General features: G+C 43.7%; 51 protein-coding genes (1 of these 51 running past the window's edge). 14 read left to right on the top strand and 37 right to left on the bottom strand.

Features of this window, described 5'->3' with window-relative positions:
* Positions 1 to 726: the end of an AsmA family protein gene (locus ACED42_RS04000; protein ID WP_371701497.1), read on the top strand. The gene continues 1,245 nt to the left of window position 1, outside the view; the window shows 726 of its 1,971 coding nt (coding positions 1,246-1,971); its start codon lies off the left edge, out of view; it ends in the stop codon at positions 724 to 726.
* Positions 727 to 765: 39 nt separating this feature from the next.
* Here ACED42_RS04000 and ACED42_RS03995 read toward each other — a convergent pair whose 3' ends face one another.
* Genes ACED42_RS03995 through ACED42_RS03985 form a run of 3 tightly spaced genes read right to left on the bottom strand, consistent with a single transcriptional unit; the run spans position 766 to position 3,065 of the window.
* A complete protein-coding gene (locus ACED42_RS03995) occupies positions 766 to 1,701 on the bottom strand; it encodes a YiiD C-terminal domain-containing protein (RefSeq protein ID WP_371701495.1) in 936 nt (311 codons plus the stop codon).
* Between the two features lie 16 nt (positions 1,702 to 1,717).
* Positions 1,718 to 2,152: a D-aminoacyl-tRNA deacylase gene (dtd, locus tag ACED42_RS03990; protein ID WP_004735590.1), complete on the bottom strand. Its 435-nt coding sequence runs from the start codon at positions 2,150 to 2,152 to the stop codon at positions 1,718 to 1,720.
* Positions 2,124 to 3,065, bottom strand: coding sequence for a virulence factor BrkB family protein (locus tag ACED42_RS03985; RefSeq protein ID WP_012603002.1), 942 nt, complete (start codon positions 3,063 to 3,065; stop codon positions 2,124 to 2,126). Before ACED42_RS03985 ends, dtd begins: the two co-directional genes overlap by 29 nt.
* Before the next feature lie 221 nt (positions 3,066 to 3,286).
* On the opposite strand from ACED42_RS03985, the gene ACED42_RS03980 reads away from it, so the two are divergent.
* Together ACED42_RS03980 and ACED42_RS03975 are read left to right on the top strand one after the other, a co-directional pair.
* A complete protein-coding gene (locus tag ACED42_RS03980; protein WP_017099256.1) occupies positions 3,287 to 3,928 on the top strand; it encodes a DUF2959 domain-containing protein in 642 nt (213 codons plus the stop codon).
* Positions 3,929 to 3,948: 20 nt separating this feature from the next.
* Complete coding sequence (locus ACED42_RS03975) at positions 3,949 to 4,479, top strand: AAA family ATPase (protein ID WP_371701494.1); 531 nt, start codon at positions 3,949 to 3,951, stop codon at positions 4,477 to 4,479.
* 192 nt (positions 4,480 to 4,671) lie between these two features.
* Here the strand turns inward: ACED42_RS03975 and typA are convergent, their stop codons facing one another.
* Positions 4,672 to 6,504 (bottom strand): translational GTPase TypA, encoded by a 1,833-nt coding sequence (gene typA, locus ACED42_RS03970; protein WP_009848036.1) that lies wholly within the window; start codon positions 6,502 to 6,504, stop codon positions 4,672 to 4,674.
* A 563-nt stretch (positions 6,505 to 7,067) separates the two neighbouring features.
* On the opposite strand from typA, the gene glnA reads away from it, so the two are divergent.
* The 5 genes from glnA (at position 7,068) to ACED42_RS03945 (ending at position 14,777) form a co-directional block, all read left to right on the top strand.
* Entirely contained in the window at positions 7,068 to 8,477 is a 1,410-nt protein-coding gene (gene glnA / locus ACED42_RS03965; RefSeq protein ID WP_009848037.1) for a glutamate--ammonia ligase, read from the top strand.
* Positions 8,478 to 8,724: 247 nt separating this feature from the next.
* Positions 8,725 to 9,294, top strand: a complete 570-nt coding sequence (locus ACED42_RS03960) for a DUF4124 domain-containing protein (RefSeq protein ID WP_012602998.1) — start codon at positions 8,725 to 8,727, stop codon at positions 9,292 to 9,294.
* Between the two features lie 168 nt (positions 9,295 to 9,462).
* Positions 9,463 to 10,539, top strand: a complete 1,077-nt coding sequence (gene glnL, locus ACED42_RS03955; protein WP_371701493.1) for a nitrogen regulation protein NR(II) — start codon at positions 9,463 to 9,465, stop codon at positions 10,537 to 10,539.
* A 110-nt stretch (positions 10,540 to 10,649) separates the two neighbouring features.
* On the top strand, positions 10,650 to 12,053 hold the full coding sequence (gene glnG, locus ACED42_RS03950) for a nitrogen regulation protein NR(I) (RefSeq protein WP_009848040.1): 1,404 nt from the start codon (positions 10,650 to 10,652) through the stop codon (positions 12,051 to 12,053).
* A gap of 108 nt (positions 12,054 to 12,161) precedes the next feature.
* A complete protein-coding gene (locus ACED42_RS03945) occupies positions 12,162 to 14,777 on the top strand; it encodes an EAL domain-containing protein (protein WP_371701491.1) in 2,616 nt (871 codons plus the stop codon).
* A gap of 83 nt (positions 14,778 to 14,860) precedes the next feature.
* Here ACED42_RS03945 and hemN read toward each other — a convergent pair whose 3' ends face one another.
* The 5 genes from hemN to ACED42_RS03920 form a co-directional block, all read right to left on the bottom strand.
* Positions 14,861 to 16,252, bottom strand: a complete 1,392-nt coding sequence (gene hemN / locus ACED42_RS03940) for an oxygen-independent coproporphyrinogen III oxidase (RefSeq protein WP_017099251.1) — start codon at positions 16,250 to 16,252, stop codon at positions 14,861 to 14,863.
* 347 nt (positions 16,253 to 16,599) lie between these two features.
* Entirely contained in the window at positions 16,600 to 17,088 is a 489-nt protein-coding gene (locus ACED42_RS03935) for a DUF2489 domain-containing protein (RefSeq protein ID WP_009848043.1), read from the bottom strand.
* Positions 17,089 to 17,094: 6 nt separating this feature from the next.
* Positions 17,095 to 17,652, bottom strand: a complete 558-nt coding sequence (yihI, locus tag ACED42_RS03930) for a Der GTPase-activating protein YihI (RefSeq protein ID WP_004735577.1) — start codon at positions 17,650 to 17,652, stop codon at positions 17,095 to 17,097.
* The gene (locus ACED42_RS03925) at positions 17,652 to 18,290 is read right to left on the bottom strand and encodes a class I SAM-dependent methyltransferase (protein ID WP_012602994.1); all 639 of its coding nucleotides are present in this window, start codon (positions 18,288 to 18,290) and stop codon (positions 17,652 to 17,654) included. The genes yihI and ACED42_RS03925 overlap by 1 nt, the downstream gene beginning before the upstream one ends.
* Positions 18,291 to 18,847: 557 nt before the next feature.
* Entirely contained in the window at positions 18,848 to 19,465 is a 618-nt protein-coding gene (locus ACED42_RS03920; protein ID WP_009848044.1) for a cytochrome c, read from the bottom strand.
* A 148-nt stretch (positions 19,466 to 19,613) separates the two neighbouring features.
* Here ACED42_RS03920 and yihA point away from each other — a divergent pair, with 148 nt between their 5' ends.
* Both yihA and ACED42_RS03910 read left to right on the top strand, forming a co-directional pair.
* On the top strand, positions 19,614 to 20,273 hold the full coding sequence (gene yihA, locus ACED42_RS03915; protein ID WP_009848045.1) for a ribosome biogenesis GTP-binding protein YihA/YsxC: 660 nt from the start codon (positions 19,614 to 19,616) through the stop codon (positions 20,271 to 20,273).
* Between the two features lie 230 nt (positions 20,274 to 20,503).
* Positions 20,504 to 21,109 (top strand): GTP-binding protein, encoded by a 606-nt coding sequence (locus ACED42_RS03910; RefSeq protein ID WP_371701489.1) that lies wholly within the window; start codon positions 20,504 to 20,506, stop codon positions 21,107 to 21,109.
* Between the two features lie 507 nt (positions 21,110 to 21,616).
* Here the strand turns inward: ACED42_RS03910 and polA are convergent.
* The 3 genes from polA to hemB form a co-directional block, all read right to left on the bottom strand.
* Positions 21,617 to 24,415: a DNA polymerase I gene (gene polA / locus ACED42_RS03905; protein WP_371701487.1), complete on the bottom strand. Its 2,799-nt coding sequence runs from the start codon at positions 24,413 to 24,415 to the stop codon at positions 21,617 to 21,619.
* 693 nt (positions 24,416 to 25,108) lie between these two features.
* Positions 25,109 to 25,549 carry a GNAT family N-acetyltransferase gene (locus ACED42_RS03900; protein ID WP_012602989.1) on the bottom strand — a complete coding sequence of 147 codons (441 nt, stop codon included), beginning with the start codon at positions 25,547 to 25,549 and terminating at the stop codon, positions 25,109 to 25,111.
* An 81-nt stretch (positions 25,550 to 25,630) separates the two neighbouring features.
* Complete coding sequence (gene hemB / locus ACED42_RS03895) at positions 25,631 to 26,674, bottom strand: porphobilinogen synthase (protein ID WP_009848049.1); 1,044 nt, start codon at positions 26,672 to 26,674, stop codon at positions 25,631 to 25,633.
* Positions 26,675 to 26,882: 208 nt separating this feature from the next.
* Between hemB and ACED42_RS03890 the strand changes: the two genes are divergently transcribed.
* Entirely contained in the window at positions 26,883 to 27,644 is a 762-nt protein-coding gene (locus ACED42_RS03890; protein ID WP_371701485.1) for a TatD family hydrolase, read from the top strand.
* Between the two features lie 310 nt (positions 27,645 to 27,954).
* Here the strand turns inward: ACED42_RS03890 and tatC are convergent, their stop codons facing one another.
* From tatC to rmuC, 7 genes are all read right to left on the bottom strand, one after another.
* A complete protein-coding gene (tatC, locus tag ACED42_RS03885) occupies positions 27,955 to 28,710 on the bottom strand; it encodes a twin-arginine translocase subunit TatC (protein WP_009848051.1) in 756 nt (251 codons plus the stop codon).
* Positions 28,711 to 28,858: 148 nt separating this feature from the next.
* Positions 28,859 to 29,266: a Sec-independent protein translocase protein TatB gene (gene tatB / locus ACED42_RS03880; protein WP_371701483.1), complete on the bottom strand. Its 408-nt coding sequence runs from the start codon at positions 29,264 to 29,266 to the stop codon at positions 28,859 to 28,861.
* A gap of 3 nt (positions 29,267 to 29,269) precedes the next feature.
* On the bottom strand, positions 29,270 to 29,524 hold the full coding sequence (gene tatA, locus ACED42_RS03875) for a Sec-independent protein translocase subunit TatA (RefSeq protein WP_009848052.1): 255 nt from the start codon (positions 29,522 to 29,524) through the stop codon (positions 29,270 to 29,272).
* Positions 29,525 to 29,578: 54 nt separating this feature from the next.
* Positions 29,579 to 31,213 (bottom strand): ubiquinone biosynthesis regulatory protein kinase UbiB, encoded by a 1,635-nt coding sequence (gene ubiB, locus ACED42_RS03870; RefSeq protein ID WP_009848053.1) that lies wholly within the window; start codon positions 31,211 to 31,213, stop codon positions 29,579 to 29,581.
* Positions 31,210 to 31,815 carry an SCP2 domain-containing protein gene (locus tag ACED42_RS03865; RefSeq protein WP_017631979.1) on the bottom strand — a complete coding sequence of 202 codons (606 nt, stop codon included), beginning with the start codon at positions 31,813 to 31,815 and terminating at the stop codon, positions 31,210 to 31,212. The genes ubiB and ACED42_RS03865 overlap by 4 nt, the downstream gene beginning before the upstream one ends.
* 97 nt (positions 31,816 to 31,912) lie before the next feature.
* Positions 31,913 to 32,692 carry a bifunctional demethylmenaquinone methyltransferase/2-methoxy-6-polyprenyl-1,4-benzoquinol methylase UbiE gene (ubiE, locus tag ACED42_RS03860; RefSeq protein WP_029222994.1) on the bottom strand — a complete coding sequence of 260 codons (780 nt, stop codon included), beginning with the start codon at positions 32,690 to 32,692 and terminating at the stop codon, positions 31,913 to 31,915.
* Between the two features lie 65 nt (positions 32,693 to 32,757).
* Positions 32,758 to 34,290 (bottom strand): DNA recombination protein RmuC, encoded by a 1,533-nt coding sequence (rmuC, locus tag ACED42_RS03855; protein ID WP_017103438.1) that lies wholly within the window; start codon positions 34,288 to 34,290, stop codon positions 32,758 to 32,760.
* A gap of 138 nt (positions 34,291 to 34,428) precedes the next feature.
* Here rmuC and ACED42_RS03850 point away from each other — a divergent pair, with 138 nt between their 5' ends.
* On the top strand, positions 34,429 to 35,322 hold the full coding sequence (locus ACED42_RS03850; RefSeq protein WP_371701481.1) for a DMT family transporter: 894 nt from the start codon (positions 34,429 to 34,431) through the stop codon (positions 35,320 to 35,322).
* Positions 35,323 to 35,470: 148 nt separating this feature from the next.
* Here ACED42_RS03850 and ACED42_RS03845 read toward each other — a convergent pair whose 3' ends face one another.
* The 15 genes from ACED42_RS03845 to ftnA form a co-directional block, all read right to left on the bottom strand.
* A complete protein-coding gene (locus ACED42_RS03845) occupies positions 35,471 to 35,878 on the bottom strand; it encodes a hypothetical protein (RefSeq protein WP_371701480.1) in 408 nt (135 codons plus the stop codon).
* Positions 35,879 to 36,092: 214 nt separating this feature from the next.
* A complete protein-coding gene (locus tag ACED42_RS03840; RefSeq protein ID WP_371701478.1) occupies positions 36,093 to 37,301 on the bottom strand; it encodes a hypothetical protein in 1,209 nt (402 codons plus the stop codon).
* A gap of 69 nt (positions 37,302 to 37,370) precedes the next feature.
* Positions 37,371 to 37,841: a type II toxin-antitoxin system death-on-curing family toxin gene (locus tag ACED42_RS03835; protein WP_371701476.1), complete on the bottom strand. Its 471-nt coding sequence runs from the start codon at positions 37,839 to 37,841 to the stop codon at positions 37,371 to 37,373.
* A gap of 1 nt (position 37,842) precedes the next feature.
* Entirely contained in the window at positions 37,843 to 38,856 is a 1,014-nt protein-coding gene (locus ACED42_RS03830; RefSeq protein WP_371701474.1) for a DNA-binding protein, read from the bottom strand.
* Entirely contained in the window at positions 38,849 to 40,162 is a 1,314-nt protein-coding gene (locus ACED42_RS03825; protein ID WP_371701472.1) for a restriction endonuclease subunit S, read from the bottom strand. The genes ACED42_RS03830 and ACED42_RS03825 overlap by 8 nt, the downstream gene beginning before the upstream one ends.
* On the bottom strand, positions 40,155 to 41,786 hold the full coding sequence (locus ACED42_RS03820; protein WP_371701470.1) for a class I SAM-dependent DNA methyltransferase: 1,632 nt from the start codon (positions 41,784 to 41,786) through the stop codon (positions 40,155 to 40,157). Before ACED42_RS03820 ends, ACED42_RS03825 begins: the two co-directional genes overlap by 8 nt.
* 28 nt (positions 41,787 to 41,814) lie before the next feature.
* A complete protein-coding gene (locus tag ACED42_RS03815; protein WP_371701468.1) occupies positions 41,815 to 44,940 on the bottom strand; it encodes a type I restriction endonuclease subunit R in 3,126 nt (1,041 codons plus the stop codon).
* Between the two features lie 21 nt (positions 44,941 to 44,961).
* Positions 44,962 to 45,174: a helix-turn-helix domain-containing protein gene (locus ACED42_RS03810; protein WP_371701466.1), complete on the bottom strand. Its 213-nt coding sequence runs from the start codon at positions 45,172 to 45,174 to the stop codon at positions 44,962 to 44,964.
* A gap of 123 nt (positions 45,175 to 45,297) precedes the next feature.
* Entirely contained in the window at positions 45,298 to 46,695 is a 1,398-nt protein-coding gene (locus ACED42_RS03805) for a TnsD family Tn7-like transposition protein (protein WP_371701464.1), read from the bottom strand.
* Positions 46,696 to 46,728: 33 nt separating this feature from the next.
* Positions 46,729 to 48,180, bottom strand: coding sequence for an ATP-binding protein (locus ACED42_RS03800; protein WP_371701463.1), 1,452 nt, complete (start codon positions 48,178 to 48,180; stop codon positions 46,729 to 46,731).
* Positions 48,170 to 50,350 (bottom strand): transposase, encoded by a 2,181-nt coding sequence (locus tag ACED42_RS03795; RefSeq protein ID WP_371701461.1) that lies wholly within the window; start codon positions 50,348 to 50,350, stop codon positions 48,170 to 48,172. The genes ACED42_RS03800 and ACED42_RS03795 overlap by 11 nt, the downstream gene beginning before the upstream one ends.
* A complete protein-coding gene (locus ACED42_RS03790; protein WP_371701459.1) occupies positions 50,319 to 51,098 on the bottom strand; it encodes a TnsA endonuclease N-terminal domain-containing protein in 780 nt (259 codons plus the stop codon). The genes ACED42_RS03795 and ACED42_RS03790 overlap by 32 nt, the downstream gene beginning before the upstream one ends.
* A 172-nt stretch (positions 51,099 to 51,270) precedes the next feature.
* Positions 51,271 to 52,464 carry an NAD(P)/FAD-dependent oxidoreductase gene (locus ACED42_RS03785; protein ID WP_135445063.1) on the bottom strand — a complete coding sequence of 398 codons (1,194 nt, stop codon included), beginning with the start codon at positions 52,462 to 52,464 and terminating at the stop codon, positions 51,271 to 51,273.
* A 255-nt stretch (positions 52,465 to 52,719) separates the two neighbouring features.
* Positions 52,720 to 53,043: a universal stress protein UspB gene (gene uspB / locus ACED42_RS03780; protein ID WP_009848060.1), complete on the bottom strand. Its 324-nt coding sequence runs from the start codon at positions 53,041 to 53,043 to the stop codon at positions 52,720 to 52,722.
* A 68-nt stretch (positions 53,044 to 53,111) separates the two neighbouring features.
* Positions 53,112 to 53,639 carry a non-heme ferritin gene (gene ftnA, locus ACED42_RS03775; RefSeq protein ID WP_004735556.1) on the bottom strand — a complete coding sequence of 176 codons (528 nt, stop codon included), beginning with the start codon at positions 53,637 to 53,639 and terminating at the stop codon, positions 53,112 to 53,114.
* A 189-nt stretch (positions 53,640 to 53,828) separates the two neighbouring features.
* Between ftnA and uspA the strand changes: the two genes are divergently transcribed.
* Together uspA and ACED42_RS03765 are read left to right on the top strand one after the other, a co-directional pair.
* Entirely contained in the window at positions 53,829 to 54,263 is a 435-nt protein-coding gene (uspA, locus tag ACED42_RS03770) for a universal stress protein UspA (protein ID WP_009848061.1), read from the top strand.
* A gap of 52 nt (positions 54,264 to 54,315) precedes the next feature.
* Positions 54,316 to 55,194, top strand: a complete 879-nt coding sequence (locus ACED42_RS03765) for a carboxylate/amino acid/amine transporter (RefSeq protein WP_371701457.1) — start codon at positions 54,316 to 54,318, stop codon at positions 55,192 to 55,194.
* Between the two features lie 150 nt (positions 55,195 to 55,344).
* On the opposite strand, the gene ACED42_RS03760 is transcribed toward ACED42_RS03765, so the two are convergent.
* The 3 genes from ACED42_RS03760 to ACED42_RS03750 all read right to left on the bottom strand — a co-directional run.
* On the bottom strand, positions 55,345 to 55,935 hold the full coding sequence (locus tag ACED42_RS03760) for a hypothetical protein (RefSeq protein WP_371701455.1): 591 nt from the start codon (positions 55,933 to 55,935) through the stop codon (positions 55,345 to 55,347).
* Between the two features lie 121 nt (positions 55,936 to 56,056).
* Positions 56,057 to 56,836, bottom strand: a complete 780-nt coding sequence (locus ACED42_RS03755; RefSeq protein ID WP_017099236.1) for a class I SAM-dependent methyltransferase — start codon at positions 56,834 to 56,836, stop codon at positions 56,057 to 56,059.
* Between the two features lie 120 nt (positions 56,837 to 56,956).
* Positions 56,957 to 57,671, bottom strand: a 715-nt coding sequence (locus ACED42_RS03750; protein ID WP_371701453.1) for an EAL domain-containing protein, incomplete at its 5' end; no start/stop codon positions are given.

The raw sequence follows: 57,671 nt of genomic DNA, 5'->3' as shown, positions 1-57,671 counted from the left end.
TATCAAGTTCAACTTCTACAGGATAGAAAGCTAGGTCTGTGGCAAGGAAAGCTGATGGCCAGCGCGAATGATGCCAGCTACCAAAACATTATTAGCGCACAGCCGGTGGTTGAGATGAATAGCGAGCAAGGAAAATGGACGCTGACACGCCTGTTTGTCCCACTAAAGCACGGCTATATTGAAGCCAACGCAACACTCAACTTCAACAAAATCAGTAAGCCATGGAGCTTAGAGATCTCTGCCGATGGATTACCGATAGCACCCATGTTACAGCAACTTGAACTACCGCTCGACGCAACCGGTTATGGCGAATTTGAACTTCAAGCTGCGGGTTTATACGGCGATTCATTAATGCTCGGCTATTCCACAACAGGTCAACTCACTGGTAGCGTTCGCCAAGGTGTGATGACCTTTAATGATAAGCTTTCTGAAACATCGACTGATAACGTGTTTGAAATTCCAGAGCTCAATGCGAATTTTGACCGTGGACGCTTCACACTTGAACCAGTGCACATTATTGGTGCATCGGCAGCAGAGCAAAGCGAACAAAGGATTCAAACGTTAAATGGCGAAATGTCTGGGGAGCTCGACTTGCTAAAGGCAGAGCAACACACTCTCTCTATTTCACTATCCGACCCATGCCACCAAATATCAGGAAAGCTCACCCAAGCTGAGTATTCCGAGATTAACGACTGCCAACAAAAAAGCGCCACTCCACAAGAGTAGCGCCTTCTATCTGTATCTTTATCTGCTAGCCATTGTCAGCTATACGCTTACGTTGGAGTCCGTTGATAATCTCTTTTTGTAGTCAGGGATCAGCATATAGGTTCCCGTAAACTCAACCGCCTCCACGTCGCCACTGTTAATGGTCACGTGAATGATGATACGAGCTTTTCTGCCTGACGCGAGGCGATCTAAATCGCCACTGATCCCATCCAATGACGTGGATGCCACTGGGTTTTGCTCAACTGGATGACGATAACGAATATTACTATCTGCTAGTACGATATCACCAGTCAACCCACGCTCCTTCATTAGTAACCAAGTCATACCCCAACCGGTTAAGGTCGCCAAAGTAAAGGCTGAGCCAGCAAACATGGTGTTATGAGGGTTAAGGTTTGGATTCAACTGAGCGCTACACTCGAACTGATAACCCGTGTATTGGTTAATCTTGATGCCCATCTTGTCACTGATCGGGATCTGATGCTCCCAGCGCTGCTGAAGCTCATTACACCATTCTGGTTTGCGCAGTACATCAGCCATTGGGTCAAGGTGCTTAACCATCTGCTGGTGACGTACAGGGCCGCGTTGATCGTTAATCTCACCACGACGCTCAAACTCATTCTTCTCATAGAATGAGATCGCATCTTCACGAGCATTACACACCAAACGCTTCGCACCTTCTTGACGTGCCAGTGACTCTAGCGCAACCAAGATAAGTGAGCCCATGCCTTTGCTTTGGCGAGAGTTCTTCACCGCCATATAGCGAATCTGCCCCTCTAGATCTGGGGTGATATAGAGACGACCAATCGCCATCGGGCGACCTCGACCATCAACAATCATGCGATGGTGACTCATTGGGTCATATTCATCGCGCTCTGAACCGACCGGCATTCGCCAAGGTTCACGGAGCATTTGCCAACGAAAATGGTAATACTTGTTCAGTTGATTTTCGGTGGTCGGGGTTATGAGTTTAAACATGCTTATTCCTTTAAGCCTAAACCTGCAGCCAGAATGTCACTGGGCCATCATTAACCAAAGACACTTTCATGTCGGCTGCGAATCGGCCACGTTCCGTTGGCAACACTGATTCACATTGGTCAGAGAAGTAGTTGTAAAGACGCTCTGCATCTTCTGGGTGAGCACCGCGAGAAAATCCAGCTCGTGTCCCTTTCTTGGTGTCAGCTGGCAAAGTGAATTGAGACACCACTAATACCTTACCTTCTACCTGCTTCACGTTAAGGTTCATTTTATCGTCTTCATCTCCAAAGACACGATAAGTGGTCACTCGTTCCATCAAACGTTTGGCTTTGGCTTCGTCATCACCTTTTTCTACACCTAACAGAACTAATAAGCCTTGCTCAATCTCACCCACTACTTCGCCATCAACACGGACGGCAGCTTCACTTACTCTCTGGATCAGTGCTATCACTGTTGTTTCCTTGCTCTGTAATTTTGTCTTTATCCGACGAGTGTACCATTTCTTGAGAGTCACTCCACTGTTCCTGCTCGCCCAACGCGGCCGTCACTTCAGCACCCACTAACACAATCAACCAGCACAAATAGACCCAAACAAAAAGAATGGGAATCGCCGCTAATGCGCCATAAATCAACTGGTAAGACGGAAACTGAGTAATGTAAGCTGCAAAGCCTTTCTTGCTGAGTTCGAACAACAGAGCCGCCACTAGAGAGCCAGCTGCCGCATGAGAAAAGTGAATCTTTTTGTTGGGAACCAACAGATACAGACCGAAAAACGCAAAGAATGAGGTAATCAAAGGGAGCTTGCGAATCACGGTATTAAAAGCACTCGACACGACTTCGTTTTGTAACAAGTTTAATGATGTCACATACGACGTTGCAGCAATGCTCGCTCCGATCAAAATAGGCCCAAGTGTTAGCACCATCCAATACATCGAAAAAGACAACACAGCACGTCGCTTTTCCGTTACTCGCCAGATGTAGTTTAGGTTTTTATCAATATTGGAGATCAGCATCAGAGCGGCAATGAATAAGAACACACTGCCCACCGCCGTCATCTTGCCGGTATTAGCAACAAACTCCAGTAAAGCACCATGCACCGCATCCCCGGAAGCGGGAACAAAGTTGGTAATAACGAAGTTTTGAATCACTAAACCAACATCAGCAAAAACTGAAAATGACGACAAAATAGAGAGCAAAACCGTCAACATCGGTACGATCGAGAGCAAAGTAATGTACGCCAAGTACCCTGCATTCACATTAACTCTATCGTGCGTCATCCGCGTAAGAAGATAGCGGGAAAACTGGATGCTTCCTGTAGCTGCCTTTTTTATCTTCAACTTGTAACTCCCTGGTAACTCGTTCATAGTCCTAATTAATATTCCGTTGTATTAATCACAGTAAGTAAATGTTCAAAAATAGCGTAGGAAAAAGGCTTGAGAACAAGGAAGCCCTTCTCGGCAAAGAATAGTTTCGATAAGTAGTCATTCTACAATCAAAAATTCTAACGCCGTTATCGAGCATTTTAACAAGCTAGGTTGAACAGTTATTTACTACGATTGATATTATTTAACTATAGGAAACTAGGATGCCTTATTTAATAGTTATAGTCCTCTCTATTTTTACTCTTACTGGATGCCAATCAGCTTATTACTCCGCAATGGAGCAAGTGGGTTACCACAAGCGTGACATTATGGTCGACAGAGTGGAAGACGCTAAAGAGTCGCAACAGGACGCTCAGGAAGAGTTTACTAGCGCACTTGAAGCTTTGAGTAGCCTGACTAATTTTAGTGGCGGCGACCTTGAAGACATGTACAACAAGATTAATGATAAATACCAAGACAGTGAGAAAGCCGCACAAAATGTCAGTGACCGAATTGCTGCGATTGAAGATGTGTCGGATGCGCTATTTGCAGAGTGGCAGGGAGAGTTGGACCTTTACACCAGCGATTCACTGCGTCGTTCAAGTGAGAAAAAGCTGCGTGAAACCAAATCATCTTACCAGACCATGCTGTCAGCGATGAAACGGGCTGAGAAGAAAATGGATCCGGTACTCAACACTCTTCGCGACAACACGCTTTATCTCAAACACAACCTCAATGCGAGTGCCGTTGGTTCATTGCAGGGAGAGTTTATGAGCTTAGAAAAAGACATCGCCTACGCGATAGAACAGATGAATGCGGCGATAGCAGAATCGGATAAGTTCTTGGCTCAACTGAACCAGAAGTAGCACTACAGAGAAACAACAGCATGCAGCCTATCATTATTACTGGCGGCCCCGGAGCCGGAAAAACAACTCTGATTAATGCCTTGGGTGACGCGGGTTACCCAATATTTTCAGAATCCTCTCGCCAATTGATAGAACAGCAGAGCCAACTTGAAAACGGTATCTTGCCTTGGTTAAACCTACCGGGCTTTGCTCGCTTGTGCTTAGACGTGATGAGCGAGCAAAAAGAGCAAGCCCGTCAGCATCCAATTGCTTTTCTTGATCGCGCCATTCCAGACATTTGTGGCTATTTGGCTCAGGCGAAACTAGAGATAAACACAACCTACCGAGAAGCGAGCCAAGGTTATCACCCCCAAGTGCTGTTCTGTCGTCCTGAGGCATCGATTTACGTACAAGATGATGTGAGACCTTATCCGTTTGAGGAAGCGTTAGACATTCACCACGCGCTAGTCAGAGTCTATCAAGAGCTTGGCTATGAGGTTGTCGAGGTGCCATTTATATCAGTCGATGAGCGGCTTCAATTCGTTGAGCGTTACTTAGGTATCAAAAGCTAGATCCCCAACTCGGTCGTCCCTCCCTCTTGAGGATGACGAATACTTAAACGCCTTTCGTATCTCGCATCTCGTTTACCCGTATCAACTCTAACACCACATAAAACAAAAGCCCCGAGCAGCTAGGCTACTCGGGGCTTTCTTATTTACTCTAAAACGTATTGCTTGAATAGCTAGAAGCTAGTCAGCTGGCGATTAAGCCTTAGCTGGACGTGCTGCACGCTTACGTTCGTTTTCAGTAAGAAGCTTCTTACGGATACGTACGTTTAGTGGCGTTACTTCTACTAGTTCATCTTCATCGATAAACTCAAGAGCTTGCTCTAGAGTGTGCTTGATCGGTGGAGAAAGAACTTGTGCTTCATCAGTACCAGATGCACGAACGTTCGTTAGTTGCTTACCTTTCAGACAGTTTACTGTCAGGTCGTTTGAACGGTTGTGAATACCGATTACTTGACCTTCATAAACTTCATCAGCGTGCTCTGTAAATAGACGACCACGAGCTTGAAGGAAGAACAATGCGTAAGTCAGTGCTTTACCAGTCGCGTTCGAGATTAGAACACCGTTGTTACGTTGACCAATGATACCGCCTTTGTAAGGACCGTAGTGATCGAACGAGTGGTAAATAAGACCAGAACCAGACGTCATTGTAAGGAATTCAGTTTGGAAACCGATAAGACCACGAGAAGGCATCATGAAGTCCATGCGAACACGGCCTTTACCATCTGGTGCCATATCTGTTAGCTCACCCTTACGTAGACCGATGCTTTCCATGATCGCACCTTGGTGCTCTTCAACTACATCGATAGTAACCGTTTCGAACGGTTCCATTTTCTGACCATCTTCTTCTTTGATGATTACTTCTGGACGAGATACTGCTAGCTCGAAACCTTCACGACGCATGTTTTCGATCAGGATAGATAGGTGAAGTTCACCACGGCCTGATACGCGGAAACGGTCTGGACTTTCAGTTTCTTCAACACGTAGTGCAACGTTATGAACCAATTCTTTTTCAAGACGCTCAAGGATGTTACGTGAAGTTACAAACTTACCTTCTTTACCCGCGAACGGAGAAGTGTTTACTTGGAACGTCATTGTTACTGTTGGTTCATCAACAGATAGAGGTTCCATTGCTTCAACAGTGTTTACGTCACAGATAGTGTCTGAAATTTTCAGCTCACCAAGACCTGTGATTGCAATGATGTCGCCAGCGTTAGCTTGTTCTACTTCGTGACGCTCAAGACCTAGGTAACCAAGTACAGTACCTACTTTACCGTTACGTTTTTTGCCTTCAGCATTCACGATAGTTACTTGTTGGTTTGGCTTAACAGAACCACGAGTAACACGAGCAACACCGATAACACCTACGTAAGAGCTGTAATCAAGTTGCGAAATTTGCATTTGTAGTGGACCGTCAAGGTCAACTGCTGGTGCTTCTACTGTATCAACAACAGCTTGGAACAATGGTTCCATGTTCTCGCCAGTTTCGCCTTCAGTCATTGTTGCCCAACCGTTTAGAGCTGAAGCGTAAACAACGGTAAAGTCTAGTTGCTCATCTGTAGCACCTAGGTTGTCGAAAAGGTCGAATACTTGATCCATAACCCAATCAGGACGAGCGCCTGGGCGGTCAATCTTGTTGATTACAACGATTGGCTTAAGACCGTGTGCGAATGCTTTTTGCGTTACGAAACGAGTTTGAGGCATTGGGCCATCAACTGCGTCAACGATAAGCAGAACAGAATCAACCATAGACATGATACGCTCAACTTCACCACCGAAGTCCGCGTGTCCCGGAGTATCTACGATGTTGATTCGGTAATCATTCCAGTTGATTGCTGTGTTCTTAGCAAGGATTGTAATGCCACGCTCTTTTTCGATGTCATTCGAATCCATGACACGCTCTTCAGCTTCACCACGAGACTCAAGAGTGCCTGACTGTTGTAGTAGTTTATCAACCAAAGTCGTTTTACCGTGGTCAACGTGCGCGATGATCGCGATATTTCTTAACTTATCAATCTGTGGAGTAGACATGGATTCTCGATTCACTCATAAAAGTAGCCGTCACTTATCTCAAAAGTTTGGATAATAACCGCTAGCTTGATTTAAAAAACGGTCAATAATATACCAGATTCTAGACAAAAACCCAGAAATATGTGATCTGAACCAAGGCTTTTTTCTTTATTAGCGATTCATAACCGCTTAACTTTGGTTCCGTACAGTGTCTAGTCGACTAATTCGTAGGGTTATCGAAAAGTATCACCCGCGAAGTGGGCAACCAAATCTCAGGTAAAATAACAAAATTGGATTGACAACTTAGGCAATTCATTGCTGAATGGTGTTCGCTTATGTCTCATATTGGTGCACAGATAAATAGTTGCACCAATACCGTGCAATCAAAGATCATTTTGGTGCAAAAGTCAGAGTTCGCAAATCAAGCAAACAAGTAAATCATTGAAATTAATGGAATAATTTTTTTGGCACGTTTTTGGCTATAGATAAATCAGCATCGATTAATGCACGTATAGACATTAATCAATGCTGGTTTCAACCGAATCGAGCTAATACCGAATTAATAACACTGGAGGTTATCCAAGATGTCAGTAGAAAATGTACTATCCCTGATCCAAGAGAACGAAGTTAAATTTATCGACTTACGTTTTACTGATACAAAAGGTAAAGAGCAGCACATCTCTATTCCTTCTCACCAAGTTGATGCAGACTTCTTCGAAGAAGGCAAAATGTTTGACGGCTCTTCAGTAGCTGGTTGGAAAGGCATTAATGAATCTGACATGGTAATGATGCCAGACGCAGCTTCTGCTGTACTGGACCCATTCACAGAAGATGCAACGCTAAACATCCGTTGTGACATCCTTGAGCCTGCAACAATGCAAGGCTACGACCGTGACCCACGCTCTATCGCTAAACGTTCTGAAGAATACCTACGTTCTACGGGTATCGCAGACACAGTTCTAGTGGGTCCAGAGCCAGAATTCTTCCTATTCGATGACGTTAAGTTCTCAAACGACATGTCTGGTTCTTTCTTCAAAATTGATGATGTAGAAGCAGCTTGGAACACAGGCTCTGACATCGAAGGCGGTAACAAAGGTCACCGTCCTGGCGTTAAAGGCGGTTACTTCCCAGTAGCTCCTGTCGATTCATCTCAAGATATCCGTTCAGCAATGTGTCTAGTAATGGAAGAGATGGGCCTAGTTGTTGAAGCTCACCACCACGAAGTTGCAACTGCGGGTCAAAACGAAATCGCAACTCGCTTCAACACGCTAACAACAAAAGCGGATGAGACTCAAATCTACAAGTACGTTGTACACAACGTTGCGCACGCATTTGGCAAAACAGCGACATTCATGCCTAAGCCACTAGTTGGTGACAACGGTTCTGGCATGCACGTTCACATGTCATTGAACAAAGATGGACAAAACTTGTTTGCTGGTGATAAGTACGGCGGCCTATCTGAAATGGCTCTTTACTACATCGGTGGTGTAATCAAGCACGCTCGCGCAATCAACGCATTTGCTAACCCATCAACGAACTCATACAAGCGTCTTGTACCTGGTTTCGAAGCACCTGTAATGCTTGCTTACTCAGCACGTAACCGTTCTGCTTCTATCCGCATCCCAGTAGTACCAAGCCCGAAAGCACGTCGTATCGAGCTACGTTTTGGTGACCCAGCAGCTAACCCATACCTATGCTACTCAGCAATGCTTATGGCTGGCCTTGACGGTATTAAGAACAAGATCCACCCTGGCGAAGCTATGGATAAAGATCTATACGACCTTCCTGCAGAAGAAGCAGCTGAAATCCCAACAGTTGCAGAATCTCTACAAGGTGCTCTAGCAGCACTTAACGAAGACCGTGAGTTCCTAACGGCTGGTGGCGTATTCTCTGACGACTTCATCGATTCTTACATCACTCTGAAATCTGATGACGTACAGCGCGTGAACATGGCTACACACCCACTTGAGTTTGAACTGTACTACTCAGTTTAATCCTTAGTCGGTTAGCATGTAATTCTTACTGCAGTAAAAGCTATTGCAACATGTAAGAAGCACTAAAAAATATTAGGCTCGCCTCGCAGGCGGGCCTTTTTTCTATTCTCCCTCCCCCTGCTTCCTCGTACCATATCTTAAACAAAAGCCCTCAGAGGCTGTTGCTATAAATACAATAAAATCAATAACAAAACTAACGTCAAACGTGAAACGTGAAAACACCTAACGGTGGAAAGAGGCTAACGATATGAAAAACATACTGTTCCTAATCGGATTAACAGTCGCATTCTCGTGCTCTGCTCAAACGGTGTACACCTGGGAAGATGAGGATGGTGTGCTTCACTTTAGTGATACCCCTACCGATCAAGGTGCGGAGGCTCTTCGCCTACCTGACGTACAAGCTTCCGCACCAGCCCCTAAATTTGAGGCCTCAACGCCTGTTGACGCTGCAGATCCCTCTACAAGTAAAACGGCAACACCGGCTCAAGCTCAGAAAAAAACAGATAACACGAAACGAGAGGTACCCGCTCAGTTAGCCCTCAGCATGCTGACTCCAGTTCATGATCAAACCATCCGCAGCAACCGTGGCTTAATCCCAATAAAAATAAAACTCAACCGCAAGCTTGGTATTGGAGAGCAGTTGCAACTGATGCTCGATGGTCGTCGTTATGGTGCTCCACAAACCCAACCTAACTGGGAATTGAAAGGTATCGATCGAGGCACTCACACCATTGCAATTCAAGCACATAGAAGCGGCAAGCTTATTGCATCTACTAGTCCAGTCACCGTGTATTTACATCGAGCGACGCTCAAGTAAGCCAATGTGTTAAAAGAGGCCAAATTACCTCTACTTTTCACCTGATCGAAGCACCTTTCAGCAACTCTAATGAATTATCTTTAGCTTCTGGTTGATATGCGCCATACTTGAACTTAGCTTCGCACCAATTTGGTGCAGTGAGAAAAACACCAGTTCAAGGACGAAATAGTGAATCGATCAGCCAAAAGCGACAGCATAGATACACATCATCTTTCCAGCGCCATTCTCGACAATATGGTGACCTCAACATTGATGCTCGATGAGCAACTGTATGTCCGATATGCCAACCCGGCGGCTGAACAACTCTTTTCGCAAAGTGCACGACGTATCGTTGATCACCCTCTGAGCCAACTTATCCAGCACGCCTCACTGGATTTAGCGCTGTTGACTCAACCGCTACAAAGTGGCCAAAGCATTACCGACAGTGACGTTACCTTTGTGGTTGATAACCGCCCACTAATGCTTGAGGTAACAGTGAGCCCAATATCTTGGCAGCGAGAAACGCTGTTATTGGTTGAGATGCGCAAGATAGACCAACAAAGACGCCTCAGCCAAGAGCTCAACCAACACGCACAACAACAAGCGGCTAAACTATTGGTACGCGGATTAGCCCATGAGATTAAGAATCCATTGGGCGGATTAAGAGGAGCCGCGCAGCTACTTGGTAAAATGCTCCCTGATCAGTCCCTTAATGAATATACGCAGATCATTATTGAGCAAGCCGACCGCCTGAGAGCTTTGGTCGATCGCCTGCTTGGCCCACAGAAACCGGGGACCAAATCGGAAGAGAATCTTCACCAAATACTTGAAAAAGTAAGGCAACTCGTCGAGCTAGAATCAGGTTCAACACTCGTCATCGAACGAGACTACGACCCGAGCTTACCGGACATCTTGATGGATTCAGCACAGGTAGAGCAAGCCATGCTCAATATAGTGAGCAACGCAGCTCAGATTCTGAAGACTCAAGAATCAGGAAAAATCATCATTCGCACCAGAACGGTGCATCAAGCAAACATTCATGGTCAGCGACACAAACTCGCCGCTCGCATTGAGATCTGCGACAACGGCCCGGGTATCCCCGATGAATTGAAAGACACCCTGTTTTACCCAATGGTCAGCGGACGAGAAGGAGGAACAGGGCTAGGGCTATCGATATCTCAAAACCTGATCGATCAACACAATGGGAAAATTGATGTTGAAAGCTGGCCGGGCAACACCACATTCACGATTTATTTGCCGATATAAGCAAAGCTGTGTCTCTCACTGGAAACAACGTTTCATTGGCAACACTGAATACCGAACAATAAAAACAACAATGATTATCACAATAGATTTGGCTGCAAAGGAATTGAATTATGAGTAAGGGATACGTTTGGGTCGTCGATGACGACAGCTCTATCCGCTGGGTAGTAGAGAAAACACTTTCATCTGCGGATATAAAGTGTGAAACATTTGCTGATGCAGAGAGCGTATTACTTGCTCTTGAGCGCGAAACGCCAGATGTATTGGTATCTGATATTCGCATGCCCGGCATTGACGGTATTGAGCTTTTGCATCAGGTTCATCAACGCTCTCCCGACCTGCCAGTGATCATTATGACCGCGCACTCAGACCTTGATGCGGCGGTCAATGCTTATCAAAAAGGCGCTTTTGAGTATCTGCCTAAGCCGTTTGATATCGATGAGACACTGACTTTAGTAGAGCGAGCAATCGCCCACAGCCAAGAGCAAAAGCGAGAACAGGCGAGTGAAGCAGTAGAAGACACCAACGCGCCAGAAATCATTGGCGAAGCGCCTGCGATGCAGGAAGTCTTCCGCGCCATTGGTCGTTTGTCTCGGTCATCCATTTCCGTGCTAATCAATGGTGAATCAGGTACAGGTAAAGAACTAGTCGCACACGCCTTACATCGTCACAGCCCAAGAGCGAAAAAACCCTTTATCGCCCTGAACATGGCAGCCATTCCCAAAGATCTCATTGAATCAGAGCTGTTTGGCCATGAGAAAGGCGCGTTTACCGGAGCCAACAGTGTTCGCCAAGGGCGTTTTGAACAAGCCAACGGCGGAACGCTGTTTTTGGATGAGATCGGTGATATGCCACTCGATATTCAGACTCGACTACTGCGCGTGCTGTCTGATGGCCAGTTTTATCGCGTAGGTGGACATTCTGCGGTTAAGGTCGATGTTCGTATCGTTGCCGCAACCCACCAAGATCTTGAGCGCTTAGTACATGACGGTGGTTTCCGTGAAGACCTTTTCCATCGACTCAACGTTATCCGAATCCATATTCCGGCACTGCGCGAACGTAAACAGGACATTGAAAAGCTGACTCACCACTTCCTAGCATCAGCCGCTGAAGAGCTTGGCGTAGAAGTGAAGACACTACACCCAGAGACCATTCTGAAGCTCAATCAGCTCAATTGGCCGGGTAACGTACGTCAGCTTGAGAACATTTGTCGTTGGCTAACTGTAATGGCGAGCGGCAGCGAAATACTCCCTTCGGATCTACCACCTGAGTTGTTGGAAGAGAAGGTTGTGATCAGCGAAGGTACTGATGGTAATTGGCAACAACTGCTGGCTAATTGGGCCAAGAGTGCGCTTGATTCCGGCGAAAAAGAGCTGCTGACTTATGCTCTACCCGAGTTTGAACGTATATTATTAGAGGCCGCACTCAACCATACTAATGGCCATAAACAAGATGCAGCGAAAGTTTTAGGATGGGGAAGAAACACCCTGACTCGTAAACTCAAAGAGTTGTACTGATCTATATATGCCTTTAGATACATATTTTTTAAAGCTAAAAAAGTGTCGCTTGCTTTGAATAGTATCGGTACAATTACAGTACACTATCTATCCAAACTGTAGCTAAAGATGTCTTTGAAAACACAAATTACCTTGAGAACCGCAGTGGTTCTGCCATTCGTGATGATATTTCTCTTCACTATGGGCGTAATGATTTTCACTCAAAAGCAAAGCTACAAGGAGATGGTGAGTGATATTAGTGCGCGCCAGCTAACATCACTCACTGATAACGTTCATCAAAGCCTTGCCGATTTTTTAGAAAAGCCATTTCACGCTAACCTTTCACTAAGTCATAACATCGGTTATCACAACCTTTATAAAGAGGGAAATCTTAGTCAGGTTCAAGACTATATTCTTTACAAGTTTTCTGCGCATTTTCAAGCGATCCCTCAGCTTGATGTAATCGGCTTTGGTTCTGAAGATGGTAACTATGTCGGCTTTCGAAAAGAAACAAACCGCGGCTTAACTTTAATGGCCCGGGATGATCGAACTCAAGGCAAACTTGTCATTTATCGTGGTAATACGATTAGCGGAGACATTCGAACCACAATTTCAGGTTATGACCCTAGAGTTCGCCCTTGGTACACTCCAGTAGTGACACAGAACAAGGCTGTATGGTCATCAATTTATGCCAATGCAGATGAACGACAAGAGATCACTTTATCGGCTCTCGCTCCTATCTATAGTGATAACGAGCTCAAAGGTGTCCTCGCCAGCGATATTAAGATCAACACCTTTAATGCTTTTCTCAAGGATCTCAAAGATAAAACGGATGCCTCTGTTTATATTATTGATAAGCAACAGCGCTTAGTCGCTCATTCGGGCGGAGGCAGCGTGGTCTCTTGGGGAACAGGACAAACAGACAAAGGCCAGCGCTTGTTAGCAACAGAGAGTGCTAACGCGGTAATACGTGAAAGTGCCCGTTATGTAGATAAGTTTCATCTAATCGATGATTTAAATGTGCAGCGCTTTAGTTTTAATTTAGATAACGAACGATATTTCAATCAACTTACCCCTTATGAAGATGAGTACGGCATCACTTGGATTATTGGTATGTCGATCCCAGAAAGTAGCCTACTTGGTGAATTACCAAAAAACCAAAGAAACAGTTGGTTACTCGGTCTAACTCTCAGTTGCATTGGTATTATCGCTGGATTAATTGCCTTTAATCGCGTAACTCAACCCATCACTTCAACTGCAGGGGCAGCAAAGCGCCTCGCCAAAGGTGACTGGGAGACGAGCATGCCAAAAACGGGCAACATCTATGAAATTAGCATGTTAACTGCGTCATTTAATGAAATGACCAACAATTTAAAGGCTTCTTTTCAGGCGTTACAGGCTCAACTTACCTATGACTCATTAACCAAACTGTATAGTCGTGAAGGCTTTATTGATACAGCCAAGAAAAACCCTGAAAACGAAAAAGGTACACTTTATTTAATTGGTATTGACCGCTTTCGAGATATTAATGATAGCCTCGGCCATTACAATGGTGACCAACTGCTTATCATTGCGGCCGCTCGTTTAAGAGGTACGCTACCATCGAACTTCCTGCTAGCTCGAACTGGCGGGGATGAATTTGCGATTTACGCTCCTAACATCAATCAAATAGATGACGTTCAACTACTGACGAGTCGCTTACTTCGAATCTTTACCTCCCCATTTGCCATGGAATCAGAAAGCGTGGTCATCAAAGTATCAATGGGGGTCGTGAATGTCTCGAACGTCAACGACATTACACTGCTGCTACGCAACAGCAGTATAGCCTTGAGCAACGCAAAGCAAGACAAAACCAGTGTCAGTATTTACAACCCAGAAATGGGCAAAGCATCGAGATATCGTACCAAGATGCTGGCACGTCTTAACAAGGCAATTGAGCTTCAGCAGTTCGAGCCCTTCTATCAGCCTATAATCGACCTGGAATCCGGAGCTACCATAGGTGCCGAGGCTTTGGCTCGTTGGATAACGGACGAGGGTATAATCTCACCTTTGGAGTTCATTCCTTTAGCAGAAGAAACAGGATTGATCTACGACATTGGTAAGCAGATTTTGCACAAGTCATGTCGAGATACCGCAATTGCGATTGAATCTGGAAAATGGAATAAAGACTTCTCTATTCACGTTAACTTATCTGTCGACCAACTGAGTGAAAGCGGATTCATTGAATTGGTTAAAACCACGCTGAGTGACACCAAATTACCAGCCCAAAACCTGACGCTAGAGATCACTGAATCACGCATCGTCGACAATGACCAAACCATCATCGATAATATGCTGACGCTAAAAGCACTAGGCATCTCGATTGCAATTGATGACTTTGGTACCGGCTATTCGTCACTGGCTTACTTACACAAACTGCCATTTGATTGCTTAAAGATCGATCGCAGCTTCGTCAGTAAATTGGAAAAAGAGAACCTAGACAGCTCCATCGTCGCGGCCATCGTCAACATTACCAAGGGTTTCAAAGTGAGTTTGGTGGCAGAAGGCGTTGAAACACAACAACAAGCTGAACTACTCAAGCAGCTTCAATGCCCATTAGCTCAAGGTTTCTTATACAGCCGTCCAGTTCCGTTTGACCAATGGCCTACCGACCTCGGCAGTAAGCTAAATGCCAAGTTTAAAACGAATAACAAAGTCGAACAAAACGCAGAGGCTAAACAGGGCACCAAAGAGAGCCTCACCTAAATCAGGCAGAAACCGAATGAGTCAGATACAAAAATGCCAGCATGATGCTGGCATTTTTTATGTTTCTATTCTCTATCGAGTTATTAGATGACGCGAGAGAATTGCTGTTGGCGAGCCTTGGCACGTAGGTATTTATCAAAACACATACAGATGTTACGGATCAGCAAACGGCCACGCAAAGTTACGCGGATTTCTTTGTCATCGACTTCAACCAACTCATCGTTGATAAAGGTTTGTAGAAGCTCTAAGTCTTCTTTGAAGTAGCGATTAAAGTTAACCGAGAACTCAGATTCGATCATTGTTTTATCAAGCTTGAAGTTACAAATCAGCTGCTTGATCACTTCACGACGTAGAAGGTCGTCACTGTCTAGAGCAACACCTTTCCAAAGTGCATGACGCAGGTCATTCACCTGAGCGTAGTACTTCTTCAGCTCTTTCTGATTTTGTGCGTAAGCATCACCAACCATAGAAATCGCAGAAACACCGAAACCAATTAAGTCAGCTTCACCTTGGGTCGTGTAGCCTTGGAAGTTACGATGCAGAATACCTTCACGTTGTGCTACGGCTAGCTCATCTTCAGGTAGTGCGAAGTGATCCATACCAATGAACTGGTAACCCGCACCGGTTAGCGTCTCGATAGTATCTTGTAAGATAGCCATCTTCTCTTTAGCTTCAGGTAGGTCTTCATCTTTTATCTTACGCTGCGCAGCAAACAGTTGCGGCATGTGTGCGTAGTTAAATACAGATAAACGGCCCGGCTTCATTTCTAACACTTGCTTCAATGTTTCAGCGAACAAAGCTTGAGTCTGCTTTGGTAGGCCGTAGATCAAATCCAGGTTAGTTGAACGGAAGCCTAGCTCTGTCGCACGTTGAACCATTGCAATAATGAACTCTTCATCTTGCTCACGGTTAACCAGCTTCTGTACTTCTTTATTAAAGTCTTGCACGCCAATGCTCAGGCGGTTGAAGCCTTCATTTCGAAGGTGGTCAAGTACGTCTAGCTCAATCTCACGCGGGTCAACTTCAATACTGATTTCAGCGTCAGCGGTGAAGTTAAACTCTTCACGCAAAATGCCCATCAAACGAGTGATTTGTGTTTTGGTCAAGAACGTTGGTGTACCACCACCGAAGTGCAGTTGAGTCACTTTACGGCCATTCAATAAAGAGGCGCGCTGGCGGATTTCATGTTCAATCACATCCAAGTACTCATCCGCTTTATGCGAGTGACGAGTAATGACTTTATTACAACCACAGTAGTAACAAAGCTTATGGCAGAACGGGATATGCACGTAAAGAGAGAGTGGACGCTCAGGGTACTGAGTACACGCCATGTCGTAATCAGCGACGGTAAACGCTTCATGAAACTCCAACGCTGTTGGATATGAAGTGTAACGAGGTCCCGAATAGTTGTACTTGTTTAAGATCTCTTGATCCCAAACGATTTGCTGATTCGTTGTTACTGGCTTGCTCGACATAGCGGTAATTCCAATTTAGATCCGCGAGAACCTAAGGTCTCTCAAATCATTTTACATACATTAAAATATAGACGGGTTATTTTGCCACACGACCAGTAAGGTCGTTCCAAGACAAAATCAATTTTTCAGACAAAAACTCAGAACTGCTAGCTTGATCACTAACAAAGCGTCGGGATTAACGAGACGCAAAAGGTAAGAAGGCTCATTTAACATCGTCTATTAAAAGACAAGTCGACTTAAAAACAAGATGCATTTAAGATGAAAAGTCTTAAAGGCATAGGTATTAAAAGCAGCACGTCTTAAAAATGGAGTGTTCAACAAGCCTCTATATTAAATAGTCTTAGTGACTAGATCATCTGAATGTTGATTTGGTTGTTGAGAGGCTTAACCTTCTCCTGCAACCTTTTCAAATCTTCGATGACCGCATCATTCAAGCGAGTCTCTGCCTTATGGCGCGTGAGATTCTGCTGCATGCGATCTTTCTTCGTCAGTTCCTGTCTTGCATCTCCGCGAGCCATATCTTTTACGATATGGTACAGCTCAGAAAGAGCAGGATACTCAGAATCAAAATCGACACGCTCATCACCCTGAACGTTATCCATAATGATACACACTCGGATACTGATCTCAGGTAAGTCACACTGGCCTTGAATACCCGCTAAGCACAAAGTATTTACGTTTTCGTAAATCGTCGCGTTACGTTTTTCAATGGCAAGTGCTTGATGCTGCTTTTGCAACTCCGTCTGCTTCTTCACTTGAAGTAGAAGGTAACCTGCGTAAGAGCCCAAGCCGAGAATGATAATTCCACCAGCAATTGCTAATAAGGTTACGTTCATTGGCTATTAACCTTTAAAGCTGTCTAAGTCGAAATCTTCGAATTGAGATAGCAAGTCTTCGTCAGAGCTTGCTTTCTTCTTAGAGGCAACAGGTGCTTCTTCGAAGATCTCTTCTTCATCGTCTTCTGGCTCTAGCAGACCTAAGCGGCCCATTAGGTGTTCGATACGATCAAGTTTCTCATCAACAAACTTCTGCAGACCAGCACCTAGGTTTTCACCATTTTCGATACGATCTAGCAATGTGTTCAGTTGAGCATCATTCTCAAGCATCTCTAACTCTTGTTCGTTAGATAGCTTGCGCTCTTGTTTCGTCGACTTCTTCGCTGGTTCAACAATCAGTGGGATTTTTTTCTTGCTGCCTAAACGAGGGTCGCGAGCTAGTGCAGCTTTACGCTGTTTTGCTTCGCTACCATCAGAGTGACGGCTGCCAGACTTAAGGCCTTTACGCTTTTTAACACGCTTACGTTCACGACCTTCAACATCAGATTCACTACGGTTACGAGTAACCATAGGTTCCGGAGCGCCAAGTGCTCCCGGTTTTCTTGATTTCTTACTACGACCCATTACTGCACTTTCCTCAGTAAAATTACATCATTTCCAAAAAATTCTAGTTCGAGCTTATCCCGCTCTGCCAAAAACTGGAATGTTTGACGACTAAAGAAGACGACATGTGTCGGGTCATTCTTGTAGTGCCAACCAGCAAACGCGTCTACGTCTATTACTAGCTTAGTCATAAGACCAATCCAGCCCTTGGGTTTAACTAAATTCAACCATTGCTGCCACACTTTGTCTGGGTGATAAAGATGCTCTATCACCTCCGTGGCAGTCATAAAGTCATACGTTTTTTCCAACACAGAAGCTTCTGGGTGGTAATAGATATCGTACAACTCCATGGTGTGTCCGGCTTCTTCTAACATAATAGATAGCGTAGGGCCTGGGCCACAACCAAAATCCAACCCTTGTGAGTTAGATGAAATTTTGTCTGTTAGTGGATCCGCGATGCGAGATAGAAAACGGCGATAGCCTGCATCACTAGGATCGTTCTCATGGAGATCATAGTGTGCTTTTTCTTCTTTTGCTTCTAACCTTTGTTCAGGTTTAACAAATACCAGTTCACATTGCTGACACTGCAGATAGGCTCTGCGTTTGTCTTCAAAATAGTGATTCACGCCTTGGTGATGGCATAAGGGACAAGTATACATAGCACATCCTTAAACAGGGATGCGAAACATACCAGAAACTGAGTTTATAGTGGAGAGGTATTGGGTGTTTTTTCATCAAATCAATAAAAAAAGCGATAGGAAAACCTATCGCTCTCTAAATCTGCCTATATCGGCCAAAATTTGCATACTCAACTTGGTACACAAATCTCCATTTGTTATTGGTGCTTTCCATGCCAAATTTGTTTGTTGTTCATCGCCCTGATGAGTTTTGGCTATCCTTTTCTAACACCTTGTTGCTGGGCTGTCCTAGCCTGATCCGTTTCTGTCTATACCGTTAGACTAGATGACCATCCGTATCTAAGTCAGCTCCTAGCTGATGGCGGCTACTTTACCTTTTTACAAAAAGACTACAAGAGTGCGAGCTCACACTTTTGTACACAATTCGAACACGCATTGATAAATTAGGCATTAACACAAACCAGATATATAAAATCAATACAAAAGAAAACGCCCCAACCATTACTGATCGGGGCGTCTCTTCAATCTCGCTCGAACGTACATTTCATTACTCTGGCTAAGAGCAAGAAACCGACATATTAGTGTAAACCACCAACGTACTTCGATAAGGTATCAATATCTGCGTCTGTTAACTTTTTAGCTACATCACGCATCATCGCATTCATGTCGTTATTACGGTTACCATCGCGGAATTTCTCAAGTTGAGCCTTGATGTAATCTGCGTGCTGACCTGAAATCTTAGGGAAACCAGAAAGTTCGGTACCATTACCACGAGGGCCGTGACAAGCAATACAAGCCGTTACGCCGCGTTCTGCGTTACCCGCAGTGTAAAGAACCTTACCTTCATCTACTACATTTTCAGGAGTAGAGTTACTAGAGATAGGGAGAGATGCGTAGTATGCCGCTAGGTCAGCCATATCTTCTTCAGATAAAGGCATCGCCATTGCACCCATTACAGGCTCGTAACGACCTTGTTTACCACCACTCGTCATACCTAGCTTAAGCTCTTTTAACTGCTTCTCTAGATACTTCTCATGTTGACCAGCCAGCTTAGGATACTGAGTGATCAGACTGTTGCCGTCAGCACCGTGGCAGGCAACACATGTTTGTGATTTGGCTTTACCAGCTTCAATACTACCTTGAGCCCATACTGAGCAGCTGGCTAAAAGACTCAAAATTAGCGCTAATTTCTTCATGACATTCCATTATAATTATCAAGCTTCCAGTACCACTCTATGTTGCCACTCATGGTACAATAGGCGACCTTATGCCGAGCACGGTTATTTTACACAAATTCACAAAAAAGTAATCAATCGACTACACAAAGTCGAGATGGAGTTAACAGTGAGCGTAAAAATTCATTATCAAAACACGCATTTCATTACCAGTGCACCTGATATTCGTCACTTACCAGAAGACGAAGGGATCGAAATTGCGTTTGCAGGACGCTCCAATGCTGGTAAATCTAGCGCACTAAACCGCGTTACAAACCAAAAAAGCTTGGCGAAAACCAGTAAAACCCCAGGTCGAACTCAGCTAATTAACCTATTTAAGGTTACCGACGGCTGTCATATTGTCGATTTACCGGGATATGGCTTCGCTCAAGTACCGCTTGAGATGAAGAAAAAATGGCAGAAGTCGCTAGGTGAATACCTACAACGACGTGAAAGCCTAAAAGGTTTAGTGGTATTGATGGATATCCGTCACCCAATGAAGGACCTTGACCAACAAATGATCTACTGGGCTATCGATAGCCGCATCCCAGTACAGGTTTTGTTAACAAAAGCAGACAAGCTGAAAAGCGGTGCGCGTAAAGCACAGCTACTGAAAATCCGTAACGATGCGAAATCTTTCGGTGGTGATGTAGCGGTTGATGTCTTCTCTTCAATGAAGGGCATCGGCGTTGACCAACTGCGTGCCAAGATGGATGAGTGGTTTGCACCTGTGTTTGCTGATCAAATCATTGATGAGCTAGCGGACGAAGAGCAAAACGACTCAGAGTAATTCCTCTATCTAGAGCTTTATCTATAATTAGAGGTTAAAGCACTGACAACACGTGATTTAGCCTTATCAATACCCTGCCTTTTATAGGTGGGGTATTTTTTTACCCACAAATTAGTGAGTTAAACCTAGATCTTGAGAGTTAAAGACAAGATTAATCAGTTAGAAGCGAGAGAAGTGAACCATACTAAAAGACAACCTTTAACAAACTAAACAGTGAGAAAGGAATACTCATGTGGAAAAAACCCTTGGCGACCATCGCACTTATATTGATCTCATTTTCCGGTGTAGCATCTGAAGCGGAACAGCCCAAGACCGAGGCCGCTCTAGTCAATGTTGATATGACTTTAGACCTAGATGGTATGGAAAAGTATGCAAAAGACGCGAGTGAGTCTCTTGAGGTGATATCGCAATCTTTGCAGGCGATCGTCAACAACCCCAACCTTAGTGAAGACCAACAACAAGCTCTGAACCAAACCGTTGAAAGCATCAACAAGCTTGCGAGCTCTACCAAAACATCACTCAATCAACTCCCACAAGCCTTAGACCAATCTCGACTCGCCTTTAAAAAGACCAGTCAAATGCTGTTGGATGATATTCAGACCAAGATCATCATTGCGTTAGCAGCCGTTATCGCTGTCATTGTTATCGCTTTGACTGCTATCTACCTACTCATCCTAAAACCCATGCAGCAAACCTTGGTGAAAGCGACCAACAATATCTCTTCTATGGCGCAATCCATCCAAATCACCGCCGAAGCGCTGAAATACAGTACTGAGAAACAACAAGAAATCATGGACTACATTGAGCATTCACCCACTCAATACACTGATAAATAAGGTGTAAGCGATCAATGCACTATGAGTTACTTGTAAAATAAAAGTTATTTTCAAGAGTAAAACAATCCACTTAGCGACGGATTAAAATTACCAATTGCTGATTGAATTCCAGATCTAAGGCAATCAAGTGTTTATCACGCTGCTTGGGGGAAACGTAACAAAAGGCACTAAAAATGGGAGATTTTACGGGGGAATAGTAGGTTGGAGATATTTTTCTTTCGCACAAGAAAAAACGCCCCAGTCAAATACTGACTGGGGCGGCTGAATCAGCCTAATCCAATAACGTGAAACAAAAGGTCTGAAAGATAGAACATCTTACCTCTGTACCCTACAAGATTTAATGTACAACAATTGCTCAGAAATGAAAACCATTTTTGTAGTTTTTTTTCATGAACGTTTTATTAAAACACCCAAAATCTTCTTATGACTTAACTTTATTCGAGACAAAAAAAAGCCAGTGTTTGTGCACTGGCTCATACTAATTTACTCAATAAGGTCAAAAACTGATTAGTGGGCTTGATCCCAGTTGTCACCGTGGCCAGCTTCCGCGACAAGCGGTACTTCTAGCTCTGCGGCGGATTCCATCAATTCTTGTACTTTACTTTCAATTTCGGCTAAAGCTGACTCTTCCACTTCGAAGACCAATTCATCGTGTACTTGCATAAGCAGTTTCACACGACCATCGCCTTCCGCTTGAATCCATTCATCAACCAACAGCATCGCTTTCTTAATGATATCTGCTGCTGTGCCCTGCATTGGCGCGTTGATTGCCGCACGTTCAGCAGCCTTACGACGCATGCCATTTCGAGATTGAATCTCAGGAAGGTGCAGACGACGACCGTAAATGGTTTCAACAAAGCCTTGCTCTGAAGCCGCGCTGCGTGTGTCTTCCATATACTGCATCACACCTGGGTAACGCTCAAAGTAAGTATCCATGTAGTGTTGTGCTTCGCCACGAGGAATACCTAGCTGCTTAGCCAAACCAAAAGCACTCATGCCGTAGATAAGACCAAAGTTAACCGCTTTAGCACGACGACGCTGCTCAGTGGTCACACTCTCAATATCAACACCAATGATCTCAGCAGCCGTTGCCGCGTGGATATCTTTGCCTTGTTGGAATGCTTCCAGCAGCGCTTTGTCACCTGATAGGTGCGCCATAATACGCAATTCAATTTGAGAGTAATCGACCGCTAGAATCTTCCAACCATGTTGTGCAACGAATGCTTGGCGGATACGACGACCTTCTTCATTACGAATTGGGATGTTCTGTAGGTTTGGATCAGTCGAAGACAAACGGCCCGTCGCGGTCACCGCTTGATGATAAGACGTATGAACACGACCAGTCTCAGCGTTGATCATCTTCGGCAGTTTATCTGTGTACGTCGACTTAAGCTTCGCAAGACCACGATACTCAATGATCAACTTAGGTAGCGGGTAATCAAGCGCCAGCTCTTGAAGCACTTCTTCGTTGGTTGAAGGTGCACCTGATGGCGTTTTCTTGATAACTGGCAGACCCATTTTCTCAAACAGGATCGCTTGCAGTTGTTTTGGCGAGTTCATATTGAACTCTTGCTCTGCTATCTCGTAAGCTTTCTGCTCTAGCTCATCCAGACGAACCGCAATCTCTTGCGATTGAGCACCTAACAACATGTCATCAATGAATACACCTGTGCGTTCAATGCGAGACATCACAGGAATCAGTGGTACTTCGATTTCTTCATAGATGGTTTTTAGCTTTTCATCTTGCTCAATGTTTTCCATCAGGCGGTTATGAAGACGTAATGTCACATCAGCATCTTCTGCAGCGTATGGAGACGCCTCACCCAGTTCAATCTGGTTGAAAGTAAGCTGTTTCTTACCTTTACCTGCGATTTGCTCAAATGAGATGCAGCTGTGCTGAAGGAAACGCAGCGCTAGGCTGTCCATATCATGCTTGCCACCTACGCTATTGAAAACGTAAGACGCCAACATGGTGTCATGTTTAATACCCTTCATTTCGATACCGTAGCGCGCTAGCACACTCATATCGTACTTCAGGTTTTGACCCACTTTAGCTTGAGCATCATCTTCAAGAATCGGTTTAAGTTGTTCAAGTACCCAATCACGATCCAGCTGTTGCGGTGCATCTAGGTAATCATGAGCAACTGGTACGTAAGCGGCAACGCCCTCTTCCGTCGCAAATGATAAACCGACTAGATTCGCGACCATGTAATCAAGGCTGTCTGTCTCAGTATCAAAAGCAAACAATTCAGCTGCTTTAAGCTTTTCTAACCAAACATTGAATGACGCTTCATCTAGAATCGTTTCGTAGTTACTGCGATCAATCGTCACAGCAGACGTATTCATCTCTACAGTAGACGTTGTTGCAGAAGCGCTGCTGCGTACTGATCCCGATTTTTCATCAGCTTCAACCACACCACTGCCGCCTTCAAGCAGCTCGTTCAACCAAGATTTAAAGACCAGTTGACCGTATAACTTGATCAACTCATCGATATTGGGTTGTGCTTTTACCAATGACTCAGGTGTCTCTTCAAGCTCAACATCTAGCTTGATTGTTGCAAGCTCGTAAGACATGTCAGCATTGGCTTTATTATCAGCCAGCTTCTTAGCCATCGTCTTCGAACCACGGAAACCAAGCGCCGCAATATCATCAAGATTCTGATACAACTTTTCGATACTACCAATGCCTTGTAGCAAAGCCGTCGCTGTCTTGTCACCCACACCCGGAACACCAGGGATGTTATCGACTTTATCACCCATCAGTGCCAAATAATCGATGATCAGTTCTGGCGGGATACCAAACTTCTCAATCACACCTTCGCGATCCATTACCACGTTGGTCATGGTGTTGATCAGAGTAACGTTGTCATCAACTAACTGCGCCATATCTTTATCACCAGTACTGATAAGTACAGGCATACCCATCGCAGAAGCTTGAGAAGCCAACGTACCAATCACGTCATCTGCTTCAACGCCAGGAATAGAGATAAGTGGCAAACCCATCGCACGAATCACATTGTGCAATGGTTCTATCTGGCAACGAAGATCGTCAGGCATAGGTGGGCGGTTTGCTTTGTACTCTGGGTACATGTCATCACGGAACGTTTTCCCTTTCGCATCAAAAATAACCGCAATACGATCAGAAGCAAATTGACGCATCATGCTGCGTAGCATGTTAACTACACCATAAACAGCGTTCGTTGGGATATCACCATTGCTCATGGTGCCAGGGTAAGCATGGAACGCGCGATATAGGTAAGAAGAGCCATCGATCAGAATCAATGGATTATCAGGAATACGAGCCATAATATTTGTGAATCCAGTAAGTACAGAAATTATCTGTTAAGAATGCCACGTCTGTTGGTTGGATTCCATGTTGTCGATCTGTATCCGTTCACTCGGTTGTATTCGTTATAATCGATTTGTTGTTATTTTTTGTTCTTAGACGCAAGCGTTCTGTGGATAACTCTGTTTATATTATTTATCCACCCTGTTGAGAAGTAAGGTTAACAAATCAAAAAACACCACCAACACACTGAAAATAAAGAATAATTTTACAGATCGAACATATGATCAACGATCTTTTTACGATCCTGCGTTGTGGAAAAGAATGCTGATGGCGTTTTATTCATAAAAAAACGTGCCACTAAATATGCATATTGTTGAATTGGAAGTATAAAAAAAGCGACACCCGAAGATGTCGCCTAGCAAAAACTGGTAAAGCCATTCAAATTGAATACCACAGCTTTACCTAAAAGCTATAAATTACACTGGAAGCAATGTGAGCAATGTCGTGTCAAAAAGAACTTAGTACAAGTTCGCGAGAATTCTGTTGGGTAACCAAGTTGATACTTGAGTACTTAACATCCTTGTGAACATTTCCTCATTCCCTAAGACAGGGTTAATAATAATGATTCTCATTTAATAGTCAACAACTAAATGATAATAAATCTCATTAAATTCATTTTAAATGATTTATCACCCCGATAAAGCAAATCATTAAGCTGATAATTGCTTCACGAAATGGATTCGATTTTCATTAATCTCTTCTTTTTCTTCCAATTTTTCAATTCGATATCCATTTTTCAATAGTAAACACAGCATCGCAGGAAACTGGTTACGAGATTTTACTTTCAGCTGCTCATAACCCCGCTCTTGTGCCCACTGCTCCTGAACATCTAATTGAGCCTGTGCGACCCCCTTATTTCTTGCAAGCGGTGACACACCACCAAACCAACTATAGAAAGTATTTGAGTTAAGCTCATAACCAATTTTAAAGCCGAGTAACACGTTAGCCTCTTCAGCCACTAAGATCAGACTCTTTTTCCCTTCAAGCCGAGCTGCCAGTGAAGCGACACTCTCTTTTCTAGCAAACTCAGAGATCTGCTCGACAACAGACACAACCTCTTCCAGTGAACCTTCACGTACTATGACTGACATCTTCTTCCATCCTCATAAGCGAAAGGGCTGACACAATGGCCAACCCTTTTACTGAATATCACTTAAGTTAACGTTAAGTTGTTACTTTTCTTTTAAGTGCTTGGCTGCTTGTGCATTGTCTTCAGCAAGCCACTCTGCAACATCTTTAGCGAAGTACGTCAGGATGCCATCAGCACCAGCACGCTTAAAGCACAGCAGTGATTCCATAACGGTGTCGCGCTCTTTCAGCCAACCGTTTTGAATTGCTGCTTTGTGCATCGCATACTCACCAGACACTTGATAAGCATACGTTGGTGCTTGAAGTTCATGTTTCACACGACGCACGATGTCTAAATAAGGCATACCAGGCTTAACCATCACCATATCCGCACCTTCATTAAGATCCATTGCCACTTCGTGAATCGCTTCATCGCTGTTGGCAGGATCCATCTGGTAGTTCTTCTTATTACCACCTTTCAGGTTCGAAGCACTGCCGACTGCATCACGGAATGGGCCGTAATAACACGATGCGTATTTCGCAGAGTACGCCATAATCTGAGTATGAATATAACCCGCTTCCTCTAACGCTTCACGGATCTTACCAATACGACCATCCATCATATCCGACGGAGCAACCACATCTGCACCGGCTTCAGCATGCGATAACGCCTGCTGAATCAACACTTCAGTCGTTTCATCATTCATCACGTAACCATCTTCATCGATGATGCCGTCCTGGCCGTGAGTAGTAAATGGGTCCAGTGCAACATCAGTAATCACACCCATATTTGGCACGTGCTCTTTTAATGAACGTACCGCACGCTGCACTAAACCTTCTGAATTATGAGCTTCAGCCGCGCATAAGCTTTTAGCATCTTGGTTCACGACCGGAAACAGAGCAATCGCCGGAACACCCAATTTTGACAGGTAATCCGCTTCTTCAAGCATCAGATCGATCGACAAGCGTTCAACACCCGGCATTGACTCGACAGGCTCGCGGCGGTCTTTACCCATCAGGATAAACATTGGGTAGATGAGGTCATCCACAGACAATTGATTTTCTGCCATTAGGCGACGGCTAAAGTCGTGTTTACGCATACGGCGCATACGGCGACCTGGGAATTGACCTTGAATTGAAACAGACACTAGATTCTCCTTGCCTAGTCTAAGCACCGAAATGCTTAGATATGAAAAGTGCTAAATACAGGCAAAAGCATATCACTGATGGCTCAGGACGCTAGCAGTAAAATATAAAACCCACTCAAAAACAGGGATAAATGGCAAAAAATGACCTTCTCCTCACACTGCCGTATACTCATGACAACTCAGTAAAGACAGCTTTCAGGACAAAACAATGATCGACACCCATGCTCATATTTACGCGAGCGAATTCGATGAAGACCGTGAACAAGTCGTGCAGCGCGCACTGGCTCAAGGTATTGATACCATTCTATTGCCGAACATCGATTTAGATTCTATCGAGCCAATGTTAGCGACGGAAGCTCAGTTTCCTGATGTGTGTCGTTCAATGATGGGCTTACACCCTTGTTATGTGGATGCGAATATCGAGCAAACCCTCAAAACCATTCGAGCTTGGTTTGATAAACATGACTTTATCGCCGTGGGTGAGATTGGTATCGACTTGTACTGGGATAAAACCTTCAAGGCTGAACAAGAGATGGCTTTCGTGACTCAGCTGCAGTGGGCAAAAGAGCTCGATCTGCCAGTGGTGATCCACACTCGTGATTCTATTGAAGAGACACTTGCCTTACTTCGTAAAGAACAAGACGGCAGCTTACGTGGCGTATTCCACTGCTTTGGCAGCAGCTTAGAGGAGGCCCAGGCAATCAACGAGCTAGGCTTTCACTTAGGTTTAGGCGGAGTATCGACCTTTAAGAACTCAGGAATGGACAAGGTGATTCCACATCTTGATATGAATTACGTCATTCTAGAGACAGATTGCCCATACTTGGCACCAACACCGAATCGCGGTAAACGTAATGAGCCAGCCTACACGGAATTGGTAGCAAAACGCATCGCTGAATTGCGCGGGATTAGCCTTGAAGAAGTCGATACCACTACTTCAAAAAATGCTAGCGCTCTATTTAATATATAAGACCTTATTCCACATAACACTTTAGAGTTACTCATTGAAATGCATAGGTGTATGGTTTAATATTGATAATTATAATAGATCAAAATTAAATCGAGCTGATTATGTGTGAACACACTATTCACTTACAACGTCAACATCGAACCCTATGGCATAAAATTTTGGGCATCAAAGAGCTCTATATATGTCAGAACTGTGGCTATCAGTTAAAGGTTCGATAAAATCGACACAATAAAAAAGCGGCCTCGGGCCGCTTTTTTATTGTGTCGATTTTTGCTGAAGGGCTCTAGCAAATTATGTTCTTACAGCAGAATCAAGACTCAGCTTCTTCCTCTTCATCCGCATCTGGCTTACGCACATAGAAACGCGCGAAGAACAGACCAATCTCAAACAGAATACACATTGGAATCGCCAACAGTGTCTGCGAGATCATATCGGGAGGTGTCAGCATCATACCGACGATAAAAGCACCGACAACAATGTACGGACGCTTTTCAGACAGAGCCTTAGGCGTTGTCGCCCCCGTCCAACATAACAAGATAATCGCTACTGGTACTTCAAAGGCAATACCAAAAGCAAAGAACAGCGCGAGTACAAAATCGAGATAACTTGATATGTCTGTTGCGAACTCTACCTGCCCTAAGGAAATAGCCGTGAAGAAACTAAATACCAATGGGAATACTACGAAGTAAGCAAACGCCACACCACAGTAAAACAGCAAAGAACTTGAAGCCAATAACGGCATGATCAAGCGTTTTTCATGCTTGTACAAACCCGGAGCAACAAAGGCCCACACCTGATACAAAATAAACGGCACCGCGACAAAAATAGACGCGATTAAGGTTAATTTTAGCGGTGTAAAAAATGGCGATGCAACATCCGTTGCGATCATCGTCGCCCCTTCAGGCAGACGATCTACCAAAGGTGCTGATACGAATTCATAAATATCATTAGCAAAATAAATTAGCCCGACAAATATCACTAGAACAGCGACAATCGCACGTAGTAGGCGATTACGTAATTCTAGAAGATGGCTAATTAAAGGCTGTGTCTGCTCAGTCGAAGACATGTCAAACCTCTTAAACAGGAAGATCGAAAAGGAGCCGCGCACCTATCTATCCAGCTGAATTGGTATCCACTTGAATAGTTATCTACTTGAATAGCTATCGATTTAAACATCTAGCGACTCAAGCATCTGGCGACTCCTCCTTGCGAGACTATTCGGCTTTCTTATCTGACGGTGCTGAAGCTTCGCTGTTGACCTGAATGGTTTCAGATTCCACAGTTTCCGTGACACTAGGTTCAGTCTCACTCGGCTTATCAGACTCAGGCTTGGCATACGGACGTTGAACCTCAGCAGCGGCCTGCTTAAGTTCATCAACTGATGCTTTTAGGTCTGGAGATAAATCTTCCATACCCATTTTTTCCGCCTTGCGTAGGTTTTCTTGCAGCTCTTGCACCTTAAGCTCGTGAGAAAGTTCATCTTTCACACTGTTTGCCATGCTTTTCGCTTGTCCAACAAACTTGGAAATACTGCGAATCGCCACAGGCAAACGCTCAGGTCCTAAAACCACTAACCCAACGACAGATATTAATACCAGTTCCCAAAAACCGATATCAAACACGATTTACGCCTGCTCTTTGTCTTTCTTTGTTTCAGCAGTTGTTTCAGCGCTAGCTTCTGTCTTCTGCTGTTCAATATTCTTTGGTTCAAAATCTGCATCTTTCTTATCTGCAGGCTTGTCTTCATCGCTCATCGCTTTTTTGAAGCCTTTCACCGCTGAACCTAAGTCACCACCCATACCGCGCAGTTTCTTTGTTCCGAAAAGTAAAATTACAATTACAGCAATGATTAGAAGTTGCCAAATACTGATACCACCCATTGTCATTGTCCTCGGGTCTGTCTACACATAAAAAATATTAAGAGAGTCTACTGTCTAACGACGGTAAGCTCGCCAACTAAGCAACCAAAATGTGACACCTGCGATGCCACAGCCCATAGATAGCTGCTCATAAGGGCTTGAAACTAATATTGCGGAGCATACGACTAAAGTGGCTCCAACGCCAAACAAAAACTTTCCAGTTGCTTGCTGACGCTTACTATCTCGGTAACCTTGATAAAGCTGATCCATTCTGTGGTTCATCGCTTTACCTTGGCGCAAGCTGTCATAAAGCAGCTCTGGCAGCTCTGGCAGTTTTTCTGCCCAGAATGGCGCGCGCTCTTTTACTGCATTGATCACAGCTTGCGGCCCCACCTGATTCATCATCCAGGTTTCAAGGAAAGGCTTGGCGGTTGCCCACAAATCAAGTTGCGGATACAACTGACGACCTAGCCCTTCCACATACAACAAGGTCTTCTGTAGAAGTACCAACTGAGGCTGAACCTCCATGTTGAAACGTCTTGCTGTATTAAATAAGTTTAGCAACACATGGCCAAATGAGATCTCACCAAGTGGTTTTGCAAAAATTGGCTCACACACCATACGGATCGCGAACTCAAAATCATTGACGTTGGTGTCGTGTGGCACCCAACCCGAATCAACGTGCAGCTCGGCGACTTTACGGTAATCTCGATTAAAGAAAGCCAACAGGTTCTCTGCTAAATAGCGCTTATCTTCACTGTTGAGCGTGCCGACAATGCCACAATCCAAACCAATCCACTGAGGGTTATCTGGATTTTCTGGGTTAACGAATACGTTGCCCGGGTGCATGTCTGCATGGAAAAAGCTGTCTCGGAATACTTGGGTGAAGAATACCGTCACGCCACGTTCAGCCAGCAATTTCATGTTGGTGCCGTTGGCGTTTAGCGTTTCAATATCGGATACTTGAATACCGTAGATACGCTCTGACACCATCAGGGTTTCGCTGCTTAGATCAGGGATAACCTCTGGAACATACAGCTCTTCACTGCCTTCAAAATTACGTCGTAGTTGAATCGCATTGGCCGCCTCTCGGCGCAGGTCTAGTTCATCAAGTAACGTTTTTTCGTACTCGTGAACGACTTCAACCGGTTTCAAACGACGTGCTTCAGGAAGCGACTTAGCGACTATACGCGCCATTCGGTGCATCAGTTTTAGATCTGCGTCAATCACCGGGCGAATATCAGGGCGAATAACCTTCAGAACAATCTCGCGACCACTCTCCTTGAGCTTTGCGGTATGCACCTGAGCGATAGAAGCAGAAGCCAATGGCTCGATATCAAAGTCGGTAAACCAGTTATCTAGGCTACCACCGAGCGCTTTTTCCATGTCTCGCTTAGCCAATTGACCATCAAATGGCGCCACTTGGTCTTGTAATAAAGCCAATTGGTCAGCGATATGAGGAGGAAATAGGTCGCGACGCGTTGACATCATCTGACCAAACTTAATCCAAACAGGCCCTAATTCTTGCAACGCTAAACGCAAGCGATGACCCAATTCTTTATCTTGATGTTTGTTCTTGAGCCAAAACAGTGACTTTCTCGCCAGTAAAGGGGCTTTAGTCAACTGGTGCTCAGGCATCAATTCATCAAGGCCGTATTCCAACTGTACCTTGATAATATGATAAAGACGTTTCAGTTCTGTTGGGGTCATGCTTTCTCCAACAGAGCGTTCAGTTTAGCTTCAAGACGTGCAGCTGAGCTTTTCACGTCGTCAACCTGATCGCAAAAATGTGCCACTTCTAATGGCGCTGGTGCAATCTTCCACTCTTCAGTTAATACCTGAGCGAGATGGTTTTGATGCTTAGTCGCTTGCTTAGCCACAAGGCCACCAACATTCTTAACGCCTTGTACCAAGGTATGAGCAACCACGTCGCCAGTCACGCGCGATAGCCACTCTTCCAAGTCTGGCTTGCAGTCTGTCATTAGCTGAGCAAATTTCTGAGCCAGTTGAATATCACCCTCTAAGATCAGCTTATCTTGCTTGATCAGTTTGGTGATGTTCGATTGCTCACGCAGTTCTGGCAGTACCGATAGGTTCAAAGATAGGTAGCAATCAGGTTGTCCTTCGTATTCAGACAACACATCGATTTGTTGGCTAAAAACGAAAGTGAGAGTTTTATTCAGCTCTTTCAAATTAACTTGAATGATCTGCCCCTTTAAACGAGACAAACGACGAACCAAAGCTGGATCATCGTTCACGAAAGTATTTAAAGAGGTTTCAATAACCGCGGTGACCAATGGATCAAATGGCATGACTGTCCTTACCTTTGAAAACGGATAAGCGTTAACCTATCCGTTGTATCTTTATTCTTATTTTTAGCACACTCAACGAGCCTACTACCAAGTTCGACTAGAACTTGTAACCGCGGTGCAGCGCAACAATGCCGCCCGTTAGGTTGAAGTATTTAGTATTTTCAAAACCCGCTTCTTGCATCATGCCTTCCAAGGTTTCTTGGTTAGGGTGCATGCGGATTGATTCTGCAAGGTAACGATAGCTGTCTGCATCGTTAGCAATCAGCTCACCCATTTTTGGCAATAGGTGGAAAGAATATGCATCGTAAACCTTTGATAGTGGTTCAAGCACTGGCTTAGAAAACTCAAGAACCAACAGACGACCGCCCGGCTTAAGTACGCGGTACATTGAACGCAGCGCTTGGTCTTTGTCGGTTACGTTACGCAGACAGAAGCTGATGGTAATGCAATCGAAGTAGTTGTCTGGGAAAGGCAGCTCTTCAGCGTTTGCTTGAACATAATGTACATTGCCAACAATACCGCTATCACGCAGTTTATCGCGGCCAACATTCAGCATTGAGTTGTTGATATCAGCAAGAACCACGTGGCCTTTTTCACCAACGATGCGCGAGAATTTCGCAGTAAGGTCACCAGTACCACCACCAAGATCGAGGATACGTTGACCAGGGCGCACGCCACTGCAATCAATCGTGAATCGCTTCCACAAGCGGTGAACACCACCCGACATTAAGTCATTCATGATGTCGTATTTAGCGGCTACAGAGTGAAATACCTCTGCTACTTTCGCGACTTTTTGGTCTTTCGCGACTGTTTCGAAACCAAAGTGTGTGGTTTCTGACTCTACTGCTGAATTTGTCTGCACGCTTGTGTCCATAATGCTGTTATCTACCATGGTAAGTTCTCATCGACAGTACACTCTCTCTTTAGAGGCGCTGCGGCCGATTAGTTTACTTTATCCTCAGCGGGTTGTCTTTCTACTAAGGAGGCATTTTCTGAAAAAGCCTCATTTTGAGCGATTTCCGCCAAGCCAACCGAGATAGGTTTCTTCACCTCAACACCCAATTGCTTAAAGCTTTCGGCCTGACGAATCACGTTACCACGACCAGTCACCAGCTTATTCATGGCACCTTGGTAGCTTTGGTTAGCTCTATCAAGTGAACTGCCAAGACCTTCCATATCATCCACAAACAAGCGCAGCTTGTCGTAAAGTTTGCTCGCCCGCTCTGCAATGATTTGTGCATTCTGGTTCTGTCTTTCGTTGCGCCACAAGTTATCAATGGTACGCAGTGCCACCAGCAAGGTCGTAGGGCTGACCAATATAATGTTTTGTTCCATCGCGTCTTTGACCAAACTAGGGTCAGCTTGAATCGCGACTTGAAACGCAGGCTCTACCGGAATAAACATCAATACATAATCAAGGCTCTGTATGCCTTTGAGCTGATGATAATCCTTCTGGCTCAAGCCTTTAATATGCGCTCGCAGTGAAGCTAAATGATCACGCAGTGCTGCGTCGCGTTGTTGATCGGTCTCAGCGTTGAAGTAGCGCTCAAATGCCACCAAAGCCATTTTCGAATCGACCACCACCTGCTTATCTTGTGGCAAATGCACGATCACATCGGGTTGGTAACGCTTGCCGGCATCGTTTTGCAGGTTCACCTGCGTTTGATATTCATGGCCTTCTCGTAAGCCAGAATCCGCCAACACGCGAGCCAGCACCACTTCGCCCCAGTTCCCCTGCTGTTTGTTATCGCCCTTTAGTGCTTGGGTCAGGTTAACCGCTTCACGCGTCATGCTCTCATTGAGGCGCTGCAGGTTTTTAAGCTCATGCACTAAGGTGTGACGCTCTTTGGCTTCTTGACTGAAGCTATCATTAACCTGCTTCTTAAAGCCCTCTAACTGCTCTCTCAGCGGTGATAACAAACCCTCTAGGCTTTGCTTGTTCTGTTGATCGACCTTAGCGGTTTTGCTCTCAAACAGTTGATTCGCTAACAGTTCAAACTGCTGCTTCAATCGGGACTCTGCCTGCTCTAACAGCTGCAGTTTTTCACTGTTGGCGAGATTTTCTTGGTCGTGCCTAGCTTCTTGCTCGCGAAGCTCAGCCTCCAACTCAGACTTATGCTCCTTAAGAACATTGATATCATCGGCATACTGCTGACGCTCTTGCTTCACCGCTTCAAAATAGCGCAGCTTCTCCATCGCAGCCATCACCTTGCCATGCGCCTGCTTAAGTTCAAATGCCGCTTTGTCTCGATCATCATCCAACTCATTGAGCTCTTGTTGTGCCTCTGCGAGTGAAGATTTGAGCTGAGATTGTTGTGACTCATGCAGCAAACGGTCGGACTCTAATTGCTGTTCAAGAAGTCGCTGCTGAAAAGAGAACTTCTGTTTGATCCACCAACCCACGACACCGCCGCTGACGAGCGCGCCGGAAATAGCAGCAATAAGCGTTGCCTGATGTTCGATAATCCATTGCATGATAATGATTTAGCCTAATTGGAAATAACTCATTAAAGGGTATTTTGATACTGGATAAATGTCCAGTTTGCCGTATTAAAATTCGACAGATAGACTAAGCGCTCCGTATTCTGCCCCATCAAATTAGAATGAGTTGCTATGAACGAACGTCGTGCCTTGGGCTTTGGCCTTGCTGCGGTATTACTGTGGTCAACAGTCGCTACTGCTTTTAAGCTGACCCTTGCTGAGTTTTCACCGATTCAAATGCTGACCATCGCCAGCATTGTGTCGTCGATTGCGCTGATCGCAGTCTGCGCGTTTCAAGGCAAGCTTTCTCAGCTGAGTACCACGTTTCTTTCAAACCCTTGGTATTACTTACTGCTCGGTTTGGTTAACCCACTGGCCTATTACCTGATTCTATTCAAAGCCTACGACCTGCTGCCTGCATCTCAAGCTCAAGCCATTAACTACAGCTGGGCTATCACGCTAACCTTAATGGCTGCGGTGTTTCTGGGACAAAAGATTCGTAAACAAGATTGGATTGCGTGTACCTTCAGCTATGCGGGTGTGGTAGTCATTGCAACCAAAGGTGATGTATTAGGCATGCAGTTCGATAGCCCACTCGGTGTGGCACTGGCGCTGCTTTCAACCTTGCTTTGGGCGGGCTACTGGATTCTCAATACCAAAAACAAGGCTGACCCTGTGGTGGGTGTATTACTTGGGTTCTTAGTGGCATTGCCCTTCGCGATCGGTTTAACCGTTTACGAAGGCGAGAGTTTTAGCCAAATCACAGCGAAAGGTTGGATGGCTGTGACTTATGTTGGCCTGTTCGAGATGGGCATTACCTTTGTCTTGTGGCTATCAGCACTCAAGCTAACCAACAATACGGCACGTATCAGCAACCTAATTTTTGCCTCACCGTTTATTTCGCTAATGCTACTTTCAACCATCATTGGCGAAGAGATTCACCCAGCGACACTGTTTGGCTTACTGCTAATCATTGCTGGTTTGGTGATTCAACAGATCAAGTTTTCAAAGAAAAACCCTACGTAAATAAGAGCTAAAAGACTCGATTGAGCACGAAAAGCTATCGATATAGTCTAATTTTCTTAATTAGATGTTAGATACAAAAATGGCGAGTCATATGACTCGCCATTTTTCTGTAAGATAACATTAAGTTGTAAGTCTCAATGTTCGATATTCAACCGTTGTTTTTCATATCAAATTTGGACTTAAATATCATGAAAAACAAGATCATAAATATAAAATCATTTACGCCATAAATTGTGTAAAACACGCCAGCCATCGTATCCGCTTCATATACTGGTGATAGCGTATTATTGGAAAGCCAATTCACCCAAACAACCACATAAACCAACTTTTCAATAAAGAAAGCACCAGCAAGATATTTGATGTTCGCATTGATTGTTGCAGCCCCAAGGTACGCAAAACCCCAAACGACGATCATAATCAGTCCAAAGTTGGACATTACTACGGGATCGGCTTCGTTAATGGCACTATTCGTAAAAAAGCGTGAAAACAGTAAAACAGCACCAACATTCATCGCTCCTGCTGCCAATAGAATGCTTTTTACTTTTGTCTGATTCATTGCAAACCCCTCATTTAAATAATTAAAACATCAATCACTTATAATCTTTATCATTTGTGACGAAGTCATTCTTTCTACTGACTGAAAATGTTCTAAATGAATAAACTTAGCCAGTGCCATCGCCAGTGTGCTTGTTTAGGAACAATAAAGTTTGTACACTAAATTAAATGATGGAGTAATAAAGTTTGTACACTATTTCGATTTCAACATCAGTTTACTCTCTATCATCTCCCAACATAACTTGATACACCGAAATTGCGTCCTTTTCTTTAAGCTCTGGCATCACATTTAATGCTCCCCACACAGAGTCGCCTAGCTCTGCTATCAGCCTCCCCTGCATCACAATTCTTGATAAGGTATAACTATTCTCACAAAGGTACCGAAGTGAAATTTTTTCAGGGTCAACTAAACGAAGTTTTTTAGTTCCATTGAGGAAGCAGTTACTTTTTCTACAGCTTTCACAGTCCATTCCTTTATTTTTGGCAAAAACTTCCTTCAATCGTCCTTGCTTTCTTGGTCCTAGATCTAACCAAACTAAGGTTACATTTTCAGCAAAGAACTCATTTAGCTTTTCAGCTTCAAATGAGGAGCACATCAGATACACCCCAGCAAAATCTCTTCGATAGTCAAACTCATACATTTTTTGGTATTTATGCAAGTATTGCCCAGATACTTTCTCAGAAAAGGTTCTCAATTCAGGTTCTTTAAACGTATGATAATTTTCCCAAATCCATTCGGCAAACCTTTTCATAAGGCAACCTGGGGCAAATTTTATAGTAAAGAAATACTTATCTTTCGTATCCCAAGTATCATGGATTTTAAAACTCTGACTCCTAGATCTTGTTGAGGTATGTTGAGCGCCACTAGCTTTCAAAGGATACCTAAACCCTTTACCTCTAAGCAGTTTTCTTACTGCTTTGAGTGATTTGTTGAATCCCATTTCAGGGAGCCGTTCTAAAGGCTGATCATGGATCAAGCATTTATCAGAGACACTCCAAAAGTGACGAAAATACCCGTACCCTACTTGCTCAATTGCCTCTTTAATACAAGGCAAACAATACCTTATATCAAGATTAGATTGGTCCCTCATTCTTGCTTTTCGGCCACTAAAAAAAATCGGCTCTATTTGGGAGGTATAGGTTGTCGGGTTATCAAATAACAAATTACCTTTGCCATTTATAGATAACTCCATGTCAATAAACTCCAATAACAAATGATCTGGATTTTTATGGAACGCGTGCTCATAATTTTTCTGGATAAAAGGTCTGTTCACCCAACAACCAGAATTACCGATAACCCCAACGGGTTTAGCACTGGGATCGTAAGCCCACAGTGTTCTTAATAACGTGCTATGAAGAGACTCATCATTAGGAACCTGCCTACGCAACATTTCTGCTAATTCAAAATCAAAAGTATCACTCATTAAAGTACAACTCTACCATCCCATATAAGCGGGCTTTCACTTTTAACTAAAGGAAAAACTAATCATTTCTTATTGTTGCTTGTTTTCTTCTGCTCGTTGGACCGCTTCATACATTTCTAGCTTCAACACCTCAGAGTACTCATCCTCATACAGGATAGAACTGATAATCTTATGTAATAATTCCTTGCTTATAACATTGTCGGCGACCCAAACTGCAATGTTTTCCATTTCCCGAACGAAATGCTGCACCATGTAGTCAAACCCGTTGAGCTCTAGAAAGTAGGCTCCAAGTGCAAGTGAAGAGCGCTTGTTCCCATCAGTAAAGGCGTGATTTTTATTAATTGAGAATACCAAGTGTGTAAGTTTGTCTTCAATTTCTGGGTAGTACATGTCGTTTTGAATATGCTCCAATGGACTTTCCAAAAGACCAATGTCTTTCGTACCAGCTTTCCCTCCAGCATTATCAATTATCCAGTCATGTGTTTTGACAGCATACAATACATCAAAATAAAAAAATCTTGGTTGAATCTCTCCGGTCATATCAACGATCCTTCAACCGTTTGAATACATCTAATGTATCTGGATCACTGAGCTGTTCCTCTAGAGACTTACTTTTCTCACCAAGGAAACGCTCAAAGTCAGCTTCTGGAACCGATTTAATATAGGCTTCCAGTTTTTCATGCAAAGCATCTCTAAAGCACAAGTCTCTGCTGGCCATTTTTGTTCTGGCATCGGTTATCAGCGGTTTAAATAGTGGATGCTGCTCGAAGCTGGCGAATAACAGCTCTGCCTCTTTCTGCGCCAATGGACGGCCCAGACTGACGCTCTGGCGCTCGAGCTCGTGAGCAATACCAGATTCAAAGCTGGCAATAAGCGTGAGCACTTCAGAGTACATGGTTTCACGGATCTTATCCTTTTCAGCCAGCTTTAGTATTTTCTTATACTCCGATGCATTTTCATGGAAAATGCTTTGGTAGATCAGGTTAGTAAAGCGGCCATACTTCCACTGATTGCCGTCTACATATTTGTCCAAGGCGTCGGTAAACTGTTTGCGGTAGTTTTCCTCTTGGAACGCCGCCATCAAGTAGTCTTGATCGCGCTGGTTGATGAACTTGGTGTGACCCCCTGCGCGTTCTGCGAGTACATCAATTACAATATCAAGTACACGAGAGCGTAGTTCTTTGGCGCGTTCACTGTCAGTGAGCAGCATTCCCAGATTTAAAATAGCGCGAAAAGTAAAAACCCCTAACACCGTAGTTTTGGTACCCTCACTGATGAGGGTACCAACAGCTATCTCTTTGAATTGCTTTAGCTTCGCACCTCTTAGTAAGGTGTAACCATTTGCTTTTAGCTCATCTCCGTGTGAAGACAAGTAACGTTCTACAGTGGCGTCGCTGATATCGAACAGCTCTATCACCTGTTGTTTGGTAAATACCGTTTCACCGTCAAACGCCACACCACCTAGAGCAAGGTGTTGCTCAGCTTTTTGCAAGGCGTAACGATTATTTAGAATATTTTGTCTATCATGCAAAGACTCTGTGAGATCTTTAGCCATGCTGAGTCTCCTTTGATTCAGTGCTTGGTTTTACTGTTACTTGGCCGTTCATTAGCATTGGAAGAAGCCAGTCTCGCAAGGAGATTAGCTGTTCATTCTCACTCTCTCTTTTGGCTACGGATAAAGCAATAGGCTCTACAAATTCTGAAAACTTTTTAGCTACGGAGTCGGAAGGAATGATTACATTTATATCTTCCAGAAAGCTTTTACTTAATTCAACTTGACCTGTTGAACCATTCGCAGCTACTTCAATTACTGGTTGGTATCGCATTAGTTTCCAAGCAAGATATCGTGGGCAAACCTTATCAGGATTGGCTCGAACGATTGACACATGAGAATCAACCGTTGTTTTCATTTCAGCTAAACGCTTAACATAAGCAACACGACCAAGTGTACCTACACCCGTTGAGTTAACTAATACATCGAAAGGTTTTAAAAGGCGTTCATCATTATCGTCCATGATTGCTTGATGCCTTCTAGAATCTTCAAATGAAATTTTCTGATTACGGATGCATTTTTGGTTAAGAACTTGTGTTCCACTTTCTTCGGTGTACTTAGGTGAAATACCTCTACGTATCAATGAAGTGATTTCTACTAGCTTATTAACTTTCCAATCCTGAGGAATTTCCCGCTTCAAGGTATCGTTGTAAACCATCTTTCCGCCAGAAGCTTTATAGGGTTTTCCATTCGCATCAGGGAAATCAAACTGCACGAACCAGTAGTCATAAAGCGTTTTCGCCATCGCTTCGAGTTCAGAGTTGATGCGGTTGTTGAGTTCGATTTTATCCTCAATAACAAAAAGAACATCCGCGATCTTTTCTTGCTCTTCTTTCTTTGGACCATTGAACGGTATGCTGGCAAGAATACCTGTGTTCAAATTAGGCATTGTCGCCCCGACCGCTTGGTGGACAATCCAGTTCTGAATTGTTGGTGTGCTGAGGTAATGAGTTAGAAATCTAGAATCAAATTTATCACCAGGGCGAAGTAACAGGCAGCCAGTACCACAGAAATACCCATCTTCTTTTTCCCTTATCAAGGCTTTGAGTGTTACATCTCCTCTACGGCTATACACAATATCGTCTTTCTTGACGATATACTTCGAAAGCCGATTAGCATCACCTTCAGTTATGTAAGCTATATCCGAAAGGTCGACTCTGTTGCTCTTCATATTTGCAGGCATAATGCATGGAATTCCTTCCTGAACATAGTCAGCAGCATGAAGTTGGCTTCCAAAAGGACCTGTGTGGATCTTACCTCCGCCAGCTTTTACTAAATTGCCAAGATTATCACTGAGGATGTTATTCATATTTCAAGCCCGTCAACTGCTTTTTAATCTCTACTTCTAGCTCACGTGATTGTTTAAACAAACTGTCCAAATTACTGCTAAAGCCCTGCACTTTTTCCGCAAACTGCTCTGCGGTAATATCTGCGTATTCAATTTTAACTTCGAAGTACTGTCCGGCACTGAGGCTGTAATTCTTCTCTGTGATATCGTCATAGCTGACTGCAACAGAGAAGTCTTCTTCGGTCCACTTGTTGTTGAATACATCAATGATTTGCTGTTCTTCTTCTGGTGTTAGAACCGTCTTCTGATTCTTACCTTCTTTGACCTTTTGGCCCAAGTTTGATGCATCAACCAGCACTACTTTGTCTTTGTTATTGTCATCAATAAACAGAATGGAGACGTTGGTACCTGTAGTCGCGAAGATATTGGATGGCATGGAGACAACACCCACCAGCATCTTGTTATCCACCAGGTACTGACGGATCTTTTTATCAATGCCAGATTGAGCGGTAATAAACCCTGTTGGCAATACCACCGCTGCTTTTCCACCTGGTTTTAATGAGTAAATAATGTGCTGCAAGAACAATTGGTAGATTTCCATTTTGTCCTTGGCTTTGGCTTTGATTTTTGGAATACCAGCAAAAAAGCGATCTTTGTTTTCTTTGCTGTCCAACTCATCACGAAAATCACTGAAATCCAGCTTAAATGGTGGGTTAGAGACAATGTAATCAAATTTGCGTAGCTCACCATTTTCCTTGTGGTGTGGATGACGAAGAGTGTCGCCTTCAATCACGTTAGGAATTGAATGCACCAAGTTGTTCAAAATCAGGTTCAAACGCAGTAGGTTTGATGACTTCTTCGAAATATCCTGCGTGTAGATGCTACAACGCGTTTCACCGATAGCATGGGCGACGTTCATAAGCAGGGTGCCAGAGCCCGCTGACGGGTCATAACAGCTCACATTGCGCACGGTGCCTTGCTGGTCTTCAGGCACCAAAATTGCGGCCATAATGCGTGCTACCGCATGAGGGGTGTAGTACTCGGCATATTTGCCGCCTGAGTTGCTGTTGTAGTCTTTGATCAGGTATTCAAAGATGGTGGCGTAGAAATCAAATTTTTGGTTAAAGATACGCTCAAAACTGAACTCAATCAGTTTGTTGATGATCGCTTTGCAGAAAGCATCACGCTTGGAAACGGTCACGTTCTCGCTGATGCGGGTAAACAGTTGTACTTTCTCGCCTGTGTCCGTCATTACCGCAAACACATCGTTATTGCTGATGGCAATGTCCATCAAAGTATCATCAAACAGCTGAGCAAACCCAGGCTTGTCCTGCTGGTTGAACAAGTGACTGATGAAATGATGTGGTTTGAGACGAGCAGTGTCAGCACCCATCTGGATCTGGAGCATCTCTAGATCCTCTTCACTCATTTCAATCAGCGCTTCTTCCCATTTTGCTGCACTAGCGATTTTTTCATCTATTTTCTTTGCTTCATAGGCGAACTTATCGTTCAGGAACTTGTACAAAAAAACCTGAGTGATGATCTCAAATTCCCCGGTACTGTTGCCTAACCCATTGGTTGCACAGATGCTTTTCAGACTATCGATAAGGGCTTTTGTTTTTTCTCTAAATTCGAGTTCGACCATGGTTTGTGTACTGCCTTAGTTTGTGTTCTTACCAGGATTGGCTACCTGTATTAAATTCTTTTAAATATTCTGCTACGACAAGGTGGTTTACATAACGTACCGCTTCCGCATTCAAGGGAATGCTCTGTTGTTTGATAAAGCGGTTATGAACCTTTGGTAGCAGATGCCGCGCAAAATAGCTTTCGTTATCAAGAACGGACGTGTTGTCGAGTACCTGGCTATCGGCGTCTTCTTTGACTCCGAGTAGGGCCTCAAAAATCTTTCTTTCAGAGTCTGTAATATCGCGTTGTTCTTGTTGGCGCTCGTATACACGCTTGTGTAAACGTGCGTATTTGGAGTCACCTAGGTACTTTTGACGCAATTGGTTGTTTTGTCGGTTCAACTCTTTCACTCGTTGGTGAATTTTATTGAGTGCATCGATGTTGGCGACCATTTCATCTTGTGTTACTTCACTGAGGTTCTTTTTCTTAAACAATCGCTCTAGCTCATCTTTCAGATTGATGAACCTCGGGTCTTGTTGGTCAAAGTTACTTGCCAGCGCTTCCCGTGTTTGGCGCAGTGTATTCTTCAACTGGTCAGCCAAAACCAGCTCTTCTTCACCGATCTTAACAAACTTGAAGATGACATCTTCTAAGGCTCGGTGAAGCAGGTGTGTGGTGTCAGTGCCTTGTTCAAGATCTTGTTTGAGGTTGAGCAAGTCCAAATGATTGCTAGTTTCGCGGTAAAGCACGTTTAGCTTGGCAAAATCCAGTTCATCAAGGAAGTCGTACTCACCTTGCAGGCGAATAAGGTTATACAGGCTTCGTGCATCAGCTAGGGCATTTTTAAGTGCTAAGACAGTTTCTCTGTCTTGTATCTGGCTGATTTGATCACAGAAGGTCTCCATGTTGTCGATATCAAAACGGAACAAAACATCTTTAATGTGTTCTATCTCTTGTTTGATCTCTTCCTGTGATTTGAATAGCTTGGAGTAGCTTTCGATTTCATCGCCCAGCTCTGACTGTAATTCGTCAAAGTAAGCTTTGTTAGTCGCGTCAAATTCTTTACGGATATCTGCAAAATCAACCACATAGCCATAACGGAAATCTTTGTATGTGCGGTTGACGCGTGTTAATGCTTGTAGCAAGTTATGTTTTCGGATCACGCGGCCAAGGTAGAGTTTCTTCAATCGTTTAGCATCGAAGCCTGTTAGTAGCATGTTGTAAACAAACAGTAAGTCGATTTTTCCTGCTTTGAAATCTTCAACCCAATCTTTGCGTTCTTGTTTTGTGCCGACATCATGCAAAATCAGCGCAGCATTGCTCACTTTGTGGGCTTGCTTGGCTGGCTCCATGCTCGCCGTTTGAACGTAAGTTGGGATCGGTTCTGCTACCGATGTTGCTTGCTGAAGTTCTTCGCTGTCACTGCTGAATAGGGGCTTTGAGGCGTACACAGCATTAAACAGCTCAAACATTTTCTTTGCTTGGTCTGAGCTATCGCAAATGATCATACCACCTATGGTTGCGTCATTTAGCGTGCCGCGACTCTTTTCAAAGTCGCTGATGATGTAGTCCAGCATTGGCTCAACAAAACTTTGATGGGCGTATATTTCTTTGCGGTCTACATCGCCCATTTTTACTTCAGCTTCTTCCAGCGCTTGCTGAAGCGTCATTTTGTAATTGGTCGCGATCTCTTCACGAATTAAGCGCAGGGTATAACCGTCGGCAATTGAAGCATTGTAGTAATACTTGTGAATGTAATCGCCAAAAAGAGCTCGTGAGTTATAGTCTTCACCAAGTAAAGGCGTACCAGTCAAACCTATCTTGATAGCATTGGTGTCAGACTGAGTCAGGTTGGCCAGGAAGCTACCTTTCGGGTTGTAACTGCGATGGACCTCATCCAGGAAGTAAACACGTTGTATGGTGACGTTATAGTCTTGCGTTGAAATAACGTCGGGGTCATCTTTAAACTTCTGAATGTTGACGACGGTTATTTCGGCTTTGCCTGAGTGGTTGTGAATCACTTGTGTGGCTTTGATGTCACGCGTGAACGCTTCGCGGGAGTTTATGGTATGAACAATCAAGCCGCGTGCAGTGAACTCTCGCTGTGCTTGTTGCAGCAAGTCTAGTCTATCGACGATGAAGTAGAACTTTGGAATGATTTCTCGTTTTTGGAAGTAATCCGTTAAGAACCCAACGTTGTAATAGGTTAATGCGGTTTTACCACTTCCTTGGGTATGCCAAATAATCCCTTTACGAACCCCTTCGTTTAGCTTTCTCTCAATAGCTTTGGTCGCAAACATTTGTGGGTAACGCATGATGTGCTTGTGCAGGCCATCACTCTCTGATACGTAGACCAATGCATAGCGTAGAACAAAGGACAAACGCTCTTTGCTGAGCAAAGAGGTACAGATTCGGTTGGTTGGGCGGCTAGGTTCTTTGTTACTCAAAAACTCAGGGTTGCTGCGGATCACTTCTAAGTGGTTGTCTTTGAGTACTGCCAGTTCTTGCTCATCAGTCAGTGGTTTTAAAAGCGCAGTAAGATCTAACACCTCTTCTTCACGAAAGTAGTTAAATACTGGCTTGTCATATGAACTGCTCGCGTAAAATGCACCTTGTACTGGCTCTGGATCGCCATCGACATAATCCATGTTATTGGAAAAAAGCATGAACTGAGTGATGTTAGCAAAGCGCTTGAATTTCGGGTTTTGAAAACGTTTATTGATGCGTTCTCTTTCCGCGATGATACCGTCTCGGTTGTTAGGCTTTTTCACCTCAATAAACACCAACGGCATGCCGTTGATTAACAAGATAATGTCAGGACGAAATTCATCGTCGCCGTTTTTGTAGGTGAGCTCAGTAACGACATGGAAGCTGTTGTTGGAAAAGTTCTCAAAATCGATCAGCTTAGTGCCAGATCGAGCCTTCAACTTATTGAAAAAAGCTCGGCCTAAGTCTTCGTTATCCAGAGAGAGTTTCACTTCTTCGAGCAAACGGGCAACATCATCAGGTGTCATGTCAGGATTTATACGGCTGACCGCTGAGGAAAATGATTCCGGGAAGATATTTGTATCCTTGTCCCAGTGTGTTCCTTTCAGGGATAGGTACTCATAACCCAAACGCATAAGATGTAGGATCGTTGGTATTTTTACTCGTGAATCTTCTGTGAAGCTCATATCAATCCTTCGTTATTGTTTTTATTGACCATTCTCTGGTGACTGTTCTAAGAGCTCACCAACTTGACAATTAAATAGCACGCACAATTTGTCGATGGCTTCTAAGTCCACCTTTTGTGCGGTTTCTTTGTACAAAAGTGTCACTGTGTTGCGGCTTAAACCCGTTTCACGAATGACATCCGCTATTCTTAATTTTCGCTCTCCCATCAAACGGGCGAGGTGGCATTTGATCATGTGTTCCTATCCATACAGACATTCTGAACGTAAGCGAAAATATAACAGAAACGCCAGCCAGTGGCTAAAAATTAGAGTTAAAATGAAATTATTTAAGTAGAGAGAAAATAAGCGCGAGAGTAATCAAATCAGTCTCGCTCTTGGATTCAGATAAGGCTTAATAGGCTTAGGTAATACGAATTCAAGCCATTCAGGTTCATGATGATACAGCCAGTAAAACGCTGCGTTACAATCTCGCTTTATCTCTTTTCTAATCCTTAACGGGTTATTGTGTCGGTATCGAAGTATCAGGCATTTGTAGCGTCGCCGTTTCGATTCATGCTTACACCGCTTTCTCCACTCAACCAACCCAGTTAAGCTAGAAATCAACATTTCGACACTTCCTGTCGATATTGATAAGCGTCGGGCGATCTCAGAACGATGGAAACCTCTCCATGCAAGTGTAATAACGTGCTCTCTAACCGATGATTTTAGTTTCGTGGGGTCAAACAGACTCTCCATCCCAAAAGCATACGCCACGGACTTTACATAGGTGCGACTCTTTCCTGTTTGCTTGCTTATCGATGAAATTGATAGCCCTTGCTTTAGGAGTACCAAACATTCTTGCTCTACATTAGGGGGACTATCGGCAATATGCTCACTGATTATTTCTGGTGTTTTCTTAGTCCTTCGCCGCTTCGATAACCAGTATTCAAAAATTAAGTACTTAAAAATATGCTGTGAATACTGGTTATAGAGCAAATTAGTAATGTACTTAAAATCCGATTCAGATGATGGTAGAACATTTGAAGATAGATAATGCAATTGGCTTGTAAACGCATAAAAGTCAGAGAGTAACTTTATCCTGCGGATGCGACCACTCTTGGTCACATAGCCAAGATTCGATAATTTGTCTGAGTAACTAGCCGACCTAAATGTAGAAATATTGTTTGATTGTTCTCGAAGTACCTGCCGAGAAAACTGCGCTAAATGAAAGCTTTCATCGCTACTTTCTTGATACTCGGTTTCAAAAGAAGAAGGATACCCAACTGCTAACTTTAATCGTTTAGGAAGACAAACATGCACTAGTTGCTGCTGATGATCACAACAAGATTCGATAGCAGGTATTTGATGAACTCGGTGCCAATAAGCCACACCAAATTGCCTGATATCTTCCTGAACACACACAGGGCACATTTTGAGGGTGAGTTGTGCATGTTCTCTCACGCATGAAAGCTGGCTTAACCTAATAGCAGTGTAATTGTCCGTTGACGATATAGCTTCTGATAATTTGGCTTTGTAGTGCGGATAATAGTGCATAAACAACGGAGCAAGAGTTTGATCTCTAAGCAGGTCGTCCTTGCTCTCTCTGAAAAGACTTGAAAGCGAGCTTAAGCCAGCAGTAAGTATCGGGTTAATGCTTGCTCTATGATCTCCGTATACTCTGTGTAAGAGTTCAGGTATCGGAACAGCGAACAAACAGCAATATCTAATCAGTCGACTAAATAACAACTCATCAGGTAAAGCATCTGGCAAACGCATATCGCCCCCTTTATTTAACCCTACATTCTAAACTTAACCAAAAGTCTCAAGTGGGTCATCGCACAATACCCCTGATGCTCTAAGGCTTTCAAGAGGATCACTTTCTTGAGATGCTTTCTGAATAAGAGAGGTATCCAACACCCTATAAATCAAATCTTCGGCTAAACTGACCTCAGTTAATACATCAGCAAACTCTGGATGGTGTGGGCGAGTTAGATCTCCAGGTATTGTTACCGTTTTAGATTTGGTGTTGATGGCTTCTTTCGATGAACTATCTTCACTCCGATGGTTGTTCAGTTCAGCGTTACCATCTTTTCGATTTCTTTTTAGGATAGAAATCGCGTGTTTCTTTCTCATTTCTTCTGTGAGCTTTTTCGTGGCCCGTATAGCAATACTTGCTCCAAGATCAAGAACCTCTTCAGTAATCCTCTCGTCTGAAGAACCAATAACTGCCTTTTGAGCTGAATAATAAATTCGAACAGCCAAATCCATATTGCCAGCAGACAGTGAGTAAAGTTTATTGTTCAAACTTGGGGTCAACGGCGTTTCAACATTCGTCCACTGTAAACACCAAAGTTCATCCACGAACAATTCCCACTCATCATCATTCTTCATTAGTTCTACATCGAAATAGCCACTACTTTCCGCTCGTCGCGCTGATTTAAAACTCTTGCTGAGAAGCTCATCAAACGGAGGGTTTGCACAGAAAAGTATCGGAATACCTAAATTGTTAACTAAGTTATGTAAAAAACCTAAAAGTCGATCGGCACCGCCTGCTTTAGCAAGGTTTAGATTTTGCATTTCATCAATAACCAAAATCCCGAGGAAATTTGACTTCATTTTCGATTCAATTTGTTGAAGTAAAAGAGCTATCGTTCCCGCAGGTTTTGTTGGAGGTTGTCCTAATTTTTCATCGATTTGCTCTAATATACGATGGCAAAGACCTTTAACACTCGAATCATCTGGACAATCGACTTTTATCCACACAACTTGCGGTATTGCTAACACTTTGTTCTGGTAATAGCGGTGTTCTATAACGTCAGGAAAACAGTTTAGTACCTGTTCAAGCATGCAGGTTTTACCTACTCCGCTTTCACCAATTATTGTTATTCCACTACCTTTAGGTTTAAAAAAGCCTGTTCGGGGTTCAACATCAGGTCGATTATCCAAAGAATAATGTAGATAGTTCATTGTTGTGGGAGATAAAGGATTTTTTGCTGAATATCCCTCTTTGATTGCCATTTCTATGGCCCTAAAGACATCAAAATAGAGCGGCAGTGGCTGCCTCAACGTTTTTAATCGGGTGAGATAGTCCCATCTTTCAATTGCCTCGAACGTTGTTTCCTCAATGAGCCTCTCTGGATAATTACTCAGCTTAATAACTAACTCATCATCCTCAACCTTAGGTGGCAAAGCTTCAATCAAAGGATTACCACGATGCTCGGGTAATATCGCTTCATGGTAAATGGCATCTTCACACCTCATTATCGTTGGCCTTTTTTCGCTTGAGCAATGAAATTACTTTTTTCTTCTTGTCATCAAGATGTCCACTGGGTATATCTGATTCCATATCAGGCTTAGCTTGATGAAATGGGGGTTCTCCGTCCTCAATCCTCTGTGCAAGAATAGCCTCCCTTCTCCTTGCTTTCATACCCCTTGTTCTCTCAGATTTTGAACTCAGCGATGGAGCCAATGCCGCTTCTTCTTTTGCAGTTTCGACAACCTGATTTCTTCTCTGGTGACGCTCTATCGATTTCGATGTTGGCTTAGCTTTGTTTTTTTCCAACTTAATCCAGTCTTCAAAATACAGGATGTCTGCCTGATGCCTATGAGCAAAATTAGCCGACTCCTTCATCAGGTAACATCGAGTAAAGCCACTAACTTCCTCAAGCCTGACAAATATGAAACTTGAATTATCATGATCAACTAAAGCATCTAGTTGCCATGAACCATTATTTCTCGCGATTACTTTCCAAGTATCAAAATCAGCATGTTCTGACTCATAATACATTTGATCGTTTAGCCGAATTCCTTTGCCTGTCATGGTCACTTTTACTGTTGGTAATAGGCGAGAACGAATATGAGCCTCGTCAGCTCGAATTAAAGCATGACGCTGCGCTTTAACATGTATATTCCAATAGTTTAGAGGGGTTGGAGAAAGCCCTGACTCAATAAGCAATGTACTTTGCTTGGCTAAATCTTTAAAAATTGAACTGTTGTGCTCTAAAACTTCATCAATAAGGAGCTTGGTTATTTCTCTGAGCGTAAAAGTAGCATCTAATCTTGGGTCTCTATCACTTCTGATGTAATGCCGTCCTTTCGTCGTCCCTAGCAGCTCATGGACTAACTTCTCGTTCAATATATTGAAACGATGTTCGACTATGCCTTTCAATTCCGCCCTGTATGGTGGAGCAATACTCAAATGGCCAATCAATGGCACAGCGAGATTTTCGGCATCCTGACAAATAAACTCTCCTCGATCACAAAGCAATCGTTGAGGTATGTGGTTACAAGGCCAATCAGCTTCTTCTATTTCAATGCCAAATTCTGCGCAATACTCTTTCTTAGAGGTAAAGCTGTTGATTAAAGCCTGCCGACCAGCCCTCCAAGAAGCGTATTCCATGGAGACATGCAGCCCGACAATCATTCGACTTTCTTTATCAACCACACAATAAACGGTTGGTCTCCCCAATACATGATGTCTCTGAAAGTAGGATACTATATGCACATCCAAAACTGTTGCATCCAATTCAAAGCAACTGCCAGGAACTTCTGTATGATCGGTAGCAGAACCTTTTAAACCTCGCTTATTGCGGTCAAAGTCACCCTGATTTGTTTGTTTACGTATTAAAATTTGCGCTGGAACTAGTTTTTTTGCCCAATAAACAAACGCTCGGTAATTAGGTACTAAAGCTTCTCGTGACTCAGATTCAGCAGCAATTAACTCCTCTGCATAATATTCTTTGAGCATTTTGTCGTATACACGACTGAACTTGACTTTTTCACCTTTGAGTCCAAACTCCTTCATCGCCTTAAGAAACAAAATCTTATCGTGCTCAGTGGTATTAACACCTTCAGGGACTTCAATACTTGGACTGGAGAGTTGTATCGGAGAGCCACGCTTTGCTGCACCAGCTACTCTTGATTTACCTCTACCCCCAGAGTTCTTATAGCTCGGTAAGAGTGCATTTCGTTCTTGGCCATACTTCCAGTAGAGATTTAGTGCTCTATATATATTCTGCACATATGTGTTGTTCGCCTTTGCGTGCTGAGAAACCAAAGCACTGCGAGGTTGGTCAACTAGATTGAACAAAAAATCAGAAGAAGAAACTAAGTCTACGATCAGTGAGTATTTCTCATTTCTTTTGGCGAGATGACTTTCTGAAATATCATCTTCAAATTGCAATTGGTAATAAGGCAATTCATACAGACTTTGCTGAGCTTTACCGACTTTGATTGCCCCACTAAAAAGATCAAAAGCTAGTTTGATTGGCCGTTGCAAAGCCTTTGATTCGACCAAAGGAAATAAGATGATAATGCGGTTCTCTGTATGCTGCTGTAAAACTCGGTATAGTCCATCACTGAGACCATCCAAGCTTTCAATTTTCCAAACACTATTTAGATCAACTTGCTGCATGTTGCCTTGAATTTCCATCTATCTTAATTTCCATGATTTCAATCATCCCTGATAGGACGATAGGGCGAGACAGGTCAACTGTTACTTCTTTGTCAGCCAACAGAGACTTTAACAACACCAAGGCATCATCTTGCGAAATGCCAAGTTCATGAGAAAATGTTTCACAAATCTCATTCAATTGCATCGTTCCGATCGTCAACAAACGTTTGGCCACATCTCTAAATTCATTCGGTGTTGATGAGTACTTCTTGCGTTTAGCGTCTGTAATCCATTGAATATTCCTGGACTTAATCTGATTAAGCTCCGATAGGCAAAATATGTGGAAAGGAACGCCAAGCAATTCCCACCATACTCGCTCTACATCTAGCTTTTCGGCTGTTCTGTTGTCAGATAACTTTTCTCTTGGTTTAACACATACAGCTTCATACCAAACCCTTTGGCCATCACTACAGGTTAATAGGAAGTCGGTGGTCATGATGACAGGATCTTTGGTGATAGGGTGTTTAGGGTGCTCAATATCAAGTGATTTAGAAATTTTTAATGAGAGGGATAGAGGAAGCAAAGGAAACTGCTCCCGAATATCTATAACTGAGTCAGAAAACTCAGCCAAATAGAAAAAACACGACTCTTGTTCAGATAAAGTGTGGTGAGTCCTACCTGATTTTATTCCTTCAATCTTACCGCTATGACCATGAGATTTAACATCTTGAACTCTTATCCAAGGCGTGTAATTGGCCCCTTCACCTAAGCCATAACTCTGTTTCAAAGCTCGCTTAAAGTCAGCGAGCTTTTCAAGTTTTCTTCGTCCAGCCACAACATATACTCAATCTAATTCGATGCAGTATATTATAGCCTAGTGTACAAACTTTATTATTCCAAAATGGAACTTTGTACAAACTTAATCGACAGTGTACAAACTTTATTGTTCCTAAACAGTGCTATACGTTTTGGCCTGCAACCCACCCAGACGACCACGTCCATTGGAAGTTATAGCCCCCTAACCAACCCGTTACGTCCATTACTTCACCGATGAAATAGAGGCCAGACACACTCTTACACTCCATGGTTTTCGAAGATAGGTGATCAGTATCCACTCCGCCTAGAGTCACTTCGGCAGTTCGATAACCTTCAGTGCCATTTGGTGCAATTTTCCAGTTCTCTAGGTGCTCAACGATGCCACTAAGCTGCTTTTCATTGAACTGTTTAAGCGGCTTGTCTTCAAGCTCTTTACGATCAATCAGCACTTCCACAAAACGCTTTGGTAGTGCTTTTGCCAAGGTATTTTTCAGGCTCTGATTTGGGTGTTTCTCGCGAGAATTTTCAAGCAACTCAGCAACGTCTACTTCAGGTACTAGGTTGATAGAAACCGATTGACCCGCTTTCCAGAATGAAGAGATTTGCAGTACCGAAGGACCAGATAAGCCGCGGTGAGTAAACAGCAACGCTTCTTTAAATAAAGTGCCGTCTTGCGCTGTGATCTCAGCAGGAATTGCGATACCAGAAAGCTCAGCGAAAGCTTCTTTGTCTTCTTTATGGAGCGTGAATGGTACTAGCCCCGCCGTAGTCGGCATTACAGACAAACCAAACTGCTCCGCAATCTTATAGCCAAATGGCGTTGCGCCTAGCTTAGGCATAGACAAACCGCCTGTCGCTACAACGAGTGAGTCACACTCAACTTCGTCGGTATTGAGGTGCATCTTGAAGCCTGCGTCTGTTTTTTCGATGGAGTGAACATCACAACGGTAGCGCTGTTCAACTTTCGCTTGCTTACACTCGTCAAGCAGCATGCTCACGATGTCTTTTGCTGTGTGGTCATTCACACAGAACAACTGGCCGTGATCGCGCTCTTCGAACTCAATGCCGTACTTGCTCACCATCGAGATAAAATCCCAGTTGGTGTATTGAGATAAAGCTGACTTCACGAAGTGAGGGTTGTTACACAGGAAGTTGTTGGCTGAAACATCATAGTTAGTAAAGTTACAACGACCGCCACCTGAGATTAAAATTTTTCTGCCTGGTTTCTTTGCATGATCAACCACCAGCACTCGTCGCCCGCGTTTGCCCGCTTCCGCAGCACACATTAAGCCAGCGGCGCCCGCACCAATTACGATTACATCAAATTTTTCACTCATGTGGTTCTGCTTTTCTTCACTTGTGCAGCCCGAGTACGCCCTGTTCTCGAAATGCCATCAATAAAAAAGGATGTGCATAAACAGCACATCCTTACTAATTGCTCGCTATTTTAGCGGCAATTTTAAACTTTGCAATTGATGTTCAATTGTACAATTCACAGACATAAGCAAGCCACTGTTTGGTTTGGCTTAGCGAACCAACAACCGAAGCTTTACACCAAAAACCTAAGCTCTACTTCAATCGTACTAAATGACTTAGACGATGAAAGAAGACAGCAACGTTACACCTAACAGAGCAGAAGAGAGTATGAATAACTGCCTTACACGATCGCACTTCGACGTAAAAACTTCGTCGTGATGGTGGTGATACTCTTTGCTTTTGATGTAACTAAACAGGCGAACCTGTTTGGTCATATTGCCATGGGTTGTGAAGAAACCACCTCCATCTACTTGTTGATATAGTAGAGGGTGTGCTTCTCGCATAATATAAATGAGTGTTCTTAGCGCAGTAAAGTAACGCGCCCAGTTCACACAAGTCACAACCATTAGTGCAAATAGAATAGTGTCGCCGCTGATCATCCTTTCCTCCTTACATCTTCATAAGAAAACTCAAAAGAAAAAGATAATCAGTGTCTTTCTCGTACTACCTAAACGGCAGGAGCTTCCATAATTGAAGATGAACCATCTTTTGCCAATTGCGCTAAGTCTTTATCAATAAAGAACAATGCTTTACCGTCTTCACCAACAAGCTCTAGCTTATCCAATACACCTTTAAACAACTTCTCTTCTTCGTGTTGCTCTGCAACGTACCATTGCAGGAAGTTAAAGGTTGAGTAATCTTGTGTGCTGAAAGCAACGTGAGCCAGTTTGTTGATCTTTTGAGTAATCATTTGCTCATGTTCGTAAGTTTCACGGAACACAGCCCCAAGGCTATCAAATTCATGTTTTGGCGCTTCAATCGCACCTAAAATTGGCATTGCACCTGTCTCACTTACGTAAGTAAAAAGACGCTGCATGTGTTCCATTTCTTCGACTGCATGAACACGCAGAAACTCTGCTGCACCTTCAAATCCTTTGTCTTCACACCAAGCACTCATTTGTAAGTATAGGTTGGATGAGAAAAATTCTAGATTAATTTGATCATTCAGTTGCTCTACCATAGTTTTTGATAGCATTTAAGACTCCTAATTACATCTTCAGTTTTCTCTACTATATCACTATTTTATGAATATCTCGCAGGCCATTAGTTAACCAATATTTCGAGCAAACATTACGCAAGACAGTGGATATGAGATCACTTCAGCAAAAAAAGGCATTGCATAGTGCTAGTCTTTAGTTAGGCAATGAATAGAAGAGGTAGCGATATGAGTTACAAACATATTTTGGTCGCAGTCGATTTATCAGATGACAGCAAATTACTTGTGGATAAAGCAGTAGCATTGGCTAAGCCATTGGAAGCCAAAGTCTCTTTTATCCATATCGATATTAATTATGCAGAGCTCTATACCGGCCTTATTGATATCAACATGGCAGAAACCCAGCACAACGCGATGGAAGCATCTCGAGTTCAGCTACAAAATTTTGCAGAACACGCTCAATACCCAATTACCCACACCTTAGTGGGCAGCGGCGACCTGAGTCATGAACTGTGTGACACCATCAATGAATTCAATGTTGATTTAGTGGTTTGTGGGCACCATCAAGACTTCTGGAGCAAATTGCTCTCTTCAACACGACAACTGATCAATGCCTCGCCGGTTGATATGCTGGTCGTGCCTCTAAGAGATTCAGAAGACTAATGAATTAAGGTTAGGTAACATACAGCTCATATCTTATTAACGAAGTTTTTATATGAGCTATTTAGCTAGTGTTACCCTCTTATGGGCCTTCTCTTTTAGCCTGATCGGCGTTTACCTTGCTGGTCAGGTTGATTCTTGGTTCTCTGTATTAATGCGTGTTGCCCTTGCTGGCATTGTATTTCTTCCTTTCCTGAAGTTTCGAGGTATCTCGCGTAAGCTGATCGCTAAGTTGATGACGATTGGTGGTATCCAGCTTGGGCTGATGTACTGCTTCTATTACCAATCTTTCTTGCTGCTATCCGTTCCTGAAGTCCTTCTGTTTACCGTTTTTACCCCAATTTACGTCACACTTATTTATGACTTCCTCAAAGGACAATTCTCTCCGTGGTATTTAGTGACAGCGGCGATTGCTGTATTGGGCGCTGTATTCATTAAATTCGCGGGTATCAACGAAAACTTTTTAGTCGGTTTCCTCGTAGTCCAAGGTGCAAACCTGTGCTTTGCTATCGGCCAAGTTGCTTACAAAATAGTGATGGAGAAGGAATCGACAGAGTTACCTCAGCGCACAGTATTTGGTTACTTCTATTTGGGTGCGTTATGCGTCGCTTCGGTTGCTTTCATACTCTTAGGTAACCCTGAGAAGTTGCCAACGACCACGCTTCAATGGGGCATCCTGATTTACCTTGGCTTGATTGCTTCGGGGCTAGGTTACTTTATGTGGAATAAAGGTGCATGCATGGTGAATGCTGGGGCACTGGCTGTAATGAACAACGCCTTAGTTCCAGCCGGCCTTGTAGTGAACATCCTGATTTGGAACAGAGACGTCGACTTGGTTCGATTGGCCATTGGCGGCGCGGTTATCTTGTTCTCTCTGTTCGTCAACGAGACATGGGTGAAAAAGCGTGTTGCGAGATCCACAAGCAACGCCTAACCGCTTTCACTGAGCTTAGTTAACTAAACTAAACTAAGCTAAATGAACAGAGCTAAATGAATTGGCTCGGATAACCCCAAAAAGCAAAAGAGCGACCTTAGGTCGCTCTTTTTAAATCATCGTTGTAGCAATAAGTTATCCGTACCAGTTTCAGTGAATGTGACTATGGCTCACTACCTGAGTCTTGGTTTCAGTGAAAGCGACGTCATCAAGTTGTAGGTTGATACGTTCAAGGTGACTTTCCAGTTTTTGACTTTTCTTAAACAGCTTTTGCTGCTTCTTAATCATCTTCGCGAGTTTTTTGTTGTACTTCTCTTGTTTTTTGGCCGCTTTCTTCGCTCGCTTGAGGTCGGCTTTTTCATCACCACTCGCATTAGCGATTCGTTTTTTCAGTTTGGCTTTTTTCTGTGGTGCTTTTTTATCTACAACATCAGCGGCAATATCAGCAACGGCTGGATCGAACATTTGAACAACAGGTTCAAGAGTCTCGTTGATTTCAGCAAGTGATAGCTCGGGTACAGGTAATGTTTCCGCTAACAGGCCGCATGCGGCTTTTTCTTCAACGGGTTTATTTTGACAACCAAGAGGTGGAATTGCGGTTGGTTTGCATAGGTTAGCTTGATCCGCCGAAGAACGCGCACAAGAACGACACACAAACTTAGGTTCAGTAACCAAGCTGTGGATCTCTCCTAGGTGTTCAGTGATATCTCGACGGTTTAACTTACAAAAGCGTTTAGCCATGCTACAACTCCAGCTAAGAATAATAATGATTCTTAGTTAGATATACATCCGTAACGCGACTATCGCAAGTGTTAAATGGTGATTTATCGTATTTATGACGGAAAATTTTCTTAGTGTGTCTCTAAGTCATTGATGCTTTCACATACACATCAAAGCGGTTCTTTTTAGTTTCGATTGCCATGCTCGGTTTTTGCTCGTCTAACCATGCTGCGTAATCCGGTCTTTTGACCACAACGCGCTTAGTTGCCAGCTTCATCGCAGGCTCAAACAAGCCATCGGCATCCAGGTCGGCGCCAACCAAAGATTGGAATACTCGCATCTCTTTCTTAACCAAAGCCGACTTCTTCTTGTTCTCTGGGTGTGGGTACATAGGATCGAGGTACACCACATCAGGCTGTTCGAAGTTAGGGTCGTTGCTAAGTTTATCCAGCGCATCGTGACTTGAAGCGTGAATCAACTTCATACGTTCGCTAACCCAACCGCCGATATCTGGGTCTTTTTTTGCTCTCTGCAGGCCGTCATCCAATAATGCAGCCACAACTGGATGTCGCTCTACCATCTGCACTTTACAGCCCAACGAAGCCAATACAAATGCGTCACGCCCTAAGCCTGCTGTACCATCAAGAATAGTTGGCGTTGCGCCTTTGTTTAGACCTGCCGCCTTAGCAATTGCCTGACCTTTACCACCACCAAACTTACGTCTGTGACCGACTGCGCCTCCGACTAAATCAACAAAAATAGCGCCAAGCTTAGGTTCATCGACTTTACGTAGCTCAAGTCGCTCGCGAGTCAGCACCAAAGCAAACTCGCTACTTTCATCATGAGATAAATTCCAACGGGTCGCTAAGTCATTTAAATGATCGATTTGGGTAGCATCTTCGCAAATCAGTTGTAGTTGCAAGGTCGTCTCCAACAGACAGTAGTATTCAAAACAAAAGAGGCAACCAGTTTACCTGATTGCCTCAACAATACATATTAGCGGTGAAAAGTATTCCCAGCTCGGTCGGCTTACCTAAACCAATTACTCTATCTCTCGTTCTTGCCTTAACTCTTCAACAAGCTCAGCCAGTGGCTTCGGTCGACCAATAACATAGCCCTGAGCATAGTTAACACCGAGTTCAATTAACTTATCGAGAATCTGAGTATTTTCAACAAATTCAGCCACTGTGTGCTTGCCCATCTGCTTCGCTAAATCATTGATCGAACGAACCATCACATAGTCCATCTCGTTAACATCAATATCACGCACAAACAGGCCATCAATTTTCACAATATCAACGGGTAATGCCTTCAGATATCCGAATGACGACAAGCCTGAACCAAAATCATCCAGAGCAATCAAACAGCCGAGCTCTTTAATTCGAGTAAAGAAGTTGATTGCCTGCTTCATATTACTCATGGCGGCCGTTTCAGTGATCTCTAAACAAATCTTATGGCAAGGCACTGATGAGTTCGCCAAACTTTCAATCAAGAATTCAACAAACTCTCGGTTACCCATCGAGTGACCAGAAAGGTTTATCGAACACATCCCCAAATCATCAACGAGATGTGGGCGTTGCTCCAACCAATTCAACGTCTGACTGACGACTTGGCGATCAATCAAATGCGCGATGTTATAGCGCTCGGAAGCTGGCATGAAGATCCCCGGTGAAATGTACTCACCTTGGACGTTCTTGATCCGCACCAGTATCTCAAAGTGCATTTTGTTGCTATTTTCCTCTAGGCCAAGAATACGT

It is taken from the genome of Vibrio sp. FF145 (assembly GCF_041439075.1).
GTDB classification, from domain to species: Bacteria; Pseudomonadota; Gammaproteobacteria; order Enterobacterales; family Vibrionaceae; genus Vibrio; species Vibrio tasmaniensis_A.
Note: the sequence above shows the minus strand (reverse complement) of the source record. Positions and strands in the feature narration are given on the sequence as shown.

Excerpts from the sequence above, each read along its gene's own strand:
- ACED42_RS03975 (WP_371701494.1), top strand. The coding sequence starts at position 3,949 with ATGCAGCCTATCATTATTACTGGCGGCCCCGGAGCCGGAAAAACAACT.
- ACED42_RS03890 (WP_371701485.1), top strand. The coding sequence starts at position 26,883 with ATGATCGACACCCATGCTCATATTTACGCGAGCGAATTCGATGAAGAC.
- glnA (WP_009848037.1), top strand. The coding sequence starts at position 7,068 with ATGTCAGTAGAAAATGTACTATCCCTGATCCAAGAGAACGAAGTTAAA.
- ACED42_RS03985 (WP_012603002.1), bottom strand. The coding sequence starts at position 3,065 with ATGAACGAGTTACCAGGGAGTTACAAGTTGAAGATAAAAAAGGCAGCT.
- ACED42_RS03805 (WP_371701464.1), bottom strand. The coding sequence starts at position 46,695 with ATGCGTTTGCCAGATGCTTTACCTGATGAGTTGTTATTTAGTCGACTG.
- ACED42_RS03840 (WP_371701478.1), bottom strand. The coding sequence starts at position 37,301 with ATGAGTGATACTTTTGATTTTGAATTAGCAGAAATGTTGCGTAGGCAG.
- ACED42_RS03785 (WP_135445063.1), bottom strand. The coding sequence starts at position 52,464 with ATGAGTGAAAAATTTGATGTAATCGTAATTGGTGCGGGCGCCGCTGGC.
- ACED42_RS03820 (WP_371701470.1), bottom strand. The coding sequence starts at position 41,786 with ATGGTCGAACTCGAATTTAGAGAAAAAACAAAAGCCCTTATCGATAGT.
- glnG (WP_009848040.1), top strand. The coding sequence starts at position 10,650 with ATGAGTAAGGGATACGTTTGGGTCGTCGATGACGACAGCTCTATCCGC.
- ACED42_RS03830 (WP_371701474.1), bottom strand. The coding sequence starts at position 38,856 with ATGGCTAAAGATCTCACAGAGTCTTTGCATGATAGACAAAATATTCTA.
- ubiB (WP_009848053.1), bottom strand. The coding sequence starts at position 31,213 with ATGACCCCAACAGAACTGAAACGTCTTTATCATATTATCAAGGTACAG.
- ACED42_RS03800 (WP_371701463.1), bottom strand. The coding sequence starts at position 48,180 with ATGAGGTGTGAAGATGCCATTTACCATGAAGCGATATTACCCGAGCAT.
- uspB (WP_009848060.1), bottom strand. The coding sequence starts at position 53,043 with ATGATCAGCGGCGACACTATTCTATTTGCACTAATGGTTGTGACTTGT.
- ACED42_RS03980 (WP_017099256.1), top strand. The coding sequence starts at position 3,287 with ATGCCTTATTTAATAGTTATAGTCCTCTCTATTTTTACTCTTACTGGA.
- ACED42_RS03995 (WP_371701495.1), bottom strand. The coding sequence starts at position 1,701 with ATGTTTAAACTCATAACCCCGACCACCGAAAATCAACTGAACAAGTAT.
- rmuC (WP_017103438.1), bottom strand. The coding sequence starts at position 34,290 with ATGCAATGGATTATCGAACATCAGGCAACGCTTATTGCTGCTATTTCC.
- uspA (WP_009848061.1), top strand. The coding sequence starts at position 53,829 with ATGAGTTACAAACATATTTTGGTCGCAGTCGATTTATCAGATGACAGC.
- yihI (WP_004735577.1), bottom strand. The coding sequence starts at position 17,652 with ATGGGTCGTAGTAAGAAATCAAGAAAACCGGGAGCACTTGGCGCTCCG.
- ACED42_RS03910 (WP_371701489.1), top strand. The coding sequence starts at position 20,504 with ATGTGGAAAAAACCCTTGGCGACCATCGCACTTATATTGATCTCATTT.
- tatA (WP_009848052.1), bottom strand. The coding sequence starts at position 29,524 with ATGGGTGGTATCAGTATTTGGCAACTTCTAATCATTGCTGTAATTGTA.
- ACED42_RS03815 (WP_371701468.1), bottom strand. The coding sequence starts at position 44,940 with ATGAGCTTCACAGAAGATTCACGAGTAAAAATACCAACGATCCTACAT.
- ACED42_RS03960 (WP_012602998.1), top strand. The coding sequence starts at position 8,725 with ATGAAAAACATACTGTTCCTAATCGGATTAACAGTCGCATTCTCGTGC.
- ACED42_RS03925 (WP_012602994.1), bottom strand. The coding sequence starts at position 18,290 with ATGTATACTTGTCCCTTATGCCATCACCAAGGCGTGAATCACTATTTT.
- polA (WP_371701487.1), bottom strand. The coding sequence starts at position 24,415 with ATGGCTCGTATTCCTGATAATCCATTGATTCTGATCGATGGCTCTTCT.
- ACED42_RS03810 (WP_371701466.1), bottom strand. The coding sequence starts at position 45,174 with ATGATCAAATGCCACCTCGCCCGTTTGATGGGAGAGCGAAAATTAAGA.
- ACED42_RS03850 (WP_371701481.1), top strand. The coding sequence starts at position 34,429 with ATGAACGAACGTCGTGCCTTGGGCTTTGGCCTTGCTGCGGTATTACTG.
- ACED42_RS03835 (WP_371701476.1), bottom strand. The coding sequence starts at position 37,841 with ATGACCGGAGAGATTCAACCAAGATTTTTTTATTTTGATGTATTGTAT.
- ACED42_RS03845 (WP_371701480.1), bottom strand. The coding sequence starts at position 35,878 with ATGAATCAGACAAAAGTAAAAAGCATTCTATTGGCAGCAGGAGCGATG.
- ACED42_RS03825 (WP_371701472.1), bottom strand. The coding sequence starts at position 40,162 with ATGAATAACATCCTCAGTGATAATCTTGGCAATTTAGTAAAAGCTGGC.
- ACED42_RS03760 (WP_371701455.1), bottom strand. The coding sequence starts at position 55,935 with ATGGCTAAACGCTTTTGTAAGTTAAACCGTCGAGATATCACTGAACAC.
- hemN (WP_017099251.1), bottom strand. The coding sequence starts at position 16,252 with ATGTCGAGCAAGCCAGTAACAACGAATCAGCAAATCGTTTGGGATCAA.
- ACED42_RS03935 (WP_009848043.1), bottom strand. The coding sequence starts at position 17,088 with ATGAACGTAACCTTATTAGCAATTGCTGGTGGAATTATCATTCTCGGC.
- ftnA (WP_004735556.1), bottom strand. The coding sequence starts at position 53,639 with ATGCTATCAAAAACTATGGTAGAGCAACTGAATGATCAAATTAATCTA.
- ACED42_RS03865 (WP_017631979.1), bottom strand. The coding sequence starts at position 31,815 with ATGCCATTTGATCCATTGGTCACCGCGGTTATTGAAACCTCTTTAAAT.
- tatC (WP_009848051.1), bottom strand. The coding sequence starts at position 28,710 with ATGTCTTCGACTGAGCAGACACAGCCTTTAATTAGCCATCTTCTAGAA.
- ACED42_RS03945 (WP_371701491.1), top strand. The coding sequence starts at position 12,162 with ATGTCTTTGAAAACACAAATTACCTTGAGAACCGCAGTGGTTCTGCCA.
- typA (WP_009848036.1), bottom strand. The coding sequence starts at position 6,504 with ATGTCTACTCCACAGATTGATAAGTTAAGAAATATCGCGATCATCGCG.
- ACED42_RS03920 (WP_009848044.1), bottom strand. The coding sequence starts at position 19,465 with ATGAAGAAATTAGCGCTAATTTTGAGTCTTTTAGCCAGCTGCTCAGTA.
- ACED42_RS03900 (WP_012602989.1), bottom strand. The coding sequence starts at position 25,549 with ATGTCAGTCATAGTACGTGAAGGTTCACTGGAAGAGGTTGTGTCTGTT.
- ACED42_RS03795 (WP_371701461.1), bottom strand. The coding sequence starts at position 50,350 with ATGGAAATTCAAGGCAACATGCAGCAAGTTGATCTAAATAGTGTTTGG.
- ACED42_RS03765 (WP_371701457.1), top strand. The coding sequence starts at position 54,316 with ATGAGCTATTTAGCTAGTGTTACCCTCTTATGGGCCTTCTCTTTTAGC.